Origin of the sequence: Vibrio sp. Isolate30 (assembly GCF_022397975.1) — a bacterium.
Classification (GTDB): domain Bacteria; phylum Pseudomonadota; class Gammaproteobacteria; order Enterobacterales; family Vibrionaceae; genus Vibrio; species Vibrio fortis.
The window spans coordinates 1-57,238 of sequence record NZ_JAKEUS010000015.1 but is presented as its reverse complement, the minus strand read 5'-3'; the positions used below and the strand labels follow the sequence as shown (position 1 = coordinate 57,238).

The following is a 57,238-nucleotide window of genomic DNA, read 5'->3' as shown; positions in this document are numbered from 1 at the left end:
CGAACCATTTTAATACGATCAACAACGGCAAGTTCTTCAGCTGGAGCGCCTTGAGGAATCACCGAAATCGTACCGTCTGTACCAATTTCAACTTTGCTTAATGGGATTGGTAGGGTAATGGGAGCGTCGTTTTCACCGAGAACAAGGTGACCACTTCCGTTTGTCAGTAGGCCATTCTGATCTATCTTGAGGTTACCGTTACGGGTTAAGCCCTCACGACCTGAATTGTCCATAACCGAAATCCAGCCATCACCTTGAATGGTTACGTCTAGATCACGACCGGTCGTTACAACGCTGCCTTGTGCAAAGTTATGGCCTGGGCGTTCTGTCATGCTGAATACACGTGTTGGCATACCTTCACCATACGCTTGCATTGAACGAGCTTGTGCTAGATCAGCACGAAAGCCAGTTGTACTTACGTTTGCGAGGTTGTTGGCACGTAACTGCAAAGCTTGCATATTTTGCTTTGCGCCGCTCATAGCTAAAAACAGTGCGCGATCCATAATTTTGCTCCAAAAAATCATTATCTAGAGCCAATAAAGCAATCACTGTGCCAACTATGAAATAGTATTTATAATCAGAGAGTTAATTCGATAAACAGGAATTACAAAGATCAAAGTGATCCTTTCTGCCAGGGGGTGGCAAGAACAAACTTTACCGCGCGGCAATTGAGGCGGCAAATAGATAGGCAAGCAACAATACCCAATTCAAACGGATTGAATTGGGTATTCGCAGATGATTCAAACCAAGAAGGTATTAACGAATCTGAAGAATATTTTGCTGTAGTTGGTTGTGAACTTCTAGAGAACGTGAGTTCGCTTGGAAGTTACGTTGAGCAGAAATCAGGTCTACTAGCTCTTGAGTCATATCGATGTTCGACTGCTCAAGTGAGCCATTGTTGATGCCACCAAATGAACCTTTGTTCGATTCACCCCAGATTTTATCACCTGAGTAGTTAGTAGAATCCCACTGAGTGCCGCCCTTCTTATCTAGGCCTTGCTCATTAGGAACACGCACTAGACCTACACGACCTAGCATTACGTTTTCACCATTTGAGTATGTACCTAGAACACTACCGTACTCATCGAAGTCAACCTTGGTTAGGAAGCCTGTTGTTGCGCCGTCTTCATCGAATTTCGTCAATTCAAACGGTGCCGCAAATTGCGTCGAAGAGTCTAGACCAAAGTTCAGCGTTTGAGTAACGTCCGCGCCATTTAGGTTCATTGGTACCGCACCCGCACCTAACGCTTCCGATACAATTGGTTGGCCATTGTTTAGGCTCGCCAGTGTGCCGTCGTTGTTAAAGCGCATAGTGTGACCCACATGACCCGTCGCGTTAGTCGCATCACCACCAGCAATGTTCAATGGCTTCTCACCTTCACTATCAGTCATAGTGTAGTAAGTCTGCCATGTATTTGGCTGGGTTTGGTCTTTTAGGTAGTAAGTGGTTAGCTTATAAGACTGACCCATAGAGTCGTAGACCGTTGAAGAGGTCGCACGGTTATAGGTATCTGCATCATCGAAGTTAAATGCAGCCGGATCTTTTAGGTCACCGTTTGCAGGCAGGTTTACACCTACTTCAATGTTTTCAGTCTGTTTTGGCTTACCAAATTCAGCTGGAATAGACAGTGGCTTCGGCGCGTAAGAAAGAACTTCACCCGAGTTTGGATCAACATCGTAACCTAGAAGAAACTCATCGTTAGAAGTAACCATGTAGTTGTCTTTGTTTAGGTGAAATGCACCATTTCGTGTTAGTTCGTTAATCTCAGGAACCATACGGTCTTTTGCCACAGCGAAAAAGCCTGTGCCACTTACACGTAAATCCATTGGGTTGTTGGTATAAATACTTGAACCTTCGTGGAACTGCTGAGCGACTTTATTTGCTTGAGCACCGCCACCTGGAGTGGTTTTGCCGTTCGTAAATAGAGAGCTTGAGTAAACATCACCAAACTCAGCACGCGACTCTTTAAAGCCAAATGTGTTTGCGTTCGCAATGTTGTTACTTGTTGTGTTCAGATCTAATTGAGCTGCGGATAGACCGCTTAAAGCTACATATGACATTCCAATATTCTCCTAATCTATCTAGCTAGCATATTCACTCTATCTAGAGCTACGCTTTGCCAACTTCTAGTACTTCAGCAAGTCGTACTGGCGATGTGAAACCAGCCAGATTGAGTAGTACGTTGCCATCACCTTTGCCAAGAAGCACACTGTTCACGTTCGCATACGTTGATACTTCGAACTCTGCGCTCTCGCCATCCAGTAAACCAGCCGCTTTCACGTTGTATTTACCAGCAGGCAATGGGTTGCCGTCTTCGTCTTTTCCGTCCCATTCAACACGTGTGTCACCTGCAGGCTTAGAGCCGACATCAAAGGTACGAACCAATTGGCCCACTTCGTTCTCAACACGGATCATTAAGTTATCCATCGCTTGAGGAAGTTTTACCATTGCCGCCATGCCGCCATCACCGGGTTTCACACCTGCCGCACCAGGAACCAACACATCACGCCCAACTAAAGAGGAAGCCTGAAGTGCTTGGTTAGATGTCATTGATGAATTCAAGCTTTCAAACTGTGTATTCATTTTGCCAATGCCATCTACGGTCGCAAATGAAGCCATTTGCGCAATCATCTGGTCATTGCTGACCGGCTTAAAAGGGTCTTGCTGAGCAAGCTGCTTGGTCAATAACGATAAGAAGTCTTCTTGTTTAAGATCTTGCTTACCTGTTGTTTCATCAGGCTTTTTGCTGTCTTGAAGATTTTTAAGCTGATCAACATAGGACAAGCCGCTTTGACCAACATTATTGATTCCGGCCATATGCTACCTCCTTATCCTTATTGACCCATCTGCAGCGTACGCAGCAGCATTTGTTTACTTGAGTCAGCAACCTGTACGTTTGTTTGGTACGCACGTGAAGCTGAAATCATGTTTGCCATCTCTTCCATAACATTAACGTTTGGCTTGTAGATGTAGCCTTCGTCGTTTGCTAATGGGTGATCAGGGTTGTATTCCGCGCTAAGCGGCTTATCGCTTTCTACGATACCTAATACTTTCACCGGCACAGTATGACCGCTATTGCGTGCCTTACTTAACTCAGCGCCGAACACAGCGTGGCGCGCCTTGTAAGTCTCATCAGCTGAGCTACTTACACTGTCCGCGTTAGCCAGGTTACTTGAGGTCGTGTTTAGACGAACAGATTCAGCACTCATCGCAGAACCAGTCACATTGAATACATTAAATAAGCTCATCTAATTATTCCCCTTTAATCGCTTTAGTTAAGTTCTTGAATTTACTTCCTAAGAAGTCTAGAGAGGCTTGATGCCTAATTTGGTTTTGCATGAACAGATTTCGTTCCAAATCCAAATCCACCGTATTGCCATCTCCTGTATCAGGTTGAGTAGGAATACGATATTTTGTTTCCCCATTCACCGTCGTTGAGGCAGAAATATGCCGACCGTCCGTGCGGCTAAGACCAATGCTTGCCCCAGAACTTGCCGCTTGCAGTGATTTCTTAAAGTCTAGCCCTTTTGCTTTATAGCCAGGCGTGTTTGCTTGCGCGATATTGGTGGAAAGCACCTCAGCGTTGCGCTCACGTACACCAACTGTGTGCTGGTGAATGCCTAATGCGTTGTCAAAAGAAATAGCCATGTAAACCTCAACTCAAGAACTGACTGTTATGAAATAACCAAAGCAATATGTATACCAACTTTTAAAGCCAATAGAACAATGAATGCTTTTTATCGGTCACTCGCTGTTAAACTTGCAATATACAAGCCAAGAATAGAGTAAATTGGAATGTCACTCTGATTTAAAGATATACCGAGAGCGACAAAAAAAGAAAACCCAGCACAATGGCTGGGTTTGATAAGAAAAACTGGAGTGTCTTAACGGTTGTTATGGCTTGAGTTTGTAAATGATACCTGGATTACAGCGCACCATCTCAAAACGGTCAGTCAGCCCCGTCAAAGACTCAGACGCACCTAACAGTAAGTAACCACCTGGGTTAAGGCTGTTAGCCATCTGGTTCAACACTTTAGACTTCATATCTGGCGAGAAGTAAATCAGTACGTTACGGCAGAAGATAATGTCGAATTTACCTAACAGCGCGTAGCTGTCCATCAGGTTTTGCGGACGGAAGTTAACCATACGCTTTACATTATCTTTTACTTTCATACGACCATCACCCGCATCTTCAAAGAAAGTACGGCGACGTTCAGGCGATAGGCCACGACCTAGCGCTAGATTGTCATACACACCAGCACGACACATATCGAGCATACTCGCAGAGATGTCCGTTGCTGTGATCGAAACATTTGGCAGCATACCCGGCTTGCGTGCTTGAGTTTCAAGCACAGTCATTGCCATAGAGTATGGTTCTTGGCCAGAAGAGCTTGCCGCAGACCAAATCTTAATTGGACGCTTGTTTGCCGCTATTTCCGGAAGAAGTTTATCCGCTAGCACGGCAAACGGGTAAGTATCTCGGAACCAAAGTGTCTCGTTGGTCGTCATGGCATCTACTGCCGCCACGCGCAACTCGCGGTTTCTACCCGTTACAACATCTCTCAATAAATCCGACAGTGATGCCAGTTTAAATTTTGCAACTAAAGGACTAAGGCGACTGCGTACAAGATATTGCTTGCTATCACCGAGTACAATGCCACATTGAGATTCCAAAAAGCGGCTAAAATCACGATACTCTTGATCACTAATTGTTATAGCAGTCATTAATGTCTCTTTTCTATTTAGTTAATGCGGACTTAACCGCTGAACCAAGCTCATCTGGGTTGAATTTAGCGATGAATGAGTTAGCACCCACACGCTCAACCATAGCTTGGTTAAATACGCCACTCAAAGATGAGTGTAAAATTACATATAAGTCTTTTAGTTCTGCATGACGGCGGATTTCTGCAGTCAATGTATAACCATCCATCTCTGGCATCTCGATATCTGAGATAACGAGAGAGATCTGGTCGTAAATACTGCCTTCTGCCGACATTTGAATCAGCTTCTCGTAAGCTTCTTTGCCGTCTTTAACTGCAATAACTTCGAAGCCGATTGATTCAATAGCGCGCTGAACTTGTTTACGAGCAACGGTTGAGTCATCTGCAATCAGAATGCGTCGAACTAACGGTTTCTCTTGTTCAACTTCAGCGATCTCTTCAGCGATTTTGCTGTCCATTGTTTCATCAACAGGAGAGATCTCTGCAAGAATTTTTTCTACATCGAGAATTTCAACGAGTTCATTATCGATGTTTGTCACTGCCGTCAGGTAGTTCGCTTTACCCGCGCCATCAGGTGGCGGCAAGATAGATTCCCAGTGCATGTTGATAATACGCTCAACAGAACTCACCAGGAAGCCTTGAATAGTACGGTTAAACTCAGAAATTACAACAAAACACTTTTCTACGTCTGTTGTTGGGCGACCGCCAATAGCAAGGCTTAAGTCGATAACCGAGATGGTTTGACCACGAATGTGCGCAACACCCTTAACCAGCGGGTTTAAGTTCGGCATAGAAGTCAGCTTAGGACACTGTAGTACTTCTTTAACCTTAAATACGTTAATACCATAGCGCTGACGCCCCATTAGGCGAAAGGTTAGTAATTCTAATCGGTTTTGACCGACGAGTTGCGTACGCTGATTCACTGAATCCAGAATACCCGTCATGAGCGCATCTCCATATCAAACTTTTTTGATTAAAAAGTGTTAATCTACTACAGGCTACGAACCATCAGAGAAACAGAATGACGTATCATAACTCAAATCTGCAACCATTTTCCATAACAACATGTAGAGCTTTTTTTAAAATTGTCGCTAAGTTTATCGGCATTATATCAATATTGTTTAGTTTTTTTGCACAAGGTGCGACATCAGAACAAATTGAGGCGATTCAAACCGCGGCTGAGCAACATATTCTCGACACGGTTGAGCAGCCAATGGGTGGTGAACTCTTGGTTCAATCTGCCAATGTAGACTCAAGGATCAAGGCAACAGATTGCCCTATACCCTTAGAAACAAGTGCCTCTACCGCCACTAATACTCGCAGTAGCATTACCGTGCTAGTGCAATGCGTTCCTGATGAATGGCGTGTATACGTCCCAGTTCGACTCTCTATATCTGCACCTCTGGTCACTGCAACACGAACCATCGCGCGAGGCGAGATAATCGGTCAATATGATGTCACGACCGCCATGATTTCACTTAACAAATTTCGCCGACAAGGTTACACCCTTCCTGAACAAGTCATCGGAGCCAAAGTAAAAAAGAACCTGCGCCCTGGTGATGTTATTGAGAGAGGTGATATTTGCGTCGTTTGTCGTAATGAGAAGGTTATCATACAAGCTGTTAAAGGTGGCATGACCATTACCACAAAAGGCACTGCCTTAACGGACGGTTCAACTGGTGACCAAGTAAGAGTGAAAAATGATAAATCACAGCGTATAATTGAGGGAATCGTTACTGATATGTCGGAAGTGACTGTTCATTTTTAGAAAATGAGCTGTCAGCACTCTTAATTAATAGATAGCAACATAATTCGACATAAGAGATTTGCTTCTTTGTTAACATGTTATCCTGCCAAAATGGTACTCTGTTAGCGATTTCAACAATCGAGTTAAAAATCTCTAAAGTAATTGAACCAACGGTCGATAGTGACAGTACAGGTTCCCATATTCGTAGATAAAGGCTCAACTATGGCAGGCATTGATAATATTCGTTCAGGCCAAACCCTAACGACAACTAACCGCTCTACAGCGCGCACTGATACCAGCAGTTCGCAAGCGTCGAGCTCTGAAGTATCGGCAAAGCCCGCAAGTAAAGATGCGGTATCACTAAGCCAACAAAGCAAGGCGATTGGTCAAATGCACCAAGACATGGCCGCACAACCAAGTTTTGACCAAGTTAAAGTCGCAGCAATTAAAGAAGCTATCGCAAACGGCTCATACACTGTCGATCCAGAGAAACTGGCTGACAACATGATCAAATTCGAAAACGAGCTTAAAGGCCTATAAGTTCGTTTATCGTTCAACTGACTATAAGCTCGATTAGGTTTTTGTATGGCGGCACTCGCAGATTTAGTTAATTTTCAACTTCAAAGCGCCCAAGCTCTCTCTGAACTGCTGAGTTCGGAAAAGAGTGCCATTACCAGTAGAAAATCGAGTGAAATTGAACGTATCGCTAAAGAAAAAGTTGTTCTGGTTGAACAATTAAAAAGCACCGATCAGAGAATAGCAGCTCACACCAATGTGGCAGAGCTAAACGAAAAGCCAGAGCTTATCGATCTGGTTGCTAAAATTCGCTCTATTATTCACGACTGCCAACAAGCAAATCTTGTTAACGGTGAAGCACTCAACCGTGCACACCTCAGCTTCAACAAGCTCAGCAATATGATGCAGCAAAGCCACGGAAAAATAGGCATGACATACAATGCCGGTGGACAAACGCATACCATCTCTACGTTAGGAACCAACGTAAAAGCATAGCCCTATTCTTCCACACGACTACTCGCTCTTGTTGTAAAAGAACAAATGCTGTAAAAACACAAATGTTGTAAATCGCGAACATAAAAAAGCGGCAAGTATCCAATACTTGCCGCTTTTTGCATCACTATTAGTGTTTTTATCTGCCGCTTGCCATCTGGAAAGCCAGCAGCAGAGTGACTATCAGTCAAACACCATTAGAAAAGTGTCTGTTGTCTCTTCTCTGGCACGGCTTGAACTTCACCGTAATCACGCAGTTTGTCCATCTTCTTGATATCAAGCTGCAATTCGGTCACGTAACTGTCACCCACTGGGTAACTGCGCACCACTTCTGCGCCGCGAATCACACCATCAACAGCACCTGAAGTCAGCTCTGTTCCTAGGCGTTGATCTTCCAATTCTGCACGACCGCTCACACGCATACCGTAAACTTGTTCAGCCAGTTCACGGTAAGCATCAATCTTTGAAGCACGCATTGCTCGAATGCGTTTCTCTTCGTCATTACGCCCTTTTTGCTCACTAATACTTGCGTAGCCAACCGCCACCAAGAAATCGTCAGGTCGCATGGTTTGCAAGGGCTGACAGCCAACAAGTAGCAGTGCTGCAATTAAAAATATCACCTTCTTCATGACAGGCTCCTATGGACGAAGAATAACCGTGTACGGCTGCTTAATGGTTGGGTCTGAACGAATGATCACGCCATCTTGAGTACGGATACTATTCAATGTGTCTAAGTCACGACCAATACGGTCAGCTGGCAAGAAGCCTTGCGCTGTTGCTACAACGATACGCGTTTGCATGCCTACGACACGAGCGTTTACCAACACACCACCTTCTTGTCTAAGCATAGTGCCAGTCAGAACATATTGTACGTCCTGCTCTTGAGCAAGATCTTTCCAATCTCGACTCAGAGCAAAATCGCCCTGCTGTGTCACTTGAATCGAGCCTGTTGTCTTAAAGTCGACGACTTTGAAGCCACGACGCTGAAACTGGTGGATAAAGCCTTCAGATACTGAATTACCCAACCAGTTGGTCGAATCCATATGTTGCAAGTCTACAAACGACGTTACGGCAATGGGTGTACGAGCCGATACGCTGGTGTTAGACAGAATCAGATCTTCGGTCATACTTTCAACAAAGAAGTCCATTGTATGACGTGGGCTATCCATTAACATAAACTGACTGCCTGCATACTCAGACTTACCGTTATAGATAGGTGAATAAGCACATGATGTAATTAGCATTACACTGATTACTACAAGCCATTTTTTCATTGTGTTATCTCCAGATGTTTTAGTACCAGACTGTGCAACCGATTCTCACCATTCTTTCCTTCAATGGATTACAATGTTGGAACAGTCCTTGCTTTTGATTAATTGTTCACATTAATAAAAGCGGCACTCAAATCAGCAATTTGCTTCTGATAATTTGTTAAGCAATATTTATACCCAACTGGTAACGAATAGATGAAAAAAATATTTTCCACACTATTTTCAATAGGTTCACTGCTCACTATGACCTTTAATGCTCATGCATCTTGGTTTGAGGTTACCGGTACTGCAGCAATTGTCGCGTCTGAAGATGCGGCAAGAGTTCATGCGCTTGAAGATGCCCTATACAAGGCTATGCAGTTTTCAGGGGGGGATATTGGCAGTATCGCGAACCTAACGCCTTACCTGCAGGCAGAACAAAAAGAGTACCAATTCACTAACCACGAAGTGAGATACATCCTCGTCGATAAAGAGAGAAAGCGCAGCGGCAACATTATGATTACCGCTCGTATTGATATTTACCCTTCGGCAAATGGTTGCCATGAGAGCCAGTATAAAAAGACCTTCTTGGTCGGCAATGTAGATCTTGCTTCACCTCAACAAGCCGTAATGGGACGTGTCTACAACATTGGTGATGACTTTAGCCACGTGATCAACCGACAACTTTCGCAAGAGTCACGCAGCTTCGTTTCGGTTGGCACAACCGATTATGAGATTGACCGACGTCAGCCTGAGACGCTGAAAATGATCGCGCAAGATCACGGCGCGCAATACGTCATTGGCGGTACGATTACTGATTTGACCGCGACCATCGAATCTAAGTTATTGAAAGATGATGTCATTAACCGCCAATTTGCTTTAGAGATGCAAGTCTATGACGGCAAAACTGGCCATCAAGTTTACAATCGTAGCTACCGCGAAGTGGCAAAATGGCCGTTTCCAAAAACCAGTGAAGTGGATACCAAGAGTGCACGCTTTTGGGCATCTACCTATGGCAGTATGATGCTACGAGTAAGCCGCAATATCATGCTCGATTTAGAATCCGAAGTGTCTTGCAAAATCACACTACCTGAAGTGGCAGCCGTGTTTGGCAATACTGTGACAATGGACTTAGGTCGACTGCATGGCGTTCAACAGGGTGACAAACTTCAGCTATGGCACACAGGCTCATTTATTGACCAAAATGGTTTGCCTCGCAACAAAGTGTCAAAAAGCGACATCACCCTTACCGTGACTCGTGTTTACGAGAATGAAGCGGAATTAACCATTGAACAACCAAACTTAGCCGGCAGCATCCAAATTGGCGATGTGATGCAAAAGATCATGTAACCCATTAAGATATATAACAAAGCCCTGAACAAAAATTCAGGGCTTTATTTTTTCCGGCCATTTGGTTTCTGTTTTTCTGATATTTGGCGTAATCTTACTAATAACATAACCATCAATTAGTAAGCTATGAGTGAGAATAACCTGATTGGAGCCACCGGTTACCGCTTCATTTCAAAAGGCAAAACTGCATACAAAATCCATATCCACACGCCTGACGATACTGTTTTGCATCGGTCGGTTGGGTTCGTGCGTCTTGGAGAAGAGAAGGCTCTCAAGAAAACCATTAAGCTCCGCGATGAACTCGGTAAACAACTTTGGGGGAAATTCTGGGGCAAAGTGCTCAAAGACCCGTACCTCATGACTAGGTTGCCACACAGTCTAGAGCCGAAAATCGTCTTCAAGCCTAATCCGACTCAGAGCGATCCTGAGCATCGCGACGAGTGTTATATCGCTAAATGGCGAGTGTTTGCCGAAAACGGTGAGTACAAGTATCGAACTAAGGTGTGCTCCATCAGAAAGCATGGCAGGCTTGCTGCATACAGCCAAACCAAACGCGCACTGCTGGAGGCGCATAAAGATGTGATTGATCTACTGGTATTTATGGGGCGCCTTAACAGCATTGACCTCAAGTAATCATGAGTTTTTATCGCCAACTCGGCTTCTCCACACCTTGACGTTTTCGATCGACAAAAAAACAGCGACCGAAGTCGCTGTTTAATGATGGATATAAAGTCACTAAGACACTTGGCACAACTCCGCCAGAGCCGATAGACGTCGCTGAGACTCTTTCACATACGGATTCGACTCATCCCAAGCGTAACCGGCTAAGATTGAACAAACCATCTGCTTAATTTTTGGATTTGGTTTCTCATAGAAAATCACATCTTGCAGTGAGCCAGAATACCACCCCTCTACATAAGTGCGGAATGTATCCACCCCTTTCATTAAAGGCTGTGCATATTCTTTTTCCCAATCCACCGCTTCGCCATTCACATGTCTGGCAACGCAATCTACCGCATACTCGGCAGACTTCATCGCAATGGTAACGCCAGAAGAGAATACTGGATCTAAGAACTCACCAGCATTACCTAACAGAGCGTACCTATCGGTCGCTAAATGTTTCACGTTAGCCGAGTAACCGCCAATTTCACCTGCAGGATTCGAATACTCTGCTTGGCTTAGAATACTCTCCAAACCTGGCTCTTCACTGGCTACCTGCTTGAGCAATGCAATCTTATCTTCAGGGTAGTTTTCAAAGAAACTTGGTTCGCCCACCACGCCAAATGAGGAGATGCCGTTGCTAAACGGGATCAACCAATACCAAACGTCTGGGTTGGTCGGATGGACAGAAATAAGAATTTTATTCCTATCATACTCTAAGCCATGTTGCGCCGATTCAATGTTATCTTGGATATGGGTAAATACCGCCTTGCGAGGAGGCAAACAAGATGGCTCCTCAAGGTTTAGCATTTTAGGCAGAACACGACCAAAACCACTGCCGTCCAACACATAATCAGCCTCAATCTGGTACGGTTCATCCCCTTCCGGTTGAATATCCAAAATTGCGTACTGGTCCGTAAAACGAATATCGATTAGCTCGTGCTGGTAATCGATAGGCACGCCTTGCTTTTGCGCTTCATCTGCAAGCACTTTGTCAAAAGTACCTCGCTGAACTTGAAAGGTGGTTCCAGGGCCTTTAGAGAACTTGTCTTGAAAATCGAAAGCGGTGTACACCCCACGCTTTCTAAACGCGGCTCCATCTTTGTATTGAAACTGAGCGGATATCACGGCTTCCGTCATACCAGCTTGTTCAATCACTTCCATACAAGCTGGCAGCAAACTTTCGCCAATCGAAAATCGAGGGAAAACGCTCTTCTCAATCACACGAACGTCTACCCCTTTTTTATGTAGCAAAGCAGCGGCAATAGAGCCTGATGGCCCTGCACCGATAACCACAACTTGAGTCTTTATTTTTCTCATGACTGTCATCACCCAATTAAGCGCTAAGCTGCTTTAAGTTCAAGGAGCGTATGGCCTAAGCCGATATCATCCGTTCGAGTTACCACTTCAAACCCAGCTTCCGCAACAATTTCTAAAAAGTCTTCACTGCGATAAAATCGGCTATTTCCGTTGGCTAAACAGGTGAAATAAAGCGATGTCGCATTCAGACTGTATGAGGCTGCATCGTATTTTTGCGCATCCCAAAAAAGCTCCAGAATATACACAGTGGCGTGTTCAGACATGTGCGAACGCACGCGCTTGAGTATGCTCAAGATCTCCATGGGAGAAAAACAATCTAAGAACTGACTCATCCACCATACATCTGCGCCCGTTGGCAGCGATTGCTGTTTATCCAACATATTGGCGGGATAAGGCTTAATACGCTCTTCAAAGCCCTGTTCTTTCGCATTGGCCATTGCCATCTCAAGCTGCTGTGGCAAATCAACAATCGTGATTTCAACATCGGAATTGTACCCACAACATTGCATAGCCCATTTACCGGTGTTGCCACCAATATCCACCAGCGATTTAGGCTGCTTCTGAAAGACTTTTTCCAACAAGATAGGAAAGGAGCGATCAGAGTAAAAGTGATCAAACTTAAACCAACTCTCTTTGGCTTTTTCAGGCAACTGAGATAAGCCTTGATAGATCGTCTCCCATTGACCTAGCTCCTTCAGGCCAGCTGGCGTGCCATTTTGAATCGCTTCGGTTAGGTGCATCATCGCGGCGTAACAAACATCCGCTGTAAAATCCATATTGGCTTCGGTCATACCATCATGCAGTAAATAGAAGCCAAGATTGGCCATTCGATAATTTGGCTTTTCCCACAGTACAATGTGAGCACTTAATGCCATATCAAGGAGAACTTTAACGCCGTATTCAGAGACACCGGTTTTCACCGAGATATCTTTTGCGTTTAAGCCCTGTTCACCAGCCTCATCGAGAGCTTTCAATATTCCTAAATCACGCAATGTACGTGCAGTGTGAAATACAATCGGAGCAAAAGAGAGCTTCTGAGCCTCTGTTTTCGCCTGCAACGCATTAAATGGATCTAAATTATAATCGGACACAAAAAACCTAACTTATTCTTTCTAAAACTATTCAGCAGCCATTTGCGCTAGCTTTCTTTTAATGTCAACGTTCAGGTTATTTACCCAACGATTGTAGTTACGGTGAATCTCACCATCGTCATATTTTAGGTTCTCTGACTCTACGTAAAGAATCGAATAGAACTTGTCGCTGTAAGGAATTTCAACCACCGCATGGTGAGAGCGAACATAAAGCTCGGCACGAATAAGGCCAGGTTTAACTTCAGAAACCAGCCAGCCACGATCAACAGCTGATTCATAAATTGCTGATTTTACCTGTTTACTTTGAAGATTAAGTGCAACTGGAGTATCCTCAACGTTCATAACTGGCTGTACGCGACCACAACCTGCGAGAACCAAAACGAATAACATCGAAGCTGCAATTTTGAATAATTTCATTGTATTTCCTTACCTATATTTGTCTTTATCTCGCATAGTATTTAATTAGACCCAATTCAAATCAATACTCTATGTCAAATCAATCTCATTTAATGTCGTTTAATATTGAAAAATGGTGTGCGAATTCGCCAGGGCTTATGACTCAGCCAGATTGGGAGGCATGGAGTACAACGACGCAATGGCCAGAAGACGATACGACGCAATTCAAAGCGATTCCTCCGATGATGCGCCGTCGTATGAGCTTGCAAAGTAAGCTTGCCGTGCAAACCGCACTAACGTTACTTGAAGACAACGACATCCATTTTCTTGTGTTTGCCAGTCGCCACGGTGAACTGCACCGAACAGCGACTCTGATCCAATCCATTCTAGAGGGTGAAGATGCCTCTCCAATGGCCTTTTCCCAATCCGTTCATAATACCGCAGCCGGGCTGACAACGATTGCGGCTAAAGCACCGATTCCTTTGAGTTCAATCGCATCTGGCGTCGATACATTTCACAGCGCATTAATTGAAGCCTATCTTTATCTGACTCAATATCCAGAGCATAAAGTCATGGTTATTGATTTCGACCAGCCCCTGCCGGAACTCTATAAAGAGTACGAAACTCAAGATTACTCTGACTACGCACTGGGGGTCGTGTTAAGCCAAGGAAATGACTATTCTCTCACCAGAGAAACTTCGGCTATCGAGACACAAGAGACACGCCTTCCACAAGGTTTGCAGTTCCTTCAACACTACCTACTGAACGACTCAGCTTGGCAGATTTGTGGGAAACGTCAAACATGGTCTTGGGTTAAGCACTGTGAATAAATTCAATCAATATTGGCGCGTATTCGCGACAGGACTTTGTTTCTCTATTTTTGGCTTAGGTGGTTTAGTTCTCAGCTTTATCGTCCTACCCCTTTTTGCCCTCACGACTTCCAATACCATTGAACGCGAGCTCAAAGCACAACGTTTAATCCGTTTCACGTTCAATGCGTTTTGTCGAATCATGAAGTTTACTGGCGCAATTGATTACCGCATTGATGGCATAGAAACCCTACAGCAAGACCGTAACTGCATCATTGTGGCCAACCACCCAAGCCTAATTGATTACGTTCTTATCGCCTCTCAACTCCCTCAATGTGACTGTCTGGTTAAGGCTGCGATTTGGGAAAACCCGTTTATGAAGCGCATTGTCCAGGCGGCTGGCTATATTCCAAACCAAGCGCCCGATGATCTTCTTGAGCGATGTGAAGAGCGTTTTGCTCGCGGCAATGTGTTATTGGTGTTTCCAGAGGGGACACGCACCACACCTGGCATCACGCCATCTTTACAGCGAGGGGCGGCTCAAATTGCCACACGAACTGAGACCGATTTACGCGTCATTCATATCACGGTAACCCCCTCATTTCTCACCAAAGAGAAGAAGTGGTACCAAGTTCCTTCGACTAAACCCTTTTTTCATGTCGCAGTCAAAGGTAAAATAGAAGTGACACCCTTTATTGAGAGCTCAAATAATTTAACTTCTGCAGCAAGGCGCTTAAATCGACACCTTGCGGAAAACATTTTTCCAGAGCAAGAAAAATAAGCCTCTCAACACCCTTTTTGATTTGGGTAAATGGCATTCTATGCGATTGCATTTACTCGCAGTGCCGCACATTGCGCGCATGTAAACATATGACAAGTAGGCCAAAGTGGAAACATTACATAACGAACTAAAACAGCTGATCATTGATGCCCTAAACCTTGAAGATATGAGCATTGATGAAATTGAAACGGAAGCTCCATTGTTTGGTGATGGTTTAGGTCTGGACTCGATTGATGCTCTCGAACTTGGCCTAGCAATTAAGAAGAAGTACAACATCGTGATCGATGCTGATGATTCGAATACACGTCAACACTTCGCTTCTGTTGCTAATTTAGCAAACTACATCACATCTCAAACGAATAACTAGAAAGATTTCCTTATGACACAAGCAAACCAACAAGAAGTATTTAATCAGGTTAAAGATGCGCTTATCGAGCTATTCGAGCTAGATGCAGAAGAAATCACGCCAGAAGCACACCTTTATCAAGATCTTGACCTTGATAGCATTGACGCTGTGGATCTCGTTGTCCACCTACAAAACGTGACAGGTAAAAAGATCAAACCTGAAGAGTTCAAAACAGTGCGCACCGTAAATGATGTGGTTGAATCTGTCGTTGAACTATTAAAGGACGCATAGTGCGACCTCTGCTGACATTACTGTCGGCACTGATCATCTTCTCTTATCCAATAGCGGTCTATTTTGGGCTCAATAAATTTGGCCTTCAAGCTGTAGGAGGAGTGCTGGCCACCGTGTTTCTGGTAAGAATCATGACCGGTGGTCAAGCGAAGATCAAAGAGCTTAAACACCTTGCTTGGGTGAGTGGCGTAGCCGGTCTGATATTGCTGCTGCTGGGCATGGTCTTTAAACAGCACGGTTGGCTCACCTACTACCCTGTTATCGTTAATGTGTGTATGTTCACTGTGTTCGCGCTGAGCCTCACGCAACCTCAAACGATTATTGAGCGCCTTGCCCGATTGCAAGAGCCTGAGCTACCGCAAAGTGGCATCGACTATACAAGAACCGTTACGAAAGTATGGTGTGGCTTTTTCGCTCTTAACGGTGCCATTGCACTCTATACTTGTTTCCAATCTCTTGAGTTGTGGACTCTTTACAACGGTTTAATCAGTTATTTATTAGCTGGTCTTTTATTTGCCATTGAGTGGATCGTCCGACAACGTGTACGCCAAAGCTAACATTATGAACCAAAGTTCCCGCTATACTTCCCTCGCGCAGCTATTTCAAGCTAACAGGCCTCTAGATTCCGTTGTCTGCTTTGATGACAAGTCGCAGATCAGCTGGCAAGAGTTTCAACGTGATGTAGCAAAGCTTTGTTGCCTATTATCCGACTCACCAGCTCAACGTACCGCTATCTGCACTCAAGACAGCTACCTTTTTACGGTCGCATTTATTTCCTGCTCATTGTCCAATAAACAGATTGTTTTGCCAGGGAATTACCAGCCGGAGGCTCTTTCGGAACTAAGCCGTGAGTATGACCTGCTATTGGTCGATGAGAGCATTGAGTTGGTGAGTAACACCAACGTACTGCTCTTAACCAATCAACTCTTTCAGGCTGAAGTGAGCGAACTGGTCAGTAAATCTATCGATCTTCGCACGGTAAGATTGGTTCTATTCACTTCTGGCTCAAGTGGTACACCGAAAGCGATTCATAAAACGTTAGAGCAGCTTGATATTGAGATTGCTGAATTGAGTAAAAACTGGCAGTCCATGCTTACAGGCAGCCATGTCCACAGTACAGTCTCTCATCAACATATCTATGGTTTGCTGTTTCGCATCTTGTGGCCGCTCTGTTCATCCGTCCCTTTTTCGCGCTTCAATTTGGAGTATCCAGAGCAAATCGTTTCGCACGCCGACTCACAAATGGTATTGGTCAGCAGCCCTGCTCTTTTAAAACGCCTCTCGCAAGAACAAAGTGCAAAGCCTTTAGTGGGTGTTTTCTCATCTGGCGGTCCACTACCACTAGAAGCTGCCCAGCAGGCTCGTACTCTTTTTGGTGAACTACCGATTGAAGTGTTTGGCAGCACAGAAACAGGCGGAATTGCCTACCGCCAGCAGCTTGATACTCAAACTCCTTGGCAGCTCTTCTCTTGTATTAAGGCTCAACTTAATCAAGAGAATTGCATCAAATTACTTTCGCCGTATATCGATAAAGAGCAGTGGTATCAGACGGCAGACGAATGTGAAATGGTGTCTGACAGCCAATTCATTCTTAAAGGCCGAACCGATCGGATTATCAAGATTGAAGAGAAACGTATCTCTTTGGTCGAAGTCGAAAAGCGTCTTGAGCAGCTAGCGTGGATTAAAGAGTGTGCCGTTATCCCATTTGAAGAACCTAATCGTTTGATTCTCGCTTCTGTCATCGTTCTTTCCGATGAGGGAAAACAGATGCTAAGCAGTGTCGGTAAAGGCAAGTTTTGGTTACTATTACGCAATGAGCTAAGAAAGTGGCTTGAACCGATTGCGGTACCAAGGCGTTTTAGAGTGGTTGAAGAGATCCCACTCAATAGCCAAGGAAAGCGCCTCACTCCGCAAATAGAACAGATTATAAACGCGCAGTAGTTCGCCCTAAGCGACATTGTTACAACAATAAAGTAAAGCCAGTGTTATGGACAAAAGAAAGCCAACCATTTTACAGATTGAGACTGAAGCAACTAAGTCGACACTAACGCTTCAAGTGGATGCCGATTTAACCGACTTTAAGGGACACTTTAAGGATTTTCCTATCCTGCCCGGCGTCACTCAGATTGATTGGGCGCTCGCTTATGCTGTCCAAGAGTTAGCCGTTCCATCTCAGTTCAAGGGAATGGAAGTGATCAAATTCCAAGAGCCTATCTTGCCTGATGCCACAGTGACCTTGGCATTAAGTTGGGACTCTGATAAACAGAAATTGGCGTTCAATTACACGTCTGATGGCGGTAACTACACTCACTCTTCTGGCAAAATGAAACTGGGAGAAAAAGGTGAATAACGCAGCGAGTATTGAAAACAGTTCAAGCTACCAAGCCTGTTTTTTAATCCCCTGCTACAACCACGGCTCTACAGTGGCAGCGGTTATAGAATCCCTCAAAAGCTATGCACTGCCTGTTATCTTAGTGGATGACGGAAGCAACAACGAAACCAAACAACACCTACAACCATTGGCCGAACTAGATAATGTGACCTTGGTTACTCTAGTGGAAAACCAAGGTAAAGGCGGTGCAGTAAAAGCAGGAATTGAACGTGCTCAGCAGCTTGGTTTCAGTCATGCCATTCAAATTGATGCTGATGGTCAACACGATTTAGAGGCTCTACCCAAGCTTCTGGAAAAATCGCAAGCTTCTCCAACCCATCTTATTTCTGGTCAGCCTGTCTATGATGACAGTGTGCCTAAGGCGCGCCTCTATGGCCGCTATGCCACACACATTTGGGTATGGATTGAGACTCTCTCTTTCTCAATCAAAGACAGTATGTGCGGCTTTCGCGCCTATCCCATTGCGATTACCCAAGCGGTGCTCGACAAATACGATGTTGGCTCACGCATGGACTTCGATATCGAAGTTCTTGTTCGTCTCTACTGGGAAGGCTGTGACATTGATTTTATCGACACGCGCGTCATCTATCCAGAGGGTGGCATCTCGCACTTTGATGCTTTATGGGACAACGTAAAAATCAGTTGGATGCATACTCGCCTCTTTTTCGGCATGCTACCACGTGCTCCAAAGCTGATTGCTCGCCACTTCAGCAAACCAACGTCGGCGCAAGCTCCAGCAGACGCAAGTAATCAACCCCACTGGTCACGCACCCAAGAACGCGGAACCGTACTGGGGATCAAATTACTGTTAATGATCTACACACTCCTCGGACGCGGTGTATTTAACCTCATCCTCAAAGGCGTGATGCGTTACTATCACCTTACTGGAAAACGCGCGCGCGAGGCGTCTGAGCACTATCTTCATACATTGAAGCTCTACGCTGAGCAACACAACATCGATTTGCCAAACAATCTCGACAGTTATCACCACCTGCTTTCATTCGGCCATACCATGCTCGACAAACTTGCTGCGTGGAAGGGCGATTTCTCCGTTGATAACCTAACGATTCATGGACAAGACCAGTTTGAGAGCATGGTCGACAATGAGCAGGGAGTGGTCATTCTTGGATCACACCTTGGTAATATCGAGCTGTGTCGCGCACTCGGCCGCAGACATTCGCACATTAAGATCAATGCATTGGTCTTCACTGAACACGCAGAACGCTTTAACTCGGTAATGAAAGCAGTCAACCCAAACTCAGACTTGAACCTTATTCAGGTGAGTTCGATGGGCCCTGATACGGCAATCTTGCTGCAGCAAAAATTGGAACAGGGTGAGTGGATCGTGATTGTTGGCGATCGCACCTCCACCAGCAAAGAGAGCCGCTCAGTATGGGCTGAGTTTCTAGGACAAGAAGCACCATTCCCTCAAGGGCCATTTATGTTAGCTTCTGTGCTTAAAGCCCCCGTATTTCTGCTCTTTGGATTAAGAGACGATAGCAGTAAAAAACCTCACTTTAATGTCTACTTTGAACATTTTAGCGACAAGATAGTCTTACCAAGAAAGACTCGCGAACAGACATTGCAACAAGTCGTTCAGCAGTACGCCGAACGACTTCAGCACTACACATTGAAGGCACCTCTTCAGTGGTATAACTTTTTTAACTTTTGGACATTGAGCAATCAGCACCATGACGACAAAGAATCAAAATAGCATCACATTTGGTGCAGAACGCCTAACGATCGAAGACGTTGTCGCGATCTCTCAAGGTGCATCAGCAAACATGAACACCGACCCAGCGTTCACGTCTAAGATTGACCGAGGCGTGGCTTTTCTTGAACGCCTGCTAAAAGAGGAAGGGGTGATTTACGGTGTGACGACTGGCTATGGTGATTCATGTACCGTTGCTATCCCGCCGAACTTAGTCGATGAGCTACCTCTGCATCTGACGCGCTTTCACGGCTGTGGCCTTGGTGACACCCTTACTCATGATCAAGCGCGTGCTGTATTGGCGACTCGCCTGTGTTCACTGTCCCAGGGCGTATCTGGCGTAACCCATGACCTGCTCAACCAAATCGTTACTCTGATTAATAACGATATTGCTCCACGTATACCTCAAGAAGGTTCTGTCGGAGCAAGTGGCGATCTAACACCGCTCTCTTACCTAGCAGCAGCCTTAATTGGCGAACGTGATGTGCTGTACAAGGGAGAAGTGCGCCCGACCAGTGATGTATACAATGAGCTTGGTATCACACCAATCAAATTGAAGCCAAAAGAAGGCTTGGCGCTGATGAACGGGACATCGGTGATGACAGCGCTGGCTTGTATTGCTTACAAGCGTGCTGAATATCTGTCTCAACTGTCGACCAAGATCACCGCCATGGTGTCTGTAGGTATGCACGGCAATGACTTCCACTTCGACGAAGCACTGTTTGCTGTGAAGCCTCACCCAGGCCAACAACAGGTTGCGGCTTGGTTACGTGATGACCTGCAAGCGGATCGTCCACCACGCAATAGTGACCGCCTGCAAGATCGCTACTCACTGCGCTGCGCACCGCACGTAATTGGTGTGGTTGAAGATTCACTGCCGTGGCTACGTCAAATGATTGAAAACGAGCTAAACAGCGCGAACGACAATCCAATCATTGATGGTGATAATGAACGTGTACTGCATGGTGGTCACTTCTACGGTGGTCACATCGCTATGGCTATGGACACATTGAAGACTGCAATTGCAAACCTTGCCGATCTGCTTGATCGTCAAATGGCACAGCTGATGGACTATAAGTTCAACAACGGCCTACCATTTAACCTGACGGGAGCACAAGGCGAGCGTAAGCCAATCAACCACGGCTTTAAAGCAGTACAGATTGGAATCTCAGCTTGGACAGCAGAAGCACTCAAGCACACTATGCCAGCAAGCGTTTTTTCACGCTCAACCGAGTGTCATAACCAAGATAAAGTCAGCATGGGCACCATCGCTGCGCGTGATTGTCTGCGCGTACTAGAGCTAACAGAGCAGGTTGCTGCGGCTTCATTGCTGGCAGCGACACAAGCGCTAGAACTGCGTAAACGCGCTAATGAACTCGACGAACATCACATGAGTGACAACTTAAAACAGATCCGTGATCAAGTGATGCAAGAATTTGAGTTCGTTGTTGAAGACCGACCGTTGGAAAGCGATCTGCGTCTGTTTATTCAGCGTATTCAACAGCAGCACTGGACACTGTACTAAGCCACCTAATTGTATCGACGAAAGAGCCAACTATGTCTGACATCCTTCATCCACTTGCCGCTGAGGTTACCATTGTGACCTCATTTCAAGACGCCGATCCAATGGGCGTTATCTATCATGGCAACTACTTTCGCTTTTTTGAAGAAGCAAGACGCGTCATGATGGACAAGCTAAAGTACAACTATATTGAGATGAAGGATTCAGGCTACATGTGGCCAATCATTGATACTCGAGTGAAGTATGTTAAAGCGATCCCATTCAATCATGAGATCAAAGTGACGGCACGTCTCACTGAGTGGGAGAACCGCCTGCGTGTCGACTATGAAATCCACGATGCAAAGACTGGTCAAAGAATGACTCGTGCCCACACAATGCAGGTAGCTGTTGCGATTGAGACGGAAGAGATGTGTTTTGCATCGCCAAGTGCTTTCACAGACAAAGTCGAGCACTGGCATCAATATGGCTGCTTAAGTGAAGAGCAACCGTTTACCGCCCCCAATGAGAAAGCTTGCCATGAATCCGCTTAATTTTCGTTTGCTTGCCTCTTTAGTAACACGCAGCAGAGTGTTGTTGTGCTGCTTTTTGAGCCTATTAGTCACAACGACTAATGCTTGGGCTGACTCAGCTGCTACTGCTACTGCTACTGCTACTGCTACTGCTACTGAAGTAAAGACACTTGCTGAGCTACAAACAACACTAAGTCACCAAGCCATTATCCGTGGTGACTTTACTCAAACGCGTACGATGGAGATGTTTGATCAGCCACTATTGTCGCAGGGAACCTTTCTGCTTGATAAAGCAAACGGCCTGTTGTGGAACCAAACCACACCATTCCCAGTACATCTAGTTCTGACTGATAACAAATTGAGCCAGCGCTTTGGTGACCAGCCTGCGCAAGTGATCACCGATAAAGAGAATCCAATGGCGTTTTACTTCAGCCATATTTTTCTTTCGGTGTTTCATGGGGATACTCAGAAGCTGACCGAGCAATTTTCATTGGACTTCTCTCCAAGCGATGTAGATTCAAATTGGACTCTATCTCTAACGCCTAAACACGCGCCAATGAATGCGGTTTTTGAACGCATTGTATTGCAAGGAAAGCGCGATATTGAACGAATCGAACTCAAAGAGATCCGCGGCGATAGTACACTGATCGAGTTCTCCAACTTCAACCACCAACCACAAAGACTCACGGATGACGAAGCACAGCAGTTCCAACTATAAATTTGCCCTAGCCTGGCTTCTCCTCGTCACTTTTTTTAGCGGATTGTTAATCAAACAATTCGCTTTTTCGTCTGCAGCACCGATTGAAACCAACATTCTGAAGTTGCTGCCCGAGAACCAACAGGATCCGATGGCAGAGCAAGCATTCCAGCAACTTTCCAATTCAATGAGCGAACAGGTACTGTTCCTCGTTTCATCGGAATCGACAAAGCAAGCTATTGCGGCTGCCACAAGCTTTGAAAACAAACTAAACCATGAAATGTTTGCCAGTGATTCTCCGTTGTTCTCCAAAGTTCAGGGAAAAGTTAGCGCCAACATGCAAAGCCAGTGGAGTGATTTCTACTTTCAACATCGGGCTCAACTCCTTACTGAACAGCAAAAACAAACCTTGGAACATACTCCAGAGAATCAAGTTCAATATGTCATTCAATCGCTGTACAACCCATTCTCTGGCGTAACCGCAACAGAACTATCACTTGATCCGTTTTTACTGTTTCGCGATTACATTAGTGAAGTTGGCAAGACTAGCAGTAACTTCACCCTTCAAGAGCACTACCTAACAACGCAGTCTGCAGGTAAAACTCATGTATTGATCACCGCTACTCTTGCGGGGTCTCCTTACAGCCTGAAAATTCAAGAGAAGCTTCCTCAGGTTGAAGCGATAGAGAGCGATATTAGAGAAGAATTCGATGTCGATATTGCGCACACCGGCGTGGTGTTTTATGCCGACTATGGAACCAAGAGTGCCAAATCTGAAATCAATACTATTGGTCTTGGCTCCTTAGCTGGAATCATTGTTCTAATTTGGGTGACATTTCGCAGTGCCCTTCCCCTCGCTCTATCGCTAATCTCTATTGGTACGGGTCTATTGGTTGCGCTGGCGAGCACAGTCGCGATTTTTGGCCAAGTGCATCTATTCAGTTTGGTATTTGGTGCCAGCTTAATTGGTGTCTCAATTGATTACTCGTTCCACTACCTCACAGATCGACTGGTTGCAGGTTCTCGCTGGCAAAGTGTAAAGGGCCTCAAGCATATTTTGATGGCGATCAGCCTCGGTTTAGTCACCAGTTTAATCGGCTATTTGGGGCTTCTCATCGCTCCCTTTCCTGGCCTACAACAATTAGCAATGTTTTCGTCTATTGGCCTATTTGCAGCCTACGCAACCGTGGTTTGCTGGTATCCGCTGCTCGCCAAACGACCAAGTAAAGACCGACCGCTGCCGCTCGCCTCGCTATTGAACGCATGGCTCCAGCTTTGGAACAAACCTACCCTGCGTTACGCCTTGCCGATATTCATTTCCGTATTCAGCATCATCGCGTTAACTCAGATTCAATACGATGATGACATTCGTCAGCTGCAAGCGATGCCAGATACTTTAAAGGCGCAAGAACACGTCATCACTTCTGTATCAGGGATCGGCAGCAGCCAATCTATGCTGTTAGTGACTGCTGGTAACAATCAAGCACTGCTTAAATCTCTGCAGCGCGTCGGCGCTCAGCTAGATTTGCTGGTCAACAATGGCACCCTTTCAGGCTATAGAAGCATCCATCAGTTGCTGCCAACAACCAACGAACAGAAACTCAATTATCAATTGGTCAGCGAGCTATACCGAAACCAGAGTCAATCCCTACAAAACGGATTAGGCTGGGCAAGCTTTCCAGAGCTCCCAGACTATCGTGAGATCTCTGTGACTGACTTCTTACGCTCACCGGTTTCAGAACCGATGCGCGCGTTGTGGCTTGAGCCAATCAACGGTCAACAAGCCGCGATTGTACTGCTTCAAGATATTCATGACCCTGCACGATTTGATGCGTGGTTAAACAGTAAAGAGACTCAACTTCTAGGCACCAAATACCTGAATAAAGCGGATGAGATCTCTTCACTGTTTTCAGAGTATCGAGTAAAAGTTCTCGAGCTACTTTTGGTAGCACTTGCCGGTATTGGATTGGTTTTAGGCTGGCGCTACGGCCCGAAGAGAGCCATCATCATGCTGCTGCCATCTATCATTGCAGGTGCCGCAGGACTTGGCATCACTGCCATAGTTGGCTCAAGTATTAATCTTTTCAATCTACTGGGTCTAATTCTAATCTTAGGCATCGGTATCGATTACACCCTATTCTTTGCAGAACAGAAAAAATCGCTCGGTACCCTTCTCGCGATATCTCTTTCTGGCATTACAACCCTGCTCTCTTTTGGGTTGTTATCGCTTAGCCAGACTCACGCTATTCATAGCTTTGGTGTCACTGTGCTCACGGGTATCTTTGTGGCGTGGTTACTTTCCCCGATGGCGATAGGGACTGAAGGTAATCTCGCGAAAAGAAGGAAACAATAATGATTCTACCCCATCTGAAAACATGGCGATATTCGATGAAACTCGGGGCAGCCTTGATACTTGTCGCTACCTTGAGTGCGTGCTCTCTTGGCCCGCAGAACACACGTCAAGCTATGGTTACCATTGACGAGACAACACAAGTCGCGCTTCCAAGCCCTGAGACATTAGGCTACAGCTTAACCGCTAGCCAGCTCATTACAGCGAGTTGGAGTGATACACAACAACAGCTTCCTGTTCAACTTCAAGTGAATGAAAACAAGGTGGTGCTCGCAGGGTTTTCCTCGTGGGGCACCCGAATTTTATCTCTTCAGTATCAAGATGATACAATCGAGACTCAGGTCTTAACTGGGCTGGATAATGCCCTGCCAGCGCCAGAACAAGTGCTGTTCAATCTCATGCTCACTCTGTGGCCGATTGAAGCATGGCAACGCTCGATGAGTGATATAGATTGGTACATTGTTGAAACCGACAATCAACGTGTCGTCTATGATGAGAGCAATACACCAATCATTGAAATACACTATTCATCGGCGGACAATCAACAGAAAGTAGAAGGAGATATTGTGTTCGAACACCTCACTCAGGATTATCGAATCAATATCCAAACCCTGAGCTCAAACCTAACTACTCCAGAAACGAAGAACTAAACACTATGACGATTTACATTCATGCCTGTGGTTTTCATTCCGCTCTGGGATCACAACACAGTGAGATTCATGAACGCCTACAAAGCGGTGTCGGCTCAAACATGGTTGAAGCGCTCGATGTATTAAATGATGGGCAGCCAACGATCGTGGGACGAGTTGAAGGTGAGTTACCATGCATTCGTGCACCTTTTGAAGCTTACAACTCGCGCAATAATCGTCTTGCCTTGTCTGCGTTGTCGCAAATCGAGTTTGAGATCGAACAAGCTAAAACGAAATATGGCAAAGAACGTATTGCCGTCGTAATAGGTACGAGTACATCCGGTATTTCAGATGGCGAATTCGCTTTTACTGAAAAGCTTGAAAGTGGACAGTTTCCACCATCATTCCACTACGCCAAACAAGAGCTCGGCAACATCAGTGAGTTTGTGAGTCACTATTACGATCTGCAAGGCCCAAACTACGCAATTTCTACCGCTTGCTCATCAAGTGGCCGTGTATTCTTAAGTGCTCAACGCCTTCTCAACTCAGGAATGGTTGATGCAGTGCTTGTTGGTGGTGTCGATACCCTATGTAAACTCACTCTGAACGGATTTCACGGCCTAGAAGCACTATCTACCGAACATTGCCAACCATTCAGCGCTCAACGTAAAGGCATCAATATTGGTGAAGCCGCCGCCTTCATGTTACTGAGCAAAGAGAAAAATAAGCGGTCATCTGTCGCACTGTTAGGCTGTGGTGATAGCTCAGACGCGCACCACATTTCAGCTCCGCACCCAGAAGGTAATGGTGCAGAGCAAGCAATGCAGAAAGCGCTGTCAGATGCCGACCTAAAGCCAGAACAAATTGGCTATGTGAATGCGCATGGAACAGCCACGCCACTCAATGATTCAATGGAAAGCAAAGCTATCTCTCGCGTCTTTCCAAACAAGGTGCCAGTGAGTTCCACCAAACCGCTTACGGGTCATACCCTCGGGGCAGCTAGTGCGGTAGAGGCAGCCATCGCATGGCATATCCTTAATTTCGATTTATCGCTTCCCTTACAAAAATGTCAGGATAAAGCTGAAGATATCGATATTGATTTGGTAGACTGTTGCCAAAAGCTCAAATCAAAAAACATCTTAAGCAACTCGTTTGCTTTTGGTGGGAACAACATTAGCCTGATTTTTGGTGTAGTAAATGACTAATATTCCCTCGGTAGACCAACTTCTTCCCCACGACGATCCTATGATTCTTATCGATAGAGCGATCACGATTGAAGAACAAGCTATCCATTGTCAGGTGGATATTGGTGAACATCATCTATTCTACGATTCAGAATCTCAAACCATGCCCGCGTATGTAGGCATTGAGTTCATGGCGCAGTCTGTCGCCGCATGGTCTGGATACCACGCATTGAATCAGGGCGAACAACCTCCCATCGGTTTTCTTTTAGGTTCGCGTCGATACAAATCGCTTTGCGACCATTTTACTAAGGGTCAAACCTTAGATATCTATGCAGAACAACTGATGGAAGATAGCGGTATGGCGGTGTTCACAGCAAAAGTGGAGCACCAAGGAGAGTTGGTCGCTCAATGCCAACTTAATGTCTACGTGCCAACCGAACAAAAATTACAAGAAATGAAAACGAGGAGCCAGTCATGACTCGCCAAGTATTAGTCACCGGTGCCAGCAAAGGTATTGGTAAGGCCATTGCTATTCAACTTGCCAAAGATGGCTTCCACATTGCTGTTCACTACATGGGTGACAAGCAAGGCGCTCAAGAGACGCTAGAGCAAATTGAATCAGAGGGAGGCTCAGGCCGTTTGATCCAATTTGATATCAGTAACCGTGAACAGTGTCGAGAAACACTTGAAGCTGATATTGCTGAACATGGCGCTTACTACGGCGTGGTAAACAATGCCGGAATTACTCGCGATACGGCTTTCCCAGCCATGACGGAAGAAGAGTGGGATGGCGTGATCCATACCAACCTTGATAGCTTCTATAACGTACTCCACCCTTGTGTGATGCCTATGGTTCAAAAGCGCAAAGGCGGTCGTATTGTTACTCTGGCTTCAGTCTCTGGCATCATGGGTAACCGCGGTCAAACCAACTACGCAGCAGCGAAAGCCGGTGTGATTGGCGCGACCAAGTCACTTGCTTTAGAACTGGCTAAACGCAAGATCACCGTAAACTGTGTGGCTCCAGGCTTAATTGACACAGGCATGGTTGACGAGCATGTAAAAGAGCATGCGCTACCACAAGTTCCATTACGTCGAATGGGCGAACCGGAAGAAGTCGCAGGTTTAGTGAGCTACCTAATGTCTGATATTGCAGGCTACGTTACTCGCCAAGTGATCTCAGTAAATGGAGGTTTAGTATGACCCGCCGTGTAGTAGTAACGGGGATGTCAGGTGTAACCGCCTTTGGCAACAACTGGCAAGAGATTGAACCTAAGTTAAAGGCGTGCGAAAACGCCACTCAGTACATGCCAAGCTTTGAGCAGTATGACGGCCTCAACACCAAACTTGCCGCGCCTATCGACGACTTCCAACTGCCAAAGCACTACAAACGCAAGCAAGTGCGTGGCATGGGACGTGTATCGCGTCTAGCAACGGTTGCGACAGAAAATGCATTGGAGCAAGCTGGCTTAATTGGCCATGACGTATTAACCAACGGTGAAACCGGCATCGCTTATGGCTCTTCAACGGGCAGTACTGATGCGGTTGGTGCCTTTGGTGTTATGCTGAATGAGAAATCAACGCGCGCGATTACGGCAACCACTTACGTTCAAATGATGCCGCACACAGCCGCGGTCAATGTAGGCCTGTTCTTTGGCCTTCGTGGACGCGTTATTCCCACCAGCAGCGCGTGCACATCAGGAAGCCAAGCTATCGGTTACGCTTATGAAGCGATCAAACACGGCTACCAAACAGTAATGGTTGCCGGTGGTGGTGAAGAACTTTGCCCAACAGAATCTGCGGTGTTCGATACCCTTTTTGCAACCAGTTTGAAAAACGACACACCAAAGAAATCACCAAGCCCATACGACAGTGAGCGCGATGGCCTTGTGATTGGTGAAGGTGCAGGTACTCTGATCCTTGAAGAGTACGAGCATGCGGTAGCACGTGGCGCTAAAATCTACGCGGAAATCATCGGTTTTGCGAGCAATTGCGATGCCGCCCATGTGACCCAGCCTCAAATGGAAACCATGCAAATCTGTATGGAAAAAGCCCTCAAAGATGCGGATCTAGCTGCAGACAAAATTGGTTATGTTTCAGCACACGGAACCGCAACCGAAAAAGGCGATATTGCAGAGAGTAACGCGACAGCAAACATCTTTGGTGAAGTACCAATCAGTTCATTGAAGAGTTACTTTGGTCATACTCTAGGCGCATGTGGTGCGATTGAAGCTTGGCTCAGCCTTGAGATGATGCATAGCGGTTGGTTTAGCCCAACCCTAAACCTTGAAAATGTTGATGAGCAGTGCGGTAAGCTTGACTACATCACAGGCCAAGGCCGCGAACTGAACGTTAACTACCTAATGAGTAACAACTTTGCTTTTGGCGGCATTAACACCTCTATCATCTTTAAGAAAATCTAGACGATAAAAATACGAACAAATAAAAAGGGTCAGTAACCAAGTTACTGACCCTTTTTTGATTCTAGCAATCGCTCAATTAAGCGTTAGCTTCACGCTCAGCGATGAACTCAAGAGCCATCTTGATGCGAGCGATTACGCGCTCTTTACCAACAAGCTCCATCACTGCATCAACAGAAGGAGACTGACCGCCACCTGTTACTGCTACGCGAAGTGGCATGCCGATTTTACCCATGCCGATCTCTAGCTCTTCACATACAGCTGCAATCACACCGTCTTTGATGTTTGCAGTTGTGAATTCTTCAAGTGCTTCAACTTTAGCAAGAGCAAGCTCTAGTGGGCCTTTAGCAACACCACGTAGGTGCTTCTTCGCTGCGCCAGCTTCAAATTCAGAGAAGTCTTCGTAGAAGTAGCGAGACTGCTCAGCAAGTTCGATAAGTGTGTTACAACGCTCACCAACTAGCTTGATCACTTCAGTGATTGCTGGGCCGTTTGTTGTATCGATCTTCTGTGCATCCAGGTGCCATTGCAGGTATTTTGCAACGTACTCAGGCTCTGAAGTTTTGATGTAGTGGTTGTTCAACCAAAGTAGCTTTTCAGTGTTGAATGCAGATGCAGACTTGCTGATTGCGTTCAGGCTGAAGAATTCAATCATCTCTTCTTGAGAGAAGATCTCTTGGTCACCGTGAGACCAACCTAAACGAACTAGGTAGTTGTTTAGTGCGTTAGGTAAGTAACCTTCGTCGCGGTATTGCATTACTGATACAGCGCCGTGACGCTTAGACAGTTTCGCACCGTCATCACCTAGGATCATTGCACAGTGAGCGAAAGTTGGAACTGGCGCGCCTAGTGCTTCGTAGATGTTAATTTGACGAGGAGTGTTGTTGATGTGGTCTTCACCACGAACAACGTGTGTGATACCCATGTCCCAGTCATCCACTACTACAACGAAGTTGTAAGTAGGAGCGCCGTCTGTACGACGAATGATTAGGTCATCAAGTTGGCTGTTAGAAATTTCAATGCGACCACGGATTTGGTCATCAAATACTACACTGCCTTCTTTCGGGTTACGGAAACGGATAACGCACGCATCGCCTTCTTTTGCTGCTTCATTAGCTGCAACAATTTTAGGGTGGTTCGCATCATAGCGAGCCATCTCTTTGTTTGCTTCTTGCTCTGCACGAATTTCATCAAGCAGCTCTTTAGACGCGTAACATTTGTATGCTTTGTCTTCAGCAAGTAGCTTATCAACCATCTCGTTGTAACGATCAAAACGCTTAGATTGGTAGTAAGGGCCTTCGTCCCATTCCATACCCATCCATTGCATGCCTTCTAGAATTGCATCAACCGCTTCTTGAGAGTTACGCTCCAAGTCTGTGTCTTCGATACGTAGAACGAATTCACCGCCTTGGTTTTTAGCGAATAGCCAAGAGTAAAGTGCAGTACGTGCACCACCAACGTGAAGATAGCCAGTTGGGCTAGGAGCAAAACGAGTTTTAACCGTCATTTAAATACCTTGATTGTGTAGGTGATCAGTTCAGTGTCTGGTAGGCAGTGCCCTACTTACCAGTCCTAAAATTTGGGCGCTATTTTATCACTCCCATCCAATTCTACAATCAGTAGTGCGCGATAAATACTCGGTTCTTAATAGAAACCTTACCTCTAAGCTGAGTCATTATAGCAATCGCTACTCGCTTAGACGTATTAGTTAGCCTTTCTCAGTAACATTTTAAGAAATAATGTTGACCTTGCCCTTACGGGAAGGTTTATGTTTAGCCATAGATGAGAATTGGAGTATCACTATGAACCACTACATGACCCCATTGAGCGGCTTGAACTGCATGGGCTGCGCGAAAAAAGTGCGCAACCTACTCAGTGACGTTGAAAATACCAACATCAACGAACTCTCTCCGACTTATATCGATGTGAAAACACCTTTAAGTTACGCCGAGATTTCTGAGCAAATCGGCACGCTGGGATACTCTATTGGTCATCAATGGCACTTCTCTCTGTCTGGATTAAACTGCGGTAAATGCGTCAACAAACTCACCACGGCTCTGAAAGAGAACTCGCAAGTTGGCGCTTTCGAGGTTTCCAAAACCGAACTAACGATAACCACGCTACTTTCTGAAAGTGAGGTTATCGAGTCCGTAGAGGCCGCTGGCTATCAAGCGCGCCCATATTCGAAAGATGCGGAAGTCAGTGACAGCGAACCACAATCATCAACACCATTAGAATCACCCGTTGAAAAACCAAAACCGGTAAGCACTGAGCCTAGTCTTGCTCATACTTCAACTGAGCAATCGCACTCTTATCACTTAGTTTTACAGGGAATGACCTGTGCAAGCTGCGTCTCTTCTGTTGAAAAGGCGCTCAAGTCGGTACCTGACATAGCACGCGTCCAAGTCAACCTCGCTGAACAAACAGCTTTAGTCTTTAGTTCAAGTGTACGCGAGCAGATAGAGCAACCACTTCTGCAAGCAGTGAAAGATGCTGGTTACCAGGCGGAATTTGTAGAAGACGCTCAGACTCAGCAAGAACAGCAGCAACGTCAACATGCCAAACTGCAGCGATCATTTCTGATCAACTCGATCTCCGCTCTGGCTCTCGGTGTGCCAATGATGGCGTGGGGTGTCTTCGGTGGCAGCATGATGATCGAAAGCACCGGCGATCAACTTGGTTGGGGCTTGATGGGTATCATCTGTTTGGTGTTATTGGCAACCTCAGGTCGTCAATTCTTCATTAACGCCTTACAATCACTACTCCACAAGCGTGCGACGATGGATACCTTGGTCGCATTAGGCACTGGTGCCGCGTGGTTGTATTCAATGCTGGTTGTGATCGCGCCGGATTGGTTCCCTCAAGCTTCGCGTCATGTTTATTTTGAGGCCAGCGCAATGATCATAGGCCTAATCTCATTAGGTCATTATATTGAGGCCAAAGCTAAAGCTCGTACGACTCAATCATTGCAAGCACTAATCAACTTGCAACCTCAACAGGCAACCGTAATTGTTGATGGCAAAGAGCAGCCTATTGCTGTGGAAGCCATTGAAGTCGGTATGCAGATTCGTGTTAAGCCCGGAGAAAAAATGCCCATCGATGGTGTGGTGATCTCTGGTGAATCGTATGTCGATGAGTCCATGCTTACGGGCGAGCCTCTACCGAACATCAAGAAAGTTGCAGACAAGGTATCGGCGGGCACCATAAATGGTGATGGAACCCTTGTAATAGAAACGACAGGTACTGGCTCAAGCACCATGCTTGCTCGTATTATTCAGATGGTTCGACAAGCACAGAGTACCAAGCCAGCAATTGCCAAATTGGCAGACTCGATCTCAGCCGTATTCGTGCCTGTTGTTGTCGCTATTGCCGCTGTTGCAGCCGGTATTTGGTTTATTTTCGGCCCTGAGCCAAGCGCAAGCTATATGCTGGTTGTTTCAACTACAGTACTGATCATCGCCTGCCCGTGTGCGCTGGGTTTAGCGACACCTCTGTCAGTCACCGTAGGCGTAGGAAAGGCTGCGGAGCTTGGCATTCTCATTAAAGATGCCGATGTTCTGCAGTCTGCCAGTAAGGTCGACGCGGTAGTGTTCGATAAAACAGGCACCTTGACCGAAGGCAAGCCTCAAGTACAACAAGTATTTAGCTACGACATCAGTGAAGCCGACTTGATGACTCTCGCCTACTCCCTAGAGGTTGCCTCTGAGCATCCACTAGCGAAAGCCATCTGTCTCCATGCGCAATCTTTAGACCTTGATATCCAGCCAACTTCTGAATTTGAGAACCTCCGCGGCCAAGGTATCCAAGCCAATATTGATAGCCAACGAGTACATGTAGGCTCTCTGAGTTTCATGCAAAACCTTGGGGTACAGCTCGATATCGCGGACAGCGCAATTGAAGAGTGTAACAAAGCGGCATGGACGCCTATTTTTGTCTCGCAAAATAATCAACTTAAAGGCATTATCGGCGTCTCTGATTCGTTGAAACCTGACAGCAAGCAAGCGATTCAATTGTTACAAAGCCGTGGTGTTCATACTGTGTTGCTGACCGGCGATAATCAAGCGGTCGCTCAAGCGATTGGTACCCAGTTAGGGATTGATGACGTCATCTCTGACGTATTACCGGATCAAAAAGCGGAACACATAGTGAAACTGCAACAGCGCTATAATCAGGTTGCTATGGTCGGCGATGGTATTAATGATGCGCCCGCATTGGCTCAAGCCGATGTCGGTATCGCAATGGGTAGTGGCAGTGATGTCGCCATTGAAAGCGCACAAATGACGCTACTGAATTCATCACCCGTTTCGGTGAGCAATGCCATTGAATTATCTCAGGCCACGGTCAAAAATATGAAACAAAACCTATTTGGGGCATTTGTTTACAACTCCTTAGGTATTCCAATTGCCGCTGGAGTGCTTTACCCAGTATTCGGGTTCTTATTGAGCCCAGTGGTGGCGGGAGCAGCTATGGCTCTCTCTTCCATAACCGTTGTAAGTAATGCAAACCGCTTGCGACTATTTAAAACTACAGATAATAAAGACCAATAAAATTATCTTCATGAGGTACACCATGATTCGTAAAGTTCTGACTATCACTGCGCTTACTATTGTCTCAGGTCAAGCATTAGCTGCCAATGTACTTAACCACAAGTCTCCATACTGTGGTTGCTGCACAGACTGGACAGTTCATATGCAAGAAGCTGGATTTACGGTGACAGAAAAGCTCCACGACAACATGAATGCAGTTAAACAAAAGCTTGGCGTGACACCTGAGCTAGCGTCTTGCCATACAGCGGAAATCGACGGCTATGTATTTGAAGGTCATATCCCTGCAGATGACATTAAGGCTTTCTTAGAAAATCCACCACGTAATGCGGTCGGCCTTGCGGTTCCAGGAATGCCAATGGGCTCTCCAGGCATGGAGTATGGTGACGAGAAAGATGAATACTCAGTTTACGCTTTCAATGAGAAAGGTCAGGTGTTCGAATACCGCCACTACAAAGGAAACTAATCTGTCCTTGAGCTAACGTAAGCTCTCAACACCTAGAACGAAAAATAGAGCCTAGTAACTGCATACCCAAGACTTGATATGCAAACTAGGCTCTTTGCTTTGGACAGTAAAGCAAATTTTTATGGCATCAACCGGGCTGTTGGTGCCTGAGTTTCTCCTCTACGTTCGGCTGTGTAGAAGAGGCGGCAAGAAAGTAATCTTGCCGCTGCAATTCAATTAGAAGCCGTAAGAAGCACCGAATACGAATGCATTGTTCGTTTTAGAATCGCCATTAGCGAAGTCTACACCGTTAGCTTGGCTACGGAATTCAAAGTAAGGCTGAACACCTTGACGAGTCCAAGTTGCACGTAGCTCGTGATCCATAGCTTCCGACTCAATCATGTAAACGTTGTTGTAGCTTACTGATAGGTCTTCGTTCACTGTGTAACCGATGCGGTTATCCATGCGGTAGTCTGTTTTGTCATCGTTAGAAGTCGCATCAATGTGAGCACGTGTACGGTTGCTAATCGAGATACCGTTATCGAAGTTGTAGCCGATTTTTACAAGTGGACGGTATTGAATGCTGTCACCTGCAGAGTAAAGGTGTTGGTAACCCGCAGCTACCCATAGTTTGTCAGTGATGTTGAATGACTGCTCACCACCTACAGTAATGAACGCGTTAGCTTGACCTGTAGTCGCTGTAGTACCGCTCTCTTCAGCAGTTAAGCCTTCAAGATCACCAAGTTGAATACCATCAAACTCTGTATAAACCGTTAAACCGCCTAGAGAGTTATTAAACGTGTGGCCAGCTTCTAGAGTTGAAGTCATTTTTGACCCATGAATACGACCGTCATCATGTAGCTGAATGTTACCCGTTACGTAAGAAGAACCAGCGAAAGCGCTAGAAGCGAAAGCAAGAGAAAGAGCACTTAGAGCGATAATTTTTTTCATAGTAAACTGCCTTAGTTTGATTTTTAGCGGTATATCTTCGGTATATCATTCACCTTCACCGCTTGAGTAATTGGTTGCCTCCCTGGCATGAAATCTATGTTGCTCGAATTAATTTGCGTTTCAAAATAAAAGAGTCATCTCAGTGATCTCCCTCACCGTCAAAAAACAATAAGTTATTTTCAACTTTAATATCAATCACTTACAAAAAGTAAAAATAGATAAAAACCGTGTGCACAATATAAAAACCGTGTTTGATCACATAAATTCGAAATCTTAATTCGGTTTTGAATCGTTCAATCACACCGCTTTGAGACTTTTTTATAACGGACTTATTTTTTATCGAAAATAATGAGATCTTCATCACCATCGTTATGAGTCGGAGTAAAACCATAATGTTTAAGGAATAATCGAACTCTACAATACGACGGTAAGCTTCCGGATCATCCAACAACAAAAAAGCTCCCTATGAGAAGGGAGCTTTGTCATTGAATTGCGTTATGCTTTTACTTTACCGTGGTCACTCGGCTAGCTCGCTCACCGCTTTCAGAGATAGAGCGGATATAAATTTCACCTTCAACGCTTGGTCGCTGGCTGTCATCGTATGTTGACCATGTTTTACCATCAGTAGAGTATTGCAGCTCAACCCCTGGGAACTGAACGTTCATCGCCAGTTTTCCAGACTCAACTTTGGCACCTGGTACCGGTAAGCGGTAATCAATGCCTGCTTTTTCTAACTTAGCCAATTCACGCTGACCAAGTACGTTCGCAAAACGGTTGTAATCTTGATTTAGTGCTGCTTTGTCTACCAAGTTAGAGTTCTGAGAATACTCAACACCCACTTTGTAGTCGTTCTCCCAATCAGCTCGGTGCCATGCACGCTCTGCAGCTGCTAATACACGAGGGAACACCATGTATTCATATTGCTCATCGTTACGTACTGTCTCAGACCAAAGCTGTGCTGACAAACCGTAGAATGGCTTCGCGTCGATTTCACCTTTACCAGTGAAGCCGTTGCCATCTCGGTCGAGCGATGTTTCTGCGTTTTGAGGCATGTTCTCAGGTGCAAAACCAAACATTTTACGTGTGTCGGTTGCGCGAGTTGCCCAGTAGTAACCACGCTCTTTGGCATCCACTTCATATGGCATGTCCATGTAGACATAGTCTGGGTTAGACACGATTACGTCATAACCTTTCTTAGACCACTCGTACACTGATGACGTGCCGCCCCAGTAAAGAACGTCCCAGAAGTTTACGCGAGTATTCTCAGTCGCAAAGGCTTTCTCGCCCTCGCTGTATTTCAAGCCATCTTGCCAGGCTTGGAAGTTTGGAATGCCCTTCTCTGCAACAATCTTCGACACCTCTTCTGCAAAATGGCTCGGCAGATGACCAAAGTCGCTCACTGTACCGTCAGCAATCAAAGTCTGACACTGTGGAGACTGAGCAAATGGCTTGTCTTGTTTAGACAAATCAATGTTACCCTTCCAACCCACTTTATCTTCAGCATTGATATCTTGCAGGCCCGCGCCAAGCTTGATGTTCTTCGCTTCATCGCCACCGAAGTGCCATGTGGTTATTGGAGTCCCTGCTTCTTGGTGCATTGCTGCAACTTCTGAAATCACTTTATCAACAAAGCGAGTTGAAGACTCCATACATGGATTGATGAAGCTTTGCTTGTCGTAAAACTGAACTGTGGTGACGTTCGATGTATCTTGAGGGTCCATCAGGCGGTATTCGTTCGCTTCTGCTTCTTTACCCTCTTCCATTAGACGGTCGTAACGCGCTTCCATTGATACTACCGCTGCACGAGCGTGCGCTGGCATATCGATTTCTGGAATCACTTCAATGTTGCGTGCTTTCGAGTATTTCAAGATTTCCACGTAATCTGCTTTGCTGAAGTAGCCAGAGCCAAAGTTATCTGACGTTGAACCAGATCCAAGCTGAGGCAGTAAACAGCTTTTCTCTTCCAAATCAAAACAACGATTAGCACCCACTTCTGTCAGCTCAGGCAGACCCGGGATTTCCAAACGCCAACCTTCATCATCCGTTAGGTGAAGGTGCAGTTTGTTCATCTTGTACGCCGCCATTTGGTCTAGCGTCGCAAGAATTGCTTCTTTAGAGTGGAAGTTACGAGCTACATCCACCATCACACCACGATAATCAAAACGCGGTGCATCTTGAATAGAAAGTAGTGGTAAAGATTCAACGTTCTGGCTGTCTATTAGGCCAAAAATAGACTGAACTGCGTAGAAAGCACCCGCTTTGTCGAATGCTGCAATTGTAATTCCCTCTTTCGAGATGCTTAAGTCATAAGCACCAGATCTCGCCAAATCACCCTTAAACTGAGTAGGAACAACAGCAACACTTACAGGAAGGCCGCCACTCACGTCTAGGTTTACCACATCCGCACGTGCTTCTAGTGCAGCAAATTGTTCAGCATCAAACGCTTCTTTGGGTAAAGCAATACCACCAGCGATATCAACATTACCTTCACCAACTTCCACTGACATCGGTGTAGGCAATAGCGTTGTTGAAACATCTTGAGCAACAAGATCCGAGTTCTTTTCAAAGCGCGTAACTGCCGTTGCCATAACGTTGTTGTCATCAGAAGTACGTTTTAAGTTGTTACCCTCTAACCCTGTTACAAATGAAGCAACGTCTTCTGTGTTAAGAGAAGCGATCATCTTAGGTTCTGCGTTTGGCGCAGCAACAAAAGCACCCGGCATAAAGTCGGTCTCAAATAACTGCCAGTATTCCCCAATCAAAGGAAGCGAGATCTCTTCACCAGCAGCAAAACCATCGAATTTATCGGTTGGCTCAAGTTTATGTAGGTCACCCGTTACACGAGTAATTTTGAACTGCTCATTATCAACATCTAGGATTAAACGAATGCTGTGGAAGTAGATAGCCCAATCTTTAGAGTCAACGGCTTCGCCTTGGTTAACCAGCGTCATGTTTACCTTGTTACAAGATGCCCATTCAGCGCCTAAGTCCTGACATGCTAGACCTTCGTTCGCACCGTGGTTCGTCAGCACCTCATATTGAACATCGAGATTCTCAGCCAACGTATTTACGACTTGTTGCTCTGTCGAATGTGTAACAGCACACCCAGTTAGACCGGCCAAAACTGCGACTGATAGTAAGTTTCTCTTCAACATCGTATTCACCCATAAGTTAAAATTGAGTGGAAGCAAATAAGAGCGCCTCCAAAAGATGAATTCACTATATGACGTTATTTTTCGCCGTGAATTAAATCAAAGCAAGAAAGTGATCAACTTCAAACACGAACAGAAAACAAAAAATATAAAAACTTTAAAATCATACAGTTATCAAAAACGAACAATCCGTCATTTTGATTTTGACGTAAATATTGGGAATCACTTCACAGATTATGGGGCGAAATTGATAGATTACTCACCGTATTTCACTGTGGTATTTTTTAAGTCAAATCAATGCGCGGATTTTTTCTCGCTATAACGTGATTAACCTCTAATAAAATTACGTTAAAAACCAACGTCAAAATAGATTTTAACGAGCTACTACAACGAATTAAGGAGCCAATGTGCGCCGAATACTCAGTTTTATTGTTCTCTTCTGTACAACGCTCTCAACGGCAATAGCAGAGCCTCTTTTATGGCAGGCTAAAAAAGGTCAACTTGAGTTCATTATCTTCGGTTCTGTTCATGCCGGCGATAAATCTATGTACCCCCTTCCTAAACCAGTCAATGAGGCGCTTAAGCGCAGTGATGGGCTTATCTTAGAGGCAGACCTCAAACAGACGGGTGGCTTAAAGTACCCTTCAACGACAGTAACAACCGCTGAAGTACTCAATGATATTCAAGAAGCTCAGTTCAAACAGATCACTAAGTCTCTCAACTTGCCCCATCAGCAAATGTTACTCTCTCCACCTTGGGCTACGGCACTGACAGTGCAGATGAAACAGTTCGAACAGTTAGGTTATCTGCCGCAGTTTGGTGTAGATGCACACATTGCAGGTCTCGCAGAGGAATTTGATAAACCGCTCATTACCTTAGAGTCGTTACAATTTCAGATTGATTTGATTTCTCAAGGTAAAGAAGGAGGCAAAGACCTTCTGCTGAGTTCTATTGAGGAGTTCGATGAATCAGGCAAAGCAACCCGCTGTTTAATCGATAGCTGGAAAGCTGGAGACAAGAAAAACCTAGAACACATTGCAGAGTTGGCCGCAATGTCGCCGGAGTTAACCGCCGCGTTCCTTACTGATCGTAATCACGACTGGGCTAACAAGCTCAGTAGTAATAGTTGGAAGTTAGAACAAGAGGCAACCTATATGGTTGTGGTTGGCGCGATGCACCTCATTGGCGAGCAGAACCTTATTGAACTGTTGGAGAAGCGCGGTTTTAAAGTCGTTCAACTGTCAAACAGCCAACAAGCACAATGTGAGGTGGAATAAAGGTTATCGTAGCCATGCACTTAACGGTGACCTTTTCATTATAAAATCATTACCTGATTGACCCAATCCTCACAATGAATAGCACCATCGCGGTGCTATTATAATGCGCTCGTTCAAGACAAGGCGTAACGTCAATGAAATCCATTTTCTTAAAAACCACATTAAGTCTTTTTATTTTTGTACCCTCGGTCGTATCAGCGAAAGAGACTTGCCACATTGAACAGTTTCAGCCAGTCGACATTCAACCGGACATCAGTGGTGGTCTAATAGATAAAGAAAGTGGTCAGTTTCTTATTACTCAAAAGCCGCCAATGCGATGCGCTACTGTGACCTTCACTACCTCAACGACCCGCAACCGTATTGCCGATCAGATGAGCAACCGCTTTGAAGCGACCTATTTTGATAACCAGGCGAGTAGTTCCCACTCCATCACGTTCGACGAAGATGCGGTTAAAGCAGGTTATATTCGTGTTGGCCCGAATAACCCAGTAGATGCTTATGTTTGCTTTGAAACATCAGAAACACCGATTAAAGCGATCACTTGCGATGTGAAATAGCGGACATGATTGAAGAAAAGATATTTCAAGGGGTGGCTCGCTGGGTCAGCCCTTTTCTTCATATGATGGAAGGAGATTCCCTACTCGCTCCTTCGTCGCTCTAGGGAATGACGGAGCGCTTATAGCTATAAGATCTCAAATACAAAAAGCCCAAATGCAAAAAAGCCGTAGCCACTATCTATTATAAAGAGGGCTACGGCTTTCTTTAATGTGGTCGGTGAAGAGCCTATTTTGAACATCAGGCGAACCCCGCTTGGGTTCTAATTCTATTTTCTATATTCCAAAACGACGAAAGCCTGCTCATAGAGCAGGCTTTCTATATATGGTCGGTGAAGAGGAATTCGACGCGGCTGGGCTTCCAGACCCCACCCTTGGGTTCTAAACCAAATCGAAACAAAAAGCCCAAATGCAAAAAAGCCGTAGCCCCTATCTGTTATAGAGAGCGCTACGGCTTTCTTTAATGTGGTCGGTGAAGAGCCTATTTTGAACATCAGGCGAACCCCGCTTGGGTTCTAATTCTATTTTCTAGATTCCCAAACGACGAAAGCCTGCTCATAGAGCAGGCTTTCTATATGTGGTCGGTGAAGAGGGATTCGAACCCCCGACCCTCTGGTCCCAAACCAGATGCGCTACCAAGCTGCGCTATTCACCGAGATATCTAACTGGCTCATTGCCTGTCGATGGAGCGTATAATACGGAATCTGAGTTTATCCGCAAGCGCTTTTTTCATTATTTCCTTCAATATTATACCGTTCGAACAAAAGACAACCAAGCACGATGAGAATGTGACCAAATACACACACTTACCAACAAAGATTTAACTTATGCAACAGGTTTGATCCAGATCAGTAAATCGATAGGTTCAATTAATAGAATTATACGTGTCACATAACTTTGAGGTATACACATGGACTTTTGGCTAGATCTCCTATTTGGTAATGCAGTGGGACTATCTTCAATGATAGTAATCTTCGGGGCTCTTGGTCTCATGATGTTTTATGGAGGCTTCTTCATTTACAAGGTTATGACCGACAAATCTCCTCACTAGAGTCGCCAAGCCTTAATCACCAACCTGTTTAAGTTGGGACTTAAAGATGCTTTGCACCGGAGCTGACTAATATTGTCTGCTCCGGTTTTTTCGTTTTTGAACCACCCCATAACTTAGGTATACTTTCGTTATTCCTCTCCAACTTGAGATAACCACTATGTCTCATGATGACGACCTAGATCTATTCCAACAAATGATGGGCGACGTTAAGCGTATTGACCAAGATACCGCGGAGCATCAAAAAGTTCACCGAGTCACCGAATCTCATCTTGCTAAGCGCGAAGCGGCAATGTGGCTCTCTGACGATGAAAAGGATTACCTATCTTTAGACTACTCTCCGATGCTGAAACCTGAAGATATTGTGGAGTACAAAAAAGACGGCGTGCAAGATGGCGTTTATAAAAAGCTGCGCTTAGGGAAATACCCAATTCAAGCCAAGTTAGATCTGCATCGAAAAACGCTTAAAGATGCACGTAACGAGATCCTCTCTTTCTTGCGTCAGTGTCTACGTATGGATATTCGGACTGTGATTATTGTCCATGGTAAAGGCGAACGCTCTAACCCACCAGCGATGATGAAAAGCTACGTCGCAAACTGGCTATCACAAATTAACGATGTTCAATGTGTCCATTCTGCGCAGCAGTTCCACGGCGGTACGGGCGCGGTATATGTGATGCTAAGAAAAAGTGATGATAAAAAGCTCGAAAACCGAGAAAGGCATCAGAAGCGTATGAGTTAGCACAAGAAATTTAATTCGTGCTCAAGCTCACACTAGATGCTAAAATTATGCGCAGTTAAAGATACATACTCAGAAAGCAACTACTCGGTAGTTGCTTTTTGTTTACCTATATTCCGTTGTGAAACGCTAAGAGAAAATCATGTCACAAGAACCCCAAGCGAAACGTCTCAATAAATACATCAGTGAAACTGGCTTCTGCTCTCGTCGTGAAGCTGACAAGCTGATTGATGCTGGCCGTGTCACCATTAATGGTAAAACACCAGAAATGGGCACAAAAGTCCTCCCTGGTGATGACGTAGAGATTGATGGCAAACCTGTTCGCTCGAAAGAGAAGCCTATCTATATCGCTCTAAATAAGCCAACCGGTATCACTTGTACTACCGAGCGCGATATTCCAGGGAACATTGTTGACTTTGTTGGTCACCATAAACGTATTTTCCCAATTGGTCGCCTTGATAAACCTTCAGACGGTTTGATTTTCCTGACCAACGACGGCGATATCGTCAACAAGATCCTTCGTGCAGGCAACAACCACGAGAAAGAGTACGTGGTTCGCGTTGATAAACCAATCACAGGCGAGTTCTTGAAGAAAATGGCATCAGGCGTGCCGATTCTAGACACTGTTACTCTGCCATGTAAAGTGGAAAAAGAGACCAAATTCTCTTTTCGTATCACCTTAACCCAAGGCTTGAACCGCCAGATTCGTCGTATGTGTGAAGCATTAGGTTATGAGGTATTCAAGCTACGTCGTGTGCGTATCATGAACATCTCATTGGATGGTATTCCAAATGGCAAATGGCGTTACCTAAGTGATGACGAGATCTCAGAAATCTTAGCAATGTGTGAAGGTTCTGTTAGCACAGAAGAAGCCTCAAAGCTGAATGCTAAAGGTCAACGCATTCGTAAAGCAACCGATGCAAAACTGTTTGATAGCCGAGAAGAGAACCAAGGATCTAGAGCTCGCCGTAACCAGAAAGAGAACCGCCCACGTACCTTCAAAGGCAACAATGCCGATGAGTTCCGTCATGCGCCAAACTCTAAGCGCGGCAAACGTCCATCGAATGGTGACGACCAGCAACGTGGTGAGCGTCAACGTACAAATCGCCAAGAACACTCAAGCAACCAACAGCGCCCAGATAACCAAAAGCGCAATGACAACCGTGGCAAAGCACCTTCTCGCCCTCATGGCAAACCGACAGCAGCTCGTACTCAAGACTCAAACCGAGCACCAAAAAAACGTGTTGGCGGTACATTAAGCCTGAAGAAGTAGCTTTTAATATACTGAATTAATAAAAATGCCCACTAACTAGTGGGCATTTTTGTATTCGAAGAGAATATAGTGAACAGACTAGAGGCACAAATCGACAAATTGAGCCCGAGTCAGTGTTGCAAGGTCGCTTGGGGCTAACTCAATTTCCAAACCTCGTTTACCCGCACTGACACAGATGGTTTCTTGCGGCTCAGCACTAGAGTGAATAAAGGTCGGCAACGCCTTTTTTTGACCAAGAGGGCTAATACCTCCAACCACATACCCCGTCGTCTTCTGAGCAATATCCGGGTTGGCCATCTCGGCTTTTTTGCCTTTTGCTGCTTTCGCTGCCAGTTTCAGATTCAACTTTTGGTCCACCGGGATCACTGCAACAGCGAGATCTTTCGCCACACCATTCAGACAGAAAAGCAGTGTTTTAAAGACTTTCTTCGGGTCTTGCCCCAACGCTTCCACCGCCTCTAACCCATAGCTGTCGTGGCTTGGATCGTGGTCATATTGGTGGATGGTGTGAGTGACTTTTTTCTTCTTTGCTAGGTTGATGGCCGGTGTCATGGTTTTTCCAAATATCAGATAAACAAAAAGCGATGCCGAAGCATCGCTTTAGTTAAAATTATCAAGCTCTAAGAGTCAATCTAAACTCTCGATTTACCTAATTATTTGTAAACCATTTCACCAGATGGTGCGTATGCGTTTACGTCTACTGGGCTGTTCGCTTCTAGGTACTCTTTTAGTACTTCAGCATCAACAAAACCAGTGTTTACGTAACCTGGGTGACCCGTTAGTTTAGGGTAACCGTCACCGCCTGCCGCGTTAAAGCTTGGTACAGTGAAGCGGTACGTTTCGTCTAGACGAAGCTGCTTACCACCAATGAATACGTTAGACACTTTGCCGTTTTCTACTGTCATTGAGATACCAGCGAATTGAGCGTAAGCACCAGAGTCGATTGGTTTCGTTGCAACAACATTTAGGTAATCCAGTACTTCAGCACCTGTCATGTCAGTGTAAGTTAGGATGTTTGCAAATGGTTGAACCGTTAGTACGTCTTTGTACGTTACTTCACCTGCTTCGATAGAATCACGAACACCACCAGAGTTCATCACAGCGAAGTCAGCTTTAGCGCGCTCCATGTGAGAGGTTGCGATCAGGCGACCAAGGTTTGTTTGTTGGAAACGAACAACGTTACGGTCACCTTCAAGCTTGCCATTTGTTTCAGCAATCTTAACTTCAAGCTGAGCTTGGCCCTGCTCTTGGAATGGACGTAGGAACTCTAGTAGTTCTGGATCTTGAGCAATCTCATCTTGGATAAGAACACGTTGTTTCTTACCGTCGATCTTAACCTTCTTCTTAAGGTTAACTGGGATTAGATCGTAGCTTACCATCTCTAGCTCGCCGTTACGGAATTCGTAATCAGCACGGCCTACGTATTTACCCCACTCGTGAGCTTGAACAATGTAAGTACCGTTTTGTACGTCTGGCTTACACTCATCACCTGGCTTGAAGTTTTTCTTCGCCACGTTCGGGCCTTCCATACATACAGGCTCTTGAGAGTGACCACCAACGATCATGTCTAGGTCGCCTTCGTTTAGGTAGCGAGCAAGTGCAACGTCACCCGGTGCGTTAACGCCGCGCTGACCATTTTCATAGTGACCCATGTGAGTTACTGCGAAGATAAGATCCGGCTTTTCTGTTTCCTTCAGTTCAGCGATAAGTGCTTTCGCTTCTTCTTTAGGGTCACGGAAGTCGATACCAGCAATAAACTCTGGGTTACCGATCTTAGCGGTATCTTCTGTTGTTAGACCGATAACAGCAATCTTGATGCCTTGTTTTTCAAACATCTCGTAAGCTTGGAACTTGCGCTCACCTGTAGCTTTGTCGTAGATGTTTGCAGATAGCATAGGGAAGTTAGCCCAATCAATCTGCTTAGCTAGCACGTCTAGAGAGTTATCAAACTCGTGGTTACCTAGTGCCATTGCATCGTAACCGATCTTGTTCATGCCTTTGAAATCTGGTTCAGCATCTTGTAGGTCTGACTCTGGAACACCAGTGTTGATGTCACCACCAGATAGAAGCAGCACGCTACCACCTTCTGCACGAATCTCTTCACGAAGCTCGTCGATCAGAGTCTTACGAGCGGCCATGCCGTACTCACCGTATTTGTTCTGCCAGAAGCGACCGTGATGGTCGTTGGTGTGCAGAACAGTTAGCTTGTAAGTTTTATCGTTTTCCCACTCTTGAGCTGGTTGAGATGCACAACCGGCAAGAGTTGCTAGGATCGCAGCACTTAGTGCTGTCTTTAGAATAAGGCGTTGCTTCATTGTCATACCTTTGAACTTTTAGGGGAATCCACTGCTTTAAAATCATCCAGATTAAACGGACGCTTGTTTGGCAAACGTCGTTAAAGGATAGTAAAACTTGAAGTAGTTTAAATTAAGAAGGTAAACCTAACAGAGTGATTTCATATTTATGTAGGATAGATCACCTTAATCAGCTATCGACTGTGTAACAAACAAACAAAGTTGCATTTCAGTCAATAAGTGATCACAAGCAAACGTTTTCATGCGTTTTCGGTCCATTTGTGATATTGATTAACCAATCAACAATTTAAGGTAACTTAAAATCAAATTTACAATGGTTATCAACTACTTATTGTTATAATGTAACACCTATAAGTACGCCTAATAATGCTCAGCTGTGGCTCTAGCCTCTGCAAAAATACAAATAACAGACATAAAAAAAGCTGGCCTAATGCCAGCTTTATTACTTAACGATAACGACTATTTGATGTCGATATGTTCAAAGCCTTTAATCAAATCATCAAGTGCTTTCATTTGTGCCAAGAACGGCTCTAGCTTATCCAAAGGAAGTGCTGATGGGCCATCACAGCGTGCTTGATCTGGATTCGGGTGCGCCTCAATAAACAGACCAGCAATACCTGTCGCAAGACCCGCTTTTGCAAGTTCTACTGTCTGCTCACGACGACCACCTGATGCCGCACCTGAAGGGTCACGCATTTGTAGTGAGTGAGTTACGTCAAAAATGATTGGGCTGCCGTTTGATGCTTTTTTCATTACACCAAAGCCAAGCATGTCTACAACTAGGTTGTCATAACCCATGCACGAACCACGCTCACAAAGGATGATGTTTTCGTTGCCACACTCAGCAAACTTATCAACGATGTTGCCAACTTGGCCTGGGCTCATGAACTGAGGTTTTTTCACGTTGATTACAGCGCCGGTCTTAGCCATCGCTTCAACAAGGTCAGTTTGACGAGCTAAGAAAGCAGGAAGCTGAATCACATCGACTACGTCTGCTACTGGCTGTGCTTGCGCTTCAGTATGAACATCAGTGATAATTTTCACGCCGAACGTGTCTTTCAGCTCTTGGAAAATCTTAAGACCCTCTTCCATACCAGGACCACGGTACGAGTGTACAGAGCTGCGGTTTGCTTTATCAAAAGACGCCTTAAATACGTAAGGGATACCTAGCTTCTCAGTCACTTTAACGTAGTGTTCACAGATCTGCATCGCCAGATCGCGAGACTCAAGAACATTCATACCCGCAAATAGCGTAAATGGCTTATCGTTTGCAATTGGCATATCGCCAATGTGAACTGTTTTCTGTTCCATCATATTCTCTCTAGATAATTATTAATTAGTGAACCACAACGACTTTTTCGTTCATCGCATTCACTTGAGATTTAAGTAACTCAGACGCAGGGTCATCTGGGCATTGGTCAATAAAATACTGATAGTCGGTCGCAGCGATTTGGTGGCAATCAAGTTGCTGATAAATAAAGCCACGATCGCGAATCTCGTACGGATCATCGGGTACGAAAGTCAGAGCTAAATCGGTACACTTTAGTGCAAGAGTATAGCGCTCTTCTCGCAGCAATGCGCTTTTCAACAACGCTAACCACTTGCCGATAATCGTTGGGTGATCAGCCACTTCAAGGTGTTCGTTCTTCACTTCAGCAAGCGGGCCATCATGGCCAATCAACCAAGCACGCAGGGTTTGTTGCCCAACATACTCACCATTATATGGGTTGATGTAGACTGGCGTCTGCCCGTACCAAGTCACTTTGAGTAGAAACTGCGTCGGGAAAGAGACACCATCAACAGGGAAACCTAACTTACGACCTAGATACAAAAAGATAGCACCTAAGCTAACTGGCACGCCCTTTTTGCGCTCTAACACCTTATCAATAAAGGCATTATCTGAAGAGAAATACGCATCTTTATCTCCAGCAAAACCCCACTCGTAGAAGAATAAGCGGATGAAAGATTCAAACTTTTGCTGTTCGTCCGTCTCATGCACCAATGCTTGCTCAGCATCTTCCAACAGTCGAGCCAGCTCTAGCTCTGCCCACTTGTCTTGAGTCTCAGGGTTTACCGCTTTATTTAAGATCAAAGCACCTTCCACCAGCTCTAGCTGGTCAAAGTCTTCGTCAAAAAATTCGTACATAGATAATTAACCGAAATACTAAGATAACTTACCGAAATAAGGTGATTATTAGCCAAAAAATGTTGGTGTCTTGGTCATGGCAATCTTACCTGCCATCGCCAACCAACCTAACGCGCCGAAAAATGAAAATGTTCTAAGTAGCTTGTTTTTACCAAACTTAAGCGCAAAGAAACCCAATGCGATGTAAGCCATAACACAAGTCAGTTTCTCTGTTAGCCACGGAGCTGCTGGAGTAAATGGAATGAAACCCGTAATCAAGATCAGACCAATACCAGATAGAAGCAGTAGTGAGTCGTTAATGTGCGGGAAGCGCTGCAGGAATGGATGCTTCAGCATTGGCGAGTTTGCCATCATAAGTGCATAGCGAACCGACAGTAGCAGAGCACTCAGCCCAACCGTCAATAGGTGAAAATGTTTTAAACCTTCGTACATGATATCCCTTTAATTTCTCTAATTGGCGTTTTATCAAACACCGACACTAAGGTAGATAGCGCCCCAATGTGACTCTATCATTACCGCCATAGTCTTTTTCTGTCATGACGTCTAAATAACCCAAGGCCTGCATGATCTCGCGAACCGCATCTCCTTGATCGTAACCATGCTCAAACGCCAACCAGCCATCAGCTTCTAGATAATGGCGAGCCTTATCAGCAATGTGCTTGATGTCAGCTAACCCTTTCTCTTCGGCAACCAGCGCTGTAATAGGCTCGAAACGCACATCCCCTTGAGAGAGATGCGGATCATCTTTCTCGATATAAGGTGGATTCGACACTATCAATGAAAAACGACTGTGTTCAGGCAACGGCTCAAACCAACTGCCATTTAAAAAAGTAGTGTTGGTGATATTAAGGCGTGCTGCATTCTCAGAGGCAAGTTGCTGTGCTTCAGGTCGTAGATCAATGCCCGTTACACGACGATTCGGCATTTCAGAAGCCAAAGCTAAGGCAATTGCTCCTGTCCCCGTACCTAAATCTAGGATCTCACCTGTCTTACCGAATGTTTTATCCAACGCGACTTCAACCAAACGCTCAGTGTCAGGCCGAGGAATCAAAGTTGAAGGAGAAACTTTCAATGGTAGTGACCAAAACTCTCGCTCGCCGACAATATACGCGACCGGTTCTCCAGTGAGCCTGCGTGTTAGCAGTTCATTGAAATGCTGTTCTTGTTCGAGAGTCAGATGTTTTTCTGGCCAGGTAAGAAGGTAGGAGCGAGGTTTATCAAGCGTGTGGCAAAGCAGCACAGCGGCATCAATAGAGGGCGATGTATTCTCGCCCTCCTGAAGCTGTACGATTGCTGCTTTTAATGCACTTTCAACCGTATAGGCAGATTGCATAGGTTTTAGTTGTTCTCAGCTAGCGCAGCAAGTTGGTCAGCTTGATGCTCTTGAAGTACTGGATCAACTAAGCTTTGTAGATCGCCTTCTAGCACTTCATTCAGACGGTAAAGTGTTAGGTTGATACGGTGATCAGATACGCGGCCTTGTGGGTAGTTGTAAGTACGGATACGGTCACTACGGTCACCCGAGCCTAGTAGGTTACGACGTGTATCTGACACTTCAGCAGCACGACGCTCTTCTTCAGCTTGTACAATACGCGCAGCAAGAACTGCCATTGCTTTCGCTTTGTTTTTGTGCTGAGAACGCTCGTCTTGACACTCTACTACTGTACCGGTTGGCAAGTGAGTAATACGAATTGCAGAATCCGTGGTGTTAACGTGCTGACCACCCGCGCCTGATGCACGGAATGTATCGATTTTCAGGTCTGCCGCTTTAATTTCTGGAAGATCCGCTTCTGGGATTTCAGGCATAACAGCAACAGTACATGCAGACGTGTGAACACGACCTTGAGATTCAGTTTCTGGTACACGTTGAACACGGTGACCGCCTGACTCAAACTTCATCACGCCGTAAACGCCTTCGCCGCTTACTTTTGCGATCATCTCTTTATAGCCGCCTTGCTCAGAGTCATTGCTGCTCATTACTTCAACGCGCCAGCCTTTCTTCTCTGCAAACTTAGAGTACATACGGAAAAGGTTACCCGCGAAGATACCCGCTTCGTCACCGCCTGCACCAGCACGGATCTCTAGGAAACAGTTACGCTCATCGTTTGGATCTTTTGGCAGAAGTAGAATTTGAAGCTCATCAGTCAGGCGTTCAATCGCCTCTTTCGCTTCTTTAATCTCTTCCTGCGCCATTTCGCGCATCTCTTCGTCGTCTTCTTGCGCCATATCTTCAGCAGCTTCTAGATCATCTTGCGCTTGCTGGTACGCTTGGAAGCACTTAGTCACTTCTTCTAACTGAGAGTACTCTTTAGATAGTGCACGGAATTTGTTTTGATCACCGATCACATCTGGATCACCAAGCAGGTGTTGAACTTCTTCGTAGCGTTCAACAAGTGTTTCAAGCTTTACTAGAATCGAGGCTTTCATATTCGTCTTATCTTTTTGGAGGTCTAAATTTATTGAGGGTCTTCTAAGCCCAAACTCTGTCTAATGACCGTTAATTTCGCAGGTTCTCCTTGCTCAGCTGCACTTTGTAGTGCGCGTGTTGGAGCATGGATCAATTTATTGGTGAGCTTATTACTCAGCTCAAGCAAGACTTTCTCAGGATCACCGCCCGCAGCCAGTGATTGTAAACTCTTGCTTAGTAATTCTTCTCTGATTTCATTCGCCGACTTTCGATACTCGCGAATACTATCAACCGCTTGCAAAGAGCGCATCCAACTCATGAATGCCGCACTCTCTTCACTTACAATGGCTTCCGCTTGAATGGCTTCCACTTTACGCTGTTCAATGTTGCCATCAACAATCGATTGTAAGTCATCGACCGTGTAGAGGTAAGCATCGTTAAGATCGCCCACTTCCGCTTCAACATCACGTGGTACTGCGATATCAACGAGCAGCATAGGTTGATGTTTTCTCTGTTTCAGAGCGGTCTCAACCATACCCTTACCGATAATCGGTAGAGGACTCGCCGTTGAACTGATCACGATATCCGCTTTATTAAGGTGGTCTGGGATCTCATTCAAGCTGATCACCTCAGCCCCAAACTCTTCTGCTAGCCCTAAAGCTCGTTCACGAGTTCGGTTAGCCACGATCATTTTAGTACAGCCATTAGCTGATAGGTGTTTTGCAACCAGTTCAATGGTTTCACCAGCACCCACTAATAACACCGTTGAATCTTCAATCGATTCGAAGATGTGTTTCGCCAATGTACAGGCTGCATACGCGACAGAAACTGCACTACCGCCAATTTCGGTTTCGGTACGAACACGCTTAGCAACAGAGAAAGACTTTTGGAACAGTTTCTCCATCGATGCATCAACGGCTTTTTGTTCACGCGAATCAGAATACGCTTGTTTTACCTGTCCGAGAATTTGAGGCTCACCCAATACCAAGGAGTCCAAGCCACATGCCACACGCATAAGGTGTTTAATCGCCGCTTGCTCTTCATGAATATAAAGGCTGGGTTTTAGCTCTTCTGGGCTAACATCATGAAAAACTGATAACCATTCGATCAGCTTATTCTTAGCTGCACTTTTAACGTCGCAATACACTTCTGTTCGGTTGCAAGTGGACAGTATGACACTTCCATTCACGTGTGCATTTGCGTTAAGTTGCCTTAGTGCATCAGATAATTTATCTGGACCAAACGCTACTTTTTCTCGCAATTCAACCGACGCTGTATTGTGATTGATACCTACGGCAAGCAAAGACATGTATCAGAAGTTCTCGATCAGGGTTTAAAAACAGGATGCCGAATTTTACTTGATGCATGGCTCTATTTAAAGGGCAAGCAGGATTTGTTTTCCTGAGTTCGTGAATTCAATGCTATAGTTGAAGCGTTTTTTCGATAATATTGAACAAGTTGTGAGCAAGCATGGATAAATTTCGTAAAATTGCCTCTCTGATTTTTTTCTGTCTGGTGGTAGCAGGTTGTGTTTCAGTACCAGAACAACCAACCAGTGTAGAGTGGCAAGCACACCAACAACAACTGCAAGAGATCCAATATTATCAAGCGACTGGCAAGCTCGCATATATCTCTCCTGAAGAGCGCCAAAGCCTCAACTTTTTATGGAAGCACTCTCCAAACTTCAGCCAATTACGACTGACGACTTTCCTTGGACAAACCGCACTGAATCTCACCGTTAATGAGTATGGCGCTAAAGTTGTCACTTATGATGACCAAGTGTTTACCCATCGAAGTGCCTCTAAATTGGTTAAACAGCTAACAGGGTTGACGATCCCCGTTGATCATCTACCACAATGGCTGCTTGGTAATCCCGATGAAGCCGATACCTATCTATTAAACGCCAGCAATACCGTAGAAGCACTTTCTAAGCAGATTGATGGCAAGGCTTGGCAACTTAACTTTGACCGCTACCGCGATGTCACACTGAGCCAAAATAGTGATGGCCAAAGCAATACAGTGGAAAAGGTACTGCCTCTTCCAACGCGCCTCTCATTTAAACAAGATGAAAATAAGATCAACATTGTGGTCTCTAAATGGACACTCGATAAATGATTTCGACACAAACTCACTGGCCATCACCGGCTAAGCTGAACCTTTTTCTCTATATTACCGGTCGTCGTGATAACGGTTACCACGAATTGCAAACCCTGTTTCAGTTTATCGATTTTGGCGATGAGCTGAGTATCACAGCACATCAGCGCTCAAACCAAATCACTATTTCTCCCCAGATACCAGGGGTTGCTACTGAAGATAACCTGATCTGGAAAGCCGCGACCGCGCTTCAGCAATACTCCAACACCGCTTTTGGTGCAGACATTGAACTAAAGAAAGTTCTGCCTATGGGCGGCGGTATTGGCGGTGGATCATCGAATGCCGCAACCGTGTTAGTCGCATTGAACTACCTGTGGCAGCTCAACCTATCTGATGACCAATTAGCTGAGATAGGCTTAAAGTTAGGTGCGGACGTTCCTGTATTCGTTCGTGGCTTCTCTGCTTTTGCTGAGGGCGTAGGTGAGCAGTTGCACCCTGCTAACCCAGAAGAGAAGTGGTATTTGGTGGTTAAGCCTCAAGTGAGCATTGCAACCGTAGACATATTTACTCATCCAAATTTAACCAGAAATACGCCGAAGCGAGAGCTAGCAACGCTTCTAGAGCAAGAATACGTAAACGATTGCGAAAAAATTGTACGAATGCTGTACCCAGAGGTTGATAAGCAACTTTCATGGCTGCTACAATATGCGCCGTCGAGATTGACCGGCACCGGTTCCTGCGTTTTTGCTGAATTTTCGAGCAAAAACGAAGCAGAATCTGTACTGGCAAAACTGCCTGACACCGCCTCAGCATTTATTGCTAAAGGTCGAAATCTTTCACCTTTAAAAGAGGCGCTGGCTGAACACCAATCAGCCCACCCACAATCTATTTAAAACTGGACGCAACCCTGAGGTTTCCACCGTGCCTGATATGAAGCTATTTGCTGGTAACGCAACACCTGAACTAGCCCAACGTATTGCTGACCGTCTATACATCTCTCTTGGCGATGCTACTGTAGACCGTTTTTCTGACGGCGAAGTCGCTGTACAAATCAACGAAAATGTTCGTGGTAGTGATGTATTCCTAATTCAATCTACTTGTGCACCAACCAATGACAACCTAATGGAATTGGTGGTAATGATTGACGCAATGCGCCGTGCTTCTGCTGGCCGTATTACTGCTGTAATCCCTTACTTCGGTTATGCCCGTCAAGATCGTCGTGTACGTTCTGCTCGTGTGCCAATTACTGCAAAAGTTGTTGCAGATTTCCTTTCTAACGTTGGCGTTGACCGCGTTCTAACTATCGACCTACACGCTGAGCAAATCCAAGGCTTCTTCGATGTACCAGTTGATAACATCTTCGGTACTCCAGTTCTTCTAGAAGACATGGCTAACCGTGGCCTAGAAAACCCAGTAGTGGTTTCTCCAGACCTAGGTGGCGTTGTACGTGCTCGTGCAACAGCTAAAGCGCTGGGTGACGTAGACATCGCTATCGTTGATAAGCGTCGTCCACGTGCTAACGTTTCTGAAGTAATGAACCTAATCGGTGATGTTGAAGGTCGTGACTGTGTGATCGTTGATGACATGATCGACACTGGTGGCACACTATGTAAAGCAGCTGAAGCGCTAAAAGAGCGCGGTGCTAAGCGTGTATTCGCTTACGCAACTCACGCTGTATTCTCTGGTGGTGCTGCAGACAACATCAAGAACTCTGTTCTAGACCAAGTTATCGTTACTGACTCTATCTCACTATCTCCTGAGATGGCAGCAACAGGTAAAGTAACAACTCTTAGCCTATCTCGCATGCTTGCTGAAGCGATTCGTCGTATCAGCAACGAAGAGTCAATCTCTGCGATGTTTAACTAAGACTCACTACTCTAGTCATAGAGTAATGCGTTTAAAAAGCACTTCCAACGAAGTGCTTTTTTTATACCTGAACAATATTGCGCTATGGTTAGTGTCATGAATAGGGTCGGCAAAAAGGACAAGTTGTCCACTGCTCGCACCTTTTTCATAATTTGTGATATCATACGGCGCTTTTTGAAATCCCGAGAGAGATCCATACCTTGAGCCAACAAATAAAACTTCTCGTTGGACTGGCAAATCCAGGTCCAGAATACGCCAAGACTCGCCACAATGCGGGTGCATGGGTAGTTGAAGAATTAGCACGCGTACACAATGTTACGCTAAAGAATGAAGCAAAGTTCTTTGGTTTAACTGGACGCATTATGGTTCACGGTGAAGATCTTCGCTTGTTGATCCCAACAACTTACATGAACTTGTCCGGTAAAGCCGTTGCGGCAATGGCGAAGTTCTACCAAATCAAACCAGAAGAGATCATGGTTGCGCACGACGAGCTCGATCTTCCTCCTGGCATTGGTAAGTTCAAAAAGGGTGGCGGCCATGGCGGTCACAATGGACTCAAAGACATCATCAGCAAGCAGGGTAACAATAAAGAATTCTACCGTCTTCGTTTAGGCATTGGCCATCCGGGACACAAAGATAAAGTTGCAGGTTATGTATTAGGCAAAGCTCCGCAAAAAGAGCAAGAGTGTATTGATGCCGTTGTTGACGAATCAGTACGCAGCCTAGACATCTTATTAAAAGATGGCCTATCAAAAGCACAAAATCGCTTACATACGTTCAAAGCAGAATAAGGTTTATATCATGGGTTTTAAATGTGGCATCGTTGGCCTACCAAACGTTGGTAAGTCAACTCTGTTTAATGCACTAACTAAAGCAGGTATCGAGGCAGCAAACTTCCCGTTTTGTACCATCGAACCAAATACAGGTATCGTTCCAGTACCTGATCTACGTCTAGATGCATTAGCGAAAATTGTTAATCCGCAGAAGATCCTTCCAACAACGATGGAATTCGTTGATATCGCAGGCCTAGTAGCTGGTGCATCTAAAGGTGAAGGTCTGGGTAACAAATTCCTAGCAAACATCCGTGAAACTGACGCAATTGGTCACGTAGTTCGCTGTTTTGAAAACGAAAACATCGTTCACGTTTCAGGTAAAGTATCACCTATCGACGACATCGAAGTGATCAACCTTGAACTTGCACTGGCTGACCTAGACAGCTGTGAGCGTGCAATTCAACGTAACGCTAAGAAAGCAAAAGGCGGTGACAAAGACGCTAAGTTCGAAATCACTGTTCTTGAAAAACTACTACCAGTTCTTACTGAAGGTGGTATGGCACGTACTGTTGAGCTATCAAAAGAAGAAGCGGCAGCAATCGGCTACCTAAACTTCCTAACACTTAAGCCAACAATGTACATTGCGAACGTAAACGAAGACGGTTTCGAAGATAACCCGTACCTAGATGCAGTTCGTGAATACGCAGAAAAAGAGAACAACGTTGTTGTTGCTGTTTGTGCGGCTATCGAATCAGAGCTATCTGAACTTGAAGACGAAGATCGTGAAGAGTTCCTAGCGGACATGGGTATCGAAGAACCCGGTCTAAACCGCGTTATCCGTTCTGGTTACGAACTACTTACTCTGCAAACTTACTTCACTGCAGGTGTTAAAGAAGTTCGCGCTTGGACTATCCCTGTTGGTGCAACAGCGCCACAAGCTGCGGGTAAGATCCATACTGACTTCGAAAAAGGCTTCATCCGTGCAGAAGTTGTTGGTTACGACCACTTCATCGAGTTTAACGGTGAGAGCGGTGCAAAAGACGCAGGTAAATGGCGTCTAGAAGGTAAAGACTACATCGTTAAAGATGGCGATGTTGTTCACTTCCGCTTCAACGTATAAGTTTTATTAGCAACTTATTGCCAAAGGCCAGTGTTCTCACTGGCCTTTTTTGTTTTCTTTATTCAATGATTTCCATTCATCTCAAAATTAACTGCACCAAAATATCGGGTTTCAACCCCATTTTTTGATCACAAATACGCCTCTTTGTCTAAAAAGAAATCGAACAGGCATTTATTCGTGATTTATTTAAAAAAAAAGTTGACGGGTTTCACTCAACTACGCATAATGCGCCCCGTTCCCAACGAAGCAACAACACTTCAAAAGGGAATGACAACTTGGAAATGGCTACTTAGCTCAGTTGGTTAGAGCACATCACTCATAATGATGGGGTCGCAGGTTCAAATCCCGCAGTAGCCACCATTTCCTAAACACTTTTCTCTCTATGAGTTAGAGTATTTAGGAAATATGCGGAAGTGGCGGAATTGGTAGACGCACCAGATTTAGGTTCTGGCGCCGCAAGGTGTGAGAGTTCAAGTCTCTCCTTCCGCACCATATTTGAGATATCTTTTGATATCAATTGTTGGGCTATCGCCAAGCGGTAAGGCACCGGCTTTTGATGCCGGCATTCCCTGGTTCGAATCCAGGTAGCCCAGCCACAAATTAGTGCAATTATCTGTAAAAAGGTAATAGCATTGAAAGCGAGTTTAGTTTATATTGTCTCGCTCTCAGATGGCTACTTAGCTCAGTTGGTTAGAGCACATCACTCATAATGATGGGGTCGCAGGTTCAAATCCCGCAGTAGCCACCATTCTTTCATTAGAATGAAAATACAACGTGATACTGATTTTACCAGTTATCGGTATCACTAAAGAATTGTTGCGGAAGTGGCGGAATTGGTAGACGCACCAGATTTAGGTTCTGGCGCCGCAAGGTGTGAGAGTTCAAGTCTCTCCTTCCGCACCATTATTCTTCTTCGGAAACGAAGAGCGTGTGATTGACACATGAAACAATCCAGTTGGGCTATCGCCAAGCGGTAAGGCACCGGCTTTTGATGCCGGCATTCCCTGGTTCGAATCCAGGTAGCCCAGCCACTAATACAACGTTATTGAGATTCACCAATCATCTCTCTAACTAAAAAATTGATGCGGAAGTGGCGGAATTGGTAGACGCACCAGATTTAGGTTCTGGCGCCGCAAGGTGTGAGAGTTCAAGTCTCTCCTTCCGCACCATTATTCTTCTTCGGAAACGAAGAGTGTGTGATTGACACATAAAACAATCCAGTTGGGCTATCGCCAAGCGGTAAGGCACCGGCTTTTGATGCCGGCATTCCCTGGTTCGAATCCAGGTAGCCCAGCCACTAATACAACGTTATTGAGATTCACCAATCATCTCCTTAACTACATTATTTGCTA

57 protein-coding genes and 9 tRNA genes (1 of these 66 cut by a window edge) are annotated in these 57,238 nt (G+C 45.3%); 42 read left to right on the top strand and 24 right to left on the bottom strand.

All coding sequences use genetic code 11. The features are described 5' to 3' along the window. From flgF to L1D60_RS22500, 7 genes are all read right to left on the bottom strand, one after another. On the bottom strand, positions 1-503 hold the 5' portion of the coding sequence (gene flgF, locus L1D60_RS22530) for a flagellar basal-body rod protein FlgF (RefSeq protein ID WP_239843060.1). Its footprint begins 247 nt before the window's first position; only the first 503 of its 750 coding nucleotides appear in the window; its start codon is at positions 501-503; its stop codon lies off the left edge, out of view. Positions 504-756: 253 nt separating this feature from the next. Continuing rightward, a complete protein-coding gene (flgE, locus tag L1D60_RS22525; RefSeq protein ID WP_239843059.1) occupies positions 757-2,061 on the bottom strand; it encodes a flagellar hook protein FlgE in 1,305 nt (434 codons plus the stop codon). Positions 2,062-2,110: 49 nt separating this feature from the next. Continuing rightward, entirely contained in the window at positions 2,111-2,818 is a 708-nt protein-coding gene (gene flgD, locus L1D60_RS22520; RefSeq protein ID WP_032550124.1) for a flagellar hook assembly protein FlgD, read from the bottom strand. A gap of 17 nt (positions 2,819-2,835) precedes the next feature. Next, the gene (gene flgC, locus L1D60_RS22515; protein WP_032550123.1) at positions 2,836-3,249 is read right to left on the bottom strand and encodes a flagellar basal body rod protein FlgC; all 414 of its coding nucleotides are present in this window, start codon (positions 3,247-3,249) and stop codon (positions 2,836-2,838) included. Positions 3,250-3,253: 4 nt separating this feature from the next. Then, positions 3,254-3,649: a flagellar basal body rod protein FlgB gene (flgB, locus tag L1D60_RS22510; protein WP_004736175.1), complete on the bottom strand. Its 396-nt coding sequence runs from the start codon at positions 3,647-3,649 to the stop codon at positions 3,254-3,256. Between the two features lie 246 nt (positions 3,650-3,895). Continuing rightward, positions 3,896-4,726 (bottom strand): protein-glutamate O-methyltransferase, encoded by an 831-nt coding sequence (locus tag L1D60_RS22505; protein ID WP_239843058.1) that lies wholly within the window; start codon positions 4,724-4,726, stop codon positions 3,896-3,898. A gap of 13 nt (positions 4,727-4,739) precedes the next feature. Then, positions 4,740-5,666: a chemotaxis protein CheV gene (locus tag L1D60_RS22500; protein ID WP_239843057.1), complete on the bottom strand. Its 927-nt coding sequence runs from the start codon at positions 5,664-5,666 to the stop codon at positions 4,740-4,742. 77 nt (positions 5,667-5,743) lie between these two features. On the opposite strand from L1D60_RS22500, the gene flgA reads away from it, so the two are divergent. The 3 genes from flgA (at position 5,744) to flgN (ending at position 7,480) form a co-directional block, all read left to right on the top strand. Beyond that, positions 5,744-6,490, top strand: coding sequence for a flagellar basal body P-ring formation chaperone FlgA (flgA, locus tag L1D60_RS22495; RefSeq protein ID WP_239843056.1), 747 nt, complete (start codon positions 5,744-5,746; stop codon positions 6,488-6,490). Between the two features lie 201 nt (positions 6,491-6,691). Beyond that, positions 6,692-7,009, top strand: coding sequence for a flagellar biosynthesis anti-sigma factor FlgM (gene flgM / locus L1D60_RS22490; RefSeq protein ID WP_032550119.1), 318 nt, complete (start codon positions 6,692-6,694; stop codon positions 7,007-7,009). A 45-nt stretch (positions 7,010-7,054) separates the two neighbouring features. Beyond that, complete coding sequence (gene flgN, locus L1D60_RS22485; protein WP_239843055.1) at positions 7,055-7,480, top strand: flagellar export chaperone FlgN; 426 nt, start codon at positions 7,055-7,057, stop codon at positions 7,478-7,480. A gap of 194 nt (positions 7,481-7,674) precedes the next feature. On the opposite strand, the gene flgP is transcribed toward flgN, so the two are convergent. Further along, on the bottom strand, positions 7,675-8,106 hold the full coding sequence (flgP, locus tag L1D60_RS22480) for a flagellar assembly lipoprotein FlgP (protein WP_032550116.1): 432 nt from the start codon (positions 8,104-8,106) through the stop codon (positions 7,675-7,677). A gap of 9 nt (positions 8,107-8,115) precedes the next feature. Beyond that, positions 8,116-8,751, bottom strand: a complete 636-nt coding sequence (locus L1D60_RS22475; protein ID WP_239843054.1) for a FlgO family outer membrane protein — start codon at positions 8,749-8,751, stop codon at positions 8,116-8,118. 192 nt (positions 8,752-8,943) lie between these two features. On the opposite strand from L1D60_RS22475, the gene L1D60_RS22470 reads away from it, so the two are divergent. Both L1D60_RS22470 and L1D60_RS22465 read left to right on the top strand, forming a co-directional pair. Beyond that, a complete protein-coding gene (locus tag L1D60_RS22470) occupies positions 8,944-10,077 on the top strand; it encodes a flagellar assembly protein FlgT (RefSeq protein WP_239843053.1) in 1,134 nt (377 codons plus the stop codon). Between the two features lie 126 nt (positions 10,078-10,203). Beyond that, on the top strand, positions 10,204-10,710 hold the full coding sequence (locus L1D60_RS22465; protein WP_032550110.1) for a hypothetical protein: 507 nt from the start codon (positions 10,204-10,206) through the stop codon (positions 10,708-10,710). Positions 10,711-10,812: 102 nt separating this feature from the next. Here the strand turns inward: L1D60_RS22465 and L1D60_RS22460 are convergent, their stop codons facing one another. From L1D60_RS22460 to L1D60_RS22450, 3 genes are read right to left on the bottom strand one after another with little or no spacing between them, the layout of a single operon-like run. After that, positions 10,813-12,057 (bottom strand): NAD(P)/FAD-dependent oxidoreductase, encoded by a 1,245-nt coding sequence (locus L1D60_RS22460; RefSeq protein WP_239843052.1) that lies wholly within the window; start codon positions 12,055-12,057, stop codon positions 10,813-10,815. Between the two features lie 23 nt (positions 12,058-12,080). After that, positions 12,081-13,148, bottom strand: coding sequence for a methyltransferase (locus L1D60_RS22455; RefSeq protein WP_239843051.1), 1,068 nt, complete (start codon positions 13,146-13,148; stop codon positions 12,081-12,083). Between the two features lie 27 nt (positions 13,149-13,175). Continuing rightward, a complete protein-coding gene (locus tag L1D60_RS22450; RefSeq protein WP_239843050.1) occupies positions 13,176-13,565 on the bottom strand; it encodes a hypothetical protein in 390 nt (129 codons plus the stop codon). 71 nt (positions 13,566-13,636) lie between these two features. Between L1D60_RS22450 and L1D60_RS22445 the strand changes: the two genes are divergently transcribed. The 17 genes from L1D60_RS22445 (at position 13,637) to L1D60_RS22365 (ending at position 29,185) form a co-directional block, all read left to right on the top strand. Beyond that, the gene (locus tag L1D60_RS22445) at positions 13,637-14,374 is read left to right on the top strand and encodes a beta-ketoacyl synthase chain length factor (RefSeq protein ID WP_239843049.1); all 738 of its coding nucleotides are present in this window, start codon (positions 13,637-13,639) and stop codon (positions 14,372-14,374) included. After that, entirely contained in the window at positions 14,367-15,134 is a 768-nt protein-coding gene (locus tag L1D60_RS22440; RefSeq protein WP_239843048.1) for a lysophospholipid acyltransferase family protein, read from the top strand. The genes L1D60_RS22445 and L1D60_RS22440 overlap by 8 nt, the downstream gene beginning before the upstream one ends. A gap of 106 nt (positions 15,135-15,240) precedes the next feature. Then, the gene (locus L1D60_RS22435) at positions 15,241-15,501 is read left to right on the top strand and encodes a phosphopantetheine-binding protein (protein WP_032550101.1); all 261 of its coding nucleotides are present in this window, start codon (positions 15,241-15,243) and stop codon (positions 15,499-15,501) included. A 12-nt stretch (positions 15,502-15,513) separates the two neighbouring features. Beyond that, positions 15,514-15,771, top strand: a complete 258-nt coding sequence (locus L1D60_RS22430) for an acyl carrier protein (protein WP_032550100.1) — start codon at positions 15,514-15,516, stop codon at positions 15,769-15,771. After that, a complete protein-coding gene (locus L1D60_RS22425) occupies positions 15,771-16,328 on the top strand; it encodes a hypothetical protein (RefSeq protein ID WP_239843047.1) in 558 nt (185 codons plus the stop codon). Before L1D60_RS22430 ends, L1D60_RS22425 begins: the two co-directional genes overlap by 1 nt. A gap of 4 nt (positions 16,329-16,332) precedes the next feature. Beyond that, positions 16,333-17,712: an AMP-binding protein gene (locus tag L1D60_RS22420; RefSeq protein ID WP_239843046.1), complete on the top strand. Its 1,380-nt coding sequence runs from the start codon at positions 16,333-16,335 to the stop codon at positions 17,710-17,712. Positions 17,713-17,758: 46 nt separating this feature from the next. Further along, positions 17,759-18,121, top strand: coding sequence for a 3-hydroxyacyl-ACP dehydratase (locus L1D60_RS22415; RefSeq protein ID WP_239843045.1), 363 nt, complete (start codon positions 17,759-17,761; stop codon positions 18,119-18,121). Next, entirely contained in the window at positions 18,114-19,877 is a 1,764-nt protein-coding gene (locus tag L1D60_RS22410) for a glycosyltransferase family 2 protein (RefSeq protein WP_239843044.1), read from the top strand. The genes L1D60_RS22415 and L1D60_RS22410 overlap by 8 nt, the downstream gene beginning before the upstream one ends. Next, a complete protein-coding gene (locus L1D60_RS22405) occupies positions 19,855-21,399 on the top strand; it encodes an aromatic amino acid ammonia-lyase (protein WP_239843043.1) in 1,545 nt (514 codons plus the stop codon). Before L1D60_RS22410 ends, L1D60_RS22405 begins: the two co-directional genes overlap by 23 nt. 32 nt (positions 21,400-21,431) lie before the next feature. Beyond that, positions 21,432-21,926 (top strand): acyl-CoA thioesterase, encoded by a 495-nt coding sequence (locus L1D60_RS22400; RefSeq protein ID WP_239843042.1) that lies wholly within the window; start codon positions 21,432-21,434, stop codon positions 21,924-21,926. A gap of 55 nt (positions 21,927-21,981) precedes the next feature. Beyond that, positions 21,982-22,623: an outer membrane lipoprotein carrier protein LolA gene (locus L1D60_RS22395; RefSeq protein ID WP_345772882.1), complete on the top strand. Its 642-nt coding sequence runs from the start codon at positions 21,982-21,984 to the stop codon at positions 22,621-22,623. Further along, the gene (locus L1D60_RS22390; protein WP_239843041.1) at positions 22,595-24,955 is read left to right on the top strand and encodes an MMPL family transporter; all 2,361 of its coding nucleotides are present in this window, start codon (positions 22,595-22,597) and stop codon (positions 24,953-24,955) included. Before L1D60_RS22395 ends, L1D60_RS22390 begins: the two co-directional genes overlap by 29 nt. A 35-nt stretch (positions 24,956-24,990) precedes the next feature. Then, on the top strand, positions 24,991-25,602 hold the full coding sequence (locus L1D60_RS22385) for a DUF3261 domain-containing protein (RefSeq protein WP_239843068.1): 612 nt from the start codon (positions 24,991-24,993) through the stop codon (positions 25,600-25,602). Between the two features lie 5 nt (positions 25,603-25,607). Then, a complete protein-coding gene (locus L1D60_RS22380; RefSeq protein WP_239843040.1) occupies positions 25,608-26,786 on the top strand; it encodes a beta-ketoacyl-[acyl-carrier-protein] synthase family protein in 1,179 nt (392 codons plus the stop codon). Next, a complete protein-coding gene (locus tag L1D60_RS22375) occupies positions 26,779-27,243 on the top strand; it encodes a hotdog family protein (protein ID WP_239843039.1) in 465 nt (154 codons plus the stop codon). The genes L1D60_RS22380 and L1D60_RS22375 overlap by 8 nt, the downstream gene beginning before the upstream one ends. After that, a complete protein-coding gene (locus L1D60_RS22370; protein ID WP_239843038.1) occupies positions 27,240-27,965 on the top strand; it encodes a 3-ketoacyl-ACP reductase FabG2 in 726 nt (241 codons plus the stop codon). Before L1D60_RS22375 ends, L1D60_RS22370 begins: the two co-directional genes overlap by 4 nt. Beyond that, entirely contained in the window at positions 27,962-29,185 is a 1,224-nt protein-coding gene (locus tag L1D60_RS22365; RefSeq protein WP_239843037.1) for a beta-ketoacyl-ACP synthase, read from the top strand. Before L1D60_RS22370 ends, L1D60_RS22365 begins: the two co-directional genes overlap by 4 nt. Before the next feature lie 76 nt (positions 29,186-29,261). On the opposite strand, the gene gltX is transcribed toward L1D60_RS22365, so the two are convergent. Next, the gene (gene gltX, locus L1D60_RS22360; protein ID WP_239843036.1) at positions 29,262-30,689 is read right to left on the bottom strand and encodes a glutamate--tRNA ligase; all 1,428 of its coding nucleotides are present in this window, start codon (positions 30,687-30,689) and stop codon (positions 29,262-29,264) included. A gap of 295 nt (positions 30,690-30,984) precedes the next feature. On the opposite strand from gltX, the gene L1D60_RS22355 reads away from it, so the two are divergent. Next, a complete protein-coding gene (locus L1D60_RS22355; protein ID WP_275665806.1) occupies positions 30,985-33,729 on the top strand; it encodes a copper-translocating P-type ATPase in 2,745 nt (914 codons plus the stop codon). A 22-nt stretch (positions 33,730-33,751) separates the two neighbouring features. Further along, complete coding sequence (locus L1D60_RS22350; protein ID WP_239843034.1) at positions 33,752-34,192, top strand: DUF411 domain-containing protein; 441 nt, start codon at positions 33,752-33,754, stop codon at positions 34,190-34,192. A gap of 216 nt (positions 34,193-34,408) precedes the next feature. On the opposite strand, the gene L1D60_RS22345 is transcribed toward L1D60_RS22350, so the two are convergent. Both L1D60_RS22345 and L1D60_RS22340 read right to left on the bottom strand, forming a co-directional pair. Then, on the bottom strand, positions 34,409-35,122 hold the full coding sequence (locus L1D60_RS22345; RefSeq protein WP_239843033.1) for an oligogalacturonate-specific porin KdgM family protein: 714 nt from the start codon (positions 35,120-35,122) through the stop codon (positions 34,409-34,411). Positions 35,123-35,625: 503 nt separating this feature from the next. Next, entirely contained in the window at positions 35,626-38,277 is a 2,652-nt protein-coding gene (locus L1D60_RS22340) for a beta-N-acetylhexosaminidase (protein ID WP_239843032.1), read from the bottom strand. Between the two features lie 404 nt (positions 38,278-38,681). On the opposite strand from L1D60_RS22340, the gene L1D60_RS22335 reads away from it, so the two are divergent. After that, complete coding sequence (locus tag L1D60_RS22335; RefSeq protein WP_239843031.1) at positions 38,682-39,551, top strand: TraB/GumN family protein; 870 nt, start codon at positions 38,682-38,684, stop codon at positions 39,549-39,551. A gap of 134 nt (positions 39,552-39,685) precedes the next feature. Next, the gene (locus tag L1D60_RS22330) at positions 39,686-40,108 is read left to right on the top strand and encodes a hypothetical protein (protein ID WP_239843030.1); all 423 of its coding nucleotides are present in this window, start codon (positions 39,686-39,688) and stop codon (positions 40,106-40,108) included. 575 nt (positions 40,109-40,683) lie between these two features. Here L1D60_RS22330 and L1D60_RS22325 read toward each other — a convergent pair. Continuing rightward, positions 40,684-40,760, bottom strand: a tRNA-Pro gene (locus L1D60_RS22325). A 255-nt stretch (positions 40,761-41,015) separates the two neighbouring features. Here L1D60_RS22325 and L1D60_RS22320 point away from each other — a divergent pair. From L1D60_RS22320 to rluF, 3 genes are all read left to right on the top strand, one after another. Beyond that, positions 41,016-41,156 (top strand): DUF3149 domain-containing protein, encoded by a 141-nt coding sequence (locus L1D60_RS22320; RefSeq protein WP_004739790.1) that lies wholly within the window; start codon positions 41,016-41,018, stop codon positions 41,154-41,156. Between the two features lie 157 nt (positions 41,157-41,313). Further along, positions 41,314-41,895, top strand: coding sequence for a DNA endonuclease SmrA (smrA, locus tag L1D60_RS22315; protein WP_032550078.1), 582 nt, complete (start codon positions 41,314-41,316; stop codon positions 41,893-41,895). Positions 41,896-42,034: 139 nt separating this feature from the next. Further along, positions 42,035-43,165, top strand: coding sequence for a 23S rRNA pseudouridine(2604) synthase RluF (rluF, locus tag L1D60_RS22310; RefSeq protein WP_239843029.1), 1,131 nt, complete (start codon positions 42,035-42,037; stop codon positions 43,163-43,165). A gap of 78 nt (positions 43,166-43,243) precedes the next feature. Here rluF and ybaK read toward each other — a convergent pair whose 3' ends face one another. The 8 genes from ybaK to hemA all read right to left on the bottom strand — a co-directional run bounded on the left by ybaK (position 43,244) and on the right by hemA (position 51,342). Continuing rightward, complete coding sequence (gene ybaK / locus L1D60_RS22305) at positions 43,244-43,717, bottom strand: Cys-tRNA(Pro) deacylase (protein WP_239843028.1); 474 nt, start codon at positions 43,715-43,717, stop codon at positions 43,244-43,246. 101 nt (positions 43,718-43,818) lie between these two features. Beyond that, the gene (gene ushA / locus L1D60_RS22300) at positions 43,819-45,480 is read right to left on the bottom strand and encodes a bifunctional UDP-sugar hydrolase/5'-nucleotidase UshA (RefSeq protein ID WP_239843027.1); all 1,662 of its coding nucleotides are present in this window, start codon (positions 45,478-45,480) and stop codon (positions 43,819-43,821) included. 459 nt (positions 45,481-45,939) lie between these two features. Further along, a complete protein-coding gene (kdsA, locus tag L1D60_RS22295; protein ID WP_239843026.1) occupies positions 45,940-46,791 on the bottom strand; it encodes a 3-deoxy-8-phosphooctulonate synthase in 852 nt (283 codons plus the stop codon). Positions 46,792-46,816: 25 nt separating this feature from the next. Continuing rightward, positions 46,817-47,626 (bottom strand): SirB1 family protein, encoded by an 810-nt coding sequence (locus tag L1D60_RS22290; RefSeq protein ID WP_239843025.1) that lies wholly within the window; start codon positions 47,624-47,626, stop codon positions 46,817-46,819. Between the two features lie 48 nt (positions 47,627-47,674). Continuing rightward, positions 47,675-48,058, bottom strand: coding sequence for a SirB2 family protein (locus L1D60_RS22285; RefSeq protein WP_239843024.1), 384 nt, complete (start codon positions 48,056-48,058; stop codon positions 47,675-47,677). A gap of 46 nt (positions 48,059-48,104) precedes the next feature. Further along, positions 48,105-48,959: a peptide chain release factor N(5)-glutamine methyltransferase gene (prmC, locus tag L1D60_RS22280; protein ID WP_239843023.1), complete on the bottom strand. Its 855-nt coding sequence runs from the start codon at positions 48,957-48,959 to the stop codon at positions 48,105-48,107. Positions 48,960-48,964: 5 nt separating this feature from the next. Continuing rightward, a complete protein-coding gene (gene prfA / locus L1D60_RS22275) occupies positions 48,965-50,053 on the bottom strand; it encodes a peptide chain release factor 1 (RefSeq protein WP_032550070.1) in 1,089 nt (362 codons plus the stop codon). Positions 50,054-50,082: 29 nt separating this feature from the next. After that, a complete protein-coding gene (gene hemA / locus L1D60_RS22270; protein WP_032550069.1) occupies positions 50,083-51,342 on the bottom strand; it encodes a glutamyl-tRNA reductase in 1,260 nt (419 codons plus the stop codon). A gap of 161 nt (positions 51,343-51,503) precedes the next feature. Here hemA and lolB point away from each other — a divergent pair, with 161 nt between their 5' ends. The 13 genes from lolB to L1D60_RS22205 all read left to right on the top strand — a co-directional run bounded on the left by lolB (position 51,504) and on the right by L1D60_RS22205 (position 57,183). After that, positions 51,504-52,148: a lipoprotein insertase outer membrane protein LolB gene (gene lolB / locus L1D60_RS22265; protein WP_239843022.1), complete on the top strand. Its 645-nt coding sequence runs from the start codon at positions 51,504-51,506 to the stop codon at positions 52,146-52,148. Next, entirely contained in the window at positions 52,145-53,020 is an 876-nt protein-coding gene (gene ispE / locus L1D60_RS22260) for a 4-(cytidine 5'-diphospho)-2-C-methyl-D-erythritol kinase (protein ID WP_239843021.1), read from the top strand. Before lolB ends, ispE begins: the two co-directional genes overlap by 4 nt. 28 nt (positions 53,021-53,048) lie before the next feature. Next, positions 53,049-53,993 carry a ribose-phosphate pyrophosphokinase gene (locus L1D60_RS22255; protein ID WP_032550066.1) on the top strand — a complete coding sequence of 315 codons (945 nt, stop codon included), beginning with the start codon at positions 53,049-53,051 and terminating at the stop codon, positions 53,991-53,993. 200 nt (positions 53,994-54,193) lie between these two features. Beyond that, positions 54,194-54,784, top strand: coding sequence for an aminoacyl-tRNA hydrolase (gene pth, locus L1D60_RS22250; protein ID WP_239843020.1), 591 nt, complete (start codon positions 54,194-54,196; stop codon positions 54,782-54,784). A gap of 10 nt (positions 54,785-54,794) precedes the next feature. Then, a complete protein-coding gene (gene ychF, locus L1D60_RS22245; protein WP_239843019.1) occupies positions 54,795-55,886 on the top strand; it encodes a redox-regulated ATPase YchF in 1,092 nt (363 codons plus the stop codon). 283 nt (positions 55,887-56,169) lie between these two features. Beyond that, a tRNA-Met gene (locus tag L1D60_RS22240) sits at positions 56,170-56,246 on the top strand. Between the two features lie 47 nt (positions 56,247-56,293). Next, positions 56,294-56,378 (top strand) — tRNA-Leu (locus tag L1D60_RS22235). 29 nt (positions 56,379-56,407) lie between these two features. Next, positions 56,408-56,482: transfer RNA gene (locus L1D60_RS22230), tRNA-Gln, on the top strand. Positions 56,483-56,557: 75 nt separating this feature from the next. Beyond that, positions 56,558-56,634, top strand: a tRNA-Met gene (locus L1D60_RS22225). Positions 56,635-56,704: 70 nt separating this feature from the next. After that, positions 56,705-56,789, top strand: a tRNA-Leu gene (locus L1D60_RS22220). Positions 56,790-56,842: 53 nt separating this feature from the next. Next, positions 56,843-56,917 (top strand) — tRNA-Gln (locus L1D60_RS22215). A 53-nt stretch (positions 56,918-56,970) separates the two neighbouring features. Then, positions 56,971-57,055 (top strand) — tRNA-Leu (locus L1D60_RS22210). Positions 57,056-57,108: 53 nt separating this feature from the next. Then, positions 57,109-57,183: transfer RNA gene (locus L1D60_RS22205), tRNA-Gln, on the top strand. Positions 57,184-57,238: the final 55 nt, after the last annotated feature.

What these genes read in the sequence shown, in the direction of transcription:
- flgE (WP_239843059.1), bottom strand. Translation starts at nt 2,061, where the DNA reads ATGTCATATGTAGCTTTAAGCGGTCTATCCGCAGCTCAATTAGATCTG.
- flgD (WP_032550124.1), bottom strand. Translation starts at nt 2,818, where the DNA reads ATGGCCGGAATCAATAATGTTGGTCAAAGCGGCTTGTCCTATGTTGAT.
- flgC (WP_032550123.1), bottom strand. Translation starts at nt 3,249, where the DNA reads ATGAGCTTATTTAATGTATTCAATGTGACTGGTTCTGCGATGAGTGCT.
- flgB (WP_004736175.1), bottom strand. Translation starts at nt 3,649, where the DNA reads ATGGCTATTTCTTTTGACAACGCATTAGGCATTCACCAGCACACAGTT.
- L1D60_RS22505 (WP_239843058.1), bottom strand. Translation starts at nt 4,726, where the DNA reads ATGACTGCTATAACAATTAGTGATCAAGAGTATCGTGATTTTAGCCGC.
- L1D60_RS22500 (WP_239843057.1), bottom strand. Translation starts at nt 5,666, where the DNA reads ATGACGGGTATTCTGGATTCAGTGAATCAGCGTACGCAACTCGTCGGT.
- flgA (WP_239843056.1), top strand. Translation starts at nt 5,744, where the DNA reads ATGACGTATCATAACTCAAATCTGCAACCATTTTCCATAACAACATGT.
- flgM (WP_032550119.1), top strand. Translation starts at nt 6,692, where the DNA reads ATGGCAGGCATTGATAATATTCGTTCAGGCCAAACCCTAACGACAACT.
- flgN (WP_239843055.1), top strand. Translation starts at nt 7,055, where the DNA reads ATGGCGGCACTCGCAGATTTAGTTAATTTTCAACTTCAAAGCGCCCAA.
- flgP (WP_032550116.1), bottom strand. Translation starts at nt 8,106, where the DNA reads ATGAAGAAGGTGATATTTTTAATTGCAGCACTGCTACTTGTTGGCTGT.
- L1D60_RS22475 (WP_239843054.1), bottom strand. Translation starts at nt 8,751, where the DNA reads ATGAAAAAATGGCTTGTAGTAATCAGTGTAATGCTAATTACATCATGT.
- L1D60_RS22470 (WP_239843053.1), top strand. Translation starts at nt 8,944, where the DNA reads ATGAAAAAAATATTTTCCACACTATTTTCAATAGGTTCACTGCTCACT.
- L1D60_RS22465 (WP_032550110.1), top strand. Translation starts at nt 10,204, where the DNA reads ATGAGTGAGAATAACCTGATTGGAGCCACCGGTTACCGCTTCATTTCA.
- L1D60_RS22460 (WP_239843052.1), bottom strand. Translation starts at nt 12,057, where the DNA reads ATGAGAAAAATAAAGACTCAAGTTGTGGTTATCGGTGCAGGGCCATCA.
- L1D60_RS22450 (WP_239843050.1), bottom strand. Translation starts at nt 13,565, where the DNA reads ATGAAATTATTCAAAATTGCAGCTTCGATGTTATTCGTTTTGGTTCTC.
- L1D60_RS22445 (WP_239843049.1), top strand. Translation starts at nt 13,637, where the DNA reads ATGTCAAATCAATCTCATTTAATGTCGTTTAATATTGAAAAATGGTGT.
- L1D60_RS22430 (WP_032550100.1), top strand. Translation starts at nt 15,514, where the DNA reads ATGACACAAGCAAACCAACAAGAAGTATTTAATCAGGTTAAAGATGCG.
- L1D60_RS22420 (WP_239843046.1), top strand. Translation starts at nt 16,333, where the DNA reads ATGAACCAAAGTTCCCGCTATACTTCCCTCGCGCAGCTATTTCAAGCT.
- L1D60_RS22415 (WP_239843045.1), top strand. Translation starts at nt 17,759, where the DNA reads ATGGACAAAAGAAAGCCAACCATTTTACAGATTGAGACTGAAGCAACT.
- L1D60_RS22405 (WP_239843043.1), top strand. Translation starts at nt 19,855, where the DNA reads ATGACGACAAAGAATCAAAATAGCATCACATTTGGTGCAGAACGCCTA.
- L1D60_RS22400 (WP_239843042.1), top strand. Translation starts at nt 21,432, where the DNA reads ATGTCTGACATCCTTCATCCACTTGCCGCTGAGGTTACCATTGTGACC.
- L1D60_RS22390 (WP_239843041.1), top strand. Translation starts at nt 22,595, where the DNA reads ATGACGAAGCACAGCAGTTCCAACTATAAATTTGCCCTAGCCTGGCTT.
- L1D60_RS22385 (WP_239843068.1), top strand. Translation starts at nt 24,991, where the DNA reads ATGAAACTCGGGGCAGCCTTGATACTTGTCGCTACCTTGAGTGCGTGC.
- L1D60_RS22380 (WP_239843040.1), top strand. Translation starts at nt 25,608, where the DNA reads ATGACGATTTACATTCATGCCTGTGGTTTTCATTCCGCTCTGGGATCA.
- L1D60_RS22375 (WP_239843039.1), top strand. Translation starts at nt 26,779, where the DNA reads ATGACTAATATTCCCTCGGTAGACCAACTTCTTCCCCACGACGATCCT.
- L1D60_RS22370 (WP_239843038.1), top strand. Translation starts at nt 27,240, where the DNA reads ATGACTCGCCAAGTATTAGTCACCGGTGCCAGCAAAGGTATTGGTAAG.
- L1D60_RS22365 (WP_239843037.1), top strand. Translation starts at nt 27,962, where the DNA reads ATGACCCGCCGTGTAGTAGTAACGGGGATGTCAGGTGTAACCGCCTTT.
- gltX (WP_239843036.1), bottom strand. Translation starts at nt 30,689, where the DNA reads ATGACGGTTAAAACTCGTTTTGCTCCTAGCCCAACTGGCTATCTTCAC.
- L1D60_RS22355 (WP_275665806.1), top strand. Translation starts at nt 30,985, where the DNA reads ATGAACCACTACATGACCCCATTGAGCGGCTTGAACTGCATGGGCTGC.
- L1D60_RS22350 (WP_239843034.1), top strand. Translation starts at nt 33,752, where the DNA reads ATGATTCGTAAAGTTCTGACTATCACTGCGCTTACTATTGTCTCAGGT.
- L1D60_RS22345 (WP_239843033.1), bottom strand. Translation starts at nt 35,122, where the DNA reads ATGAAAAAAATTATCGCTCTAAGTGCTCTTTCTCTTGCTTTCGCTTCT.
- L1D60_RS22340 (WP_239843032.1), bottom strand. Translation starts at nt 38,277, where the DNA reads ATGTTGAAGAGAAACTTACTATCAGTCGCAGTTTTGGCCGGTCTAACT.
- L1D60_RS22330 (WP_239843030.1), top strand. Translation starts at nt 39,686, where the DNA reads ATGAAATCCATTTTCTTAAAAACCACATTAAGTCTTTTTATTTTTGTA.
- L1D60_RS22320 (WP_004739790.1), top strand. Translation starts at nt 41,016, where the DNA reads ATGGACTTTTGGCTAGATCTCCTATTTGGTAATGCAGTGGGACTATCT.
- smrA (WP_032550078.1), top strand. Translation starts at nt 41,314, where the DNA reads ATGTCTCATGATGACGACCTAGATCTATTCCAACAAATGATGGGCGAC.
- rluF (WP_239843029.1), top strand. Translation starts at nt 42,035, where the DNA reads ATGTCACAAGAACCCCAAGCGAAACGTCTCAATAAATACATCAGTGAA.
- ybaK (WP_239843028.1), bottom strand. Translation starts at nt 43,717, where the DNA reads ATGACACCGGCCATCAACCTAGCAAAGAAGAAAAAAGTCACTCACACC.
- ushA (WP_239843027.1), bottom strand. Translation starts at nt 45,480, where the DNA reads ATGAAGCAACGCCTTATTCTAAAGACAGCACTAAGTGCTGCGATCCTA.
- kdsA (WP_239843026.1), bottom strand. Translation starts at nt 46,791, where the DNA reads ATGGAACAGAAAACAGTTCACATTGGCGATATGCCAATTGCAAACGAT.
- L1D60_RS22290 (WP_239843025.1), bottom strand. Translation starts at nt 47,626, where the DNA reads ATGTACGAATTTTTTGACGAAGACTTTGACCAGCTAGAGCTGGTGGAA.
- L1D60_RS22285 (WP_239843024.1), bottom strand. Translation starts at nt 48,058, where the DNA reads ATGTACGAAGGTTTAAAACATTTTCACCTATTGACGGTTGGGCTGAGT.
- prmC (WP_239843023.1), bottom strand. Translation starts at nt 48,959, where the DNA reads ATGCAATCTGCCTATACGGTTGAAAGTGCATTAAAAGCAGCAATCGTA.
- prfA (WP_032550070.1), bottom strand. Translation starts at nt 50,053, where the DNA reads ATGAAAGCCTCGATTCTAGTAAAGCTTGAAACACTTGTTGAACGCTAC.
- hemA (WP_032550069.1), bottom strand. Translation starts at nt 51,342, where the DNA reads ATGTCTTTGCTTGCCGTAGGTATCAATCACAATACAGCGTCGGTTGAA.
- lolB (WP_239843022.1), top strand. Translation starts at nt 51,504, where the DNA reads ATGGATAAATTTCGTAAAATTGCCTCTCTGATTTTTTTCTGTCTGGTG.
- ispE (WP_239843021.1), top strand. Translation starts at nt 52,145, where the DNA reads ATGATTTCGACACAAACTCACTGGCCATCACCGGCTAAGCTGAACCTT.
- ychF (WP_239843019.1), top strand. Translation starts at nt 54,795, where the DNA reads ATGGGTTTTAAATGTGGCATCGTTGGCCTACCAAACGTTGGTAAGTCA.